Here is a 57,671-nt window from a genome sequence, read left to right as displayed (position 1 = left end):
GTTATCCATATACGGATCGTTGATGAGCCCCTTCCACCCAACCGTCGTGCGCGGCTTTTCGAAGTACACGCGCATCACGATCTCCAGCTCCGAGGAAAAGCGACGACGCTGCTCGATCAACTTCCCCGCATACTCCAGCGCAGCCTTCGGATCATGAATCGAACAAGGCCCGACGATGACGATCAGCCGGTCATCCATACCATGAAGAATGCGATGCATCGACTGCCGCGCGTTGAAGATGAGTTCCGAAACCGGCTCCGCACAAGGAAACTCGCGGATCAGATGCGCGGGCGGGGTCAATTCTTTCAGCTCACGGATACGAACATCATCGGTATTGTGCGGGGGCATTTCGGTTCTCCAACGGCAGCGTTCTAAACAAATGGGAAGACGAAAAAAAACCGCCAGACTCGCTGGCGGTTTTTCGGGAATTTCGGTCTTTTCGACCTGCGTACAACTCACCCCTCTCGATCCGCCAGCGGCTTGAGATGCCAAAAGAAATAAAAATAAAACTTGGCGGACATGATGAGTCGGGAGTCGGTTGAAAAAAGCTGTGACTGCTTTTATACCTTCAAACGTGCGGCGCTGACAACCCTACGCACCCAAAAACGCGGACAATCCGCATCGAACGAAGCAAATAGGCCAAAACCGAGCATCGTCCATGCGGAATCCCCGCATAACAAGCAACATCAGACCGTGCCGCCCACCGTCATCTTTTCGATGCGCAACGTCGGCTGACCGACGCCCACCGGCACGCTCTGACCTTCCTTGCCGCACACGCCGACGCCGCTATCCAGCGACATATCGTTGCCGATCATCGTCACGTACTTGAGCGATTCCGGCCCGCTGCCGATCAGCGTCGCGCCCTTCACCGGATACGTGATCTTGCCGTTCTCGATCATGTACGCCTCGGACGCCGAGAACACGAACTTGCCGTTGGTGATATCGACCTGGCCGCCGCCGAAATTGACCGCGTACAGCCCGTTCTTCACCGACGCCAGAATCTCCTGCGGGTCCTTGTCGCCATTGAGCATGTAGGTGTTGGTCATGCGCGGCATCGGCAGCGCGGCGTACGATTCGCGCCGCGCATTGCCCGTCACCGGCATCTTCATCAGGCGCGCGTTGAGCGAATCCTGAATGTAGCCCTTGAGGATGCCGTCCTCGATCAGCGTCGTGCACTGCGTCGGATTGCCTTCGTCATCGATATTGAGCGAGCCGCGACGATTCGGCAGCGTGCCGTCATCGACGACCGTGACGCCCTTCGCCGCCACCTGCTCGCCGATCATCCCCGCGAACGCCGACGATCCCTTGCGGTTGAAATCGCCCTCCAGTCCGTGTCCGACCGCCTCGTGCAGAAGAACGCCGGGCCAGCCCGGCCCGAGCACGACGGTCATCGCGCCGGCCGGAGCGGGGCGCGCTTCGAGATTCACCAGCGCGGCGTGCACCGCGTCATCGACGTATTTCTGCAGGATTGCGTCCGTGAAATAGCCGTAGTCGAAGCGGCCGCCGCCGCCGCCGGTGCCGATTTCGCGCCGGCCGTTCTGCTCCGCGATCACCGTCACCGACACGCGCACGAGCGGCCTCACGTCCGCCGCGAGCGCGCCATCGCTGCGCGCGACCAGCACGACATCGTATTCGCCAGCCATGCCCGCCATCACCTGCGTGATGCGCGGATCTTTGGCCCGCGCCATCTGCTCGACGCGCTCAAGCAACTTCACCTTGGCGGTGGCATCGAGCGAATGCAGCGGATCGGCGGCGACATACAGATCGCGGCCCGACACGCCCGTCAGCGTGCTCGCCGGCTTGATCTTCTGCTTGCCGCCGCCCGCCTTCGCGATCGCGCGCGTGGCGATGGCGGCCTGACGGATGGATTCGGGCGAGAGATCGTCGGAATAGGCGAAAGCCGTGCGCTCGCCGGACACGGCGCGCACGCCGACGCCCTGATCGATGCTGAAGCTGCCCGATTTGACGATGCCTTCTTCAAGGCTCCACGCCTCGCTGCGCGTGGACTGGAAATAGAGGTCCGCGTAGTCGACGCGATGCGTGAAGATTTCCGCGAGCGTGCGGGTGATCAGCGCTTCGTCGAGGCCGTAGGGCGTGAGCAAAACGTCCTTCGCCGTGACCAGATTGCGAATGCCGGGTTCGATGATGTTCATGCGGTGCCTATTGCGTGTTCTGTGACGAGTTCGGTGATATTGCAGACGAATATCAGACTATTCTACGGTGCGATTCAGTCAGTCCATGTGCGGGGAGAATTCCGCGTCTTCAAGTCGTTGGCGTGCGTGTCATCCGATCACGCGATGCCGATAAGCCGGCAAGCTCTGCCGCACGGTCGCGATGCGCTCCAGATCGACGCCGCCGGTCACGATGCCCGGTCCTTCTTCTCTCACGTCGACGAGTTCGCCCCACGGATCGATGAGCATGCTGTGGCCCCACGTACGTCGTCCGTTCTCGTGATGGCCGCCTTGCGCCGCCGCGAGCACATAGCACTGATTCTCGACGGCGCGCGCCTTGAGCAACGTCTGCCAGTGCGCACGGCCGGTCGTATAAGTGAATGCCGATGGCACGACCATCAGCGCGCAGTCGCCGAGCTTTCGATACAACTCCGGAAAGCGCAGGTCGTAGCACACGGAAAGACCCACGCGCCCGAACGGCGCATCGAACGTGCGGACTTCACTGCCGGGGAAAATGGTGCGCGCTTCATCGAACGATTCCTCGCCGCGCTCGAAATTGAACAGATGAATCTTGTCGTAGCGCGCGACCTGTTTGCCGTGCGGGTCGAACACGAGCGTCGTGTTGAGCACGCGGTTTTCTTCCGGTGATTGCAGCGGCAGCGTTCCGCCGATGAGCCACACGCCGTATTCGCGCGCCGCGTCGGAGAGAAATTGCTGGATCGGGCCGGAGCCGGGCGTTTCGCGGATCGCGAGCTTGTCGGTGTCCTTGAAGCCCATGTAGCAGAAATATTCGGGCAGGAGCACCAGTTTCGCGCCGCCGCGCGCGGCCTCGGCGATGAGGCGTCCGGCGTCGGCCAGATTGCGCTCGCGGTCCGGCGTGCTGACCATCTGCAGCGCGGCAACCTGAAACGGCGCCGCACTGTCGCTCGATCTTTCGCTCATGTCTGAATGCGCTGTTGAAAAAGGGGACGAAAACGGCGCCGCAGCCGGCGAAGCGTTGGCCCGTTTTCAGCGGGCAGCGGACGGAACCACGGCGGCGGCGGGTGTTTCGATCTTACCCTGATCGCCATTGAGACGCTGGATGACGGGTTTGCTCCACGAGCCGGTGATCGAATAGTCGCGCGCGAAGGCTTTCTGGATCGATGCCGACAGCGCGATATCCGCAGCCAGCACGCCCAGACCGAGCAGCGGATTGATCACCGCGGCGCCGATTGCCGCTGCGCCCGCGCCGACGGTCGGAATCACCTTCACGTGCAGATCCTGCGTCTGCTTCGGCATATCGACGGTGCCCTGCATCTGCACGCGCGCGGGCGATGTCACCATCAGGAAATCGTCCGTGTGGCTGATGCCATCGGCGATTCTCGCACTACCCGTGATCTTCTCGAACGGCAGCCCCTTGCCGACGACATCCTCGAAATGCAGCGTCAGCAGATTCGCGAGACTGCGCAGGCTGAAGACGCCCAGCCACTTCGCCGCACCCGGCGCGCGCAAGATCTGCCCGTGATGCAGGTCGACGGCGACGTTGCCATCGAGCGTATTCACATCGACGGCGGTTGGCCCGCCGTTCCAGGCCGCGTGCCCCGAGACCGTGCCGCTGCCCGCCGTGACGACGTGCGGCGCGCCGAAGCGGTCGACCAACTGGCCGCCGTTCTTCACGTCGAGCTTGAAATCGAGCGACGTGCGGCGGGGTAGGCGATCGTCCATGTCGGGCGTCATGTTCGATTGCGCCGCCTGAATGACGCCGCCCGGCAGCGTGCGCCAGGTCGCGTTGGCGGTGAGCGTCGCGTCCGGATTGGTGAGTTCGAACTTGTCGAGCGTCCAGATCGCTTCGTCGGCGATGAGGTCATTGCGCGCGTCGACTTCCAGCCGCCCGAGGCTGTGGCCGCGGAACACGAGCTCGTTGACGATGAGATCGATCGTCGGCATGTTGCGCGGCGGTTTCGTGATCGCCTTCTCGACGGGACCGTTCCCGGTCTTGTCCGGAATCACGATCTTCGCGAAGCGCGCCTGCAACGCGCCTGGACTGCTCTTCGTCGCGCCCGGCGTCCAAGCGATATCGCCCGCTATCTGATCCGACGCGATGTTCGCCACCCACTTGCGATCCTGCGCTTCGCTCGCGCCGATATCGATATTCTCGAAACGCCGGTCGAGCAGCTTGAGCGTCGTGAAATGGATGGCGGCGCGCGTCGGAATGAACTGCCTGACGTTCTCGCTCATCGGCGGGCGCGGCGTGTCGGCAACCGATGTGGATGAGGGCGCGGCCGCGCTGATTTCGGCGATCGTCTTGCGCCAGGCGTCGGCATCGAGTTCGTTGAGATCGACGGCCGCGCTGACGCCTTCGGCCGGCAAATCCGCGTGCCTGTTCACGCCGATCGCGCCGCGCGCGACTTTCAGGCGCGCACGCATGTTCATCGGCTCGGCGGGGTCTTGCGGATCGACCTTCACCTCTGCCTTGCCGATCTGCTGCATCACGTAGTGCGCTTCCAGCGGCCCGACGCTCAGCTTCGCGTCATGCAGATCCGAAGCGCCGCCCGCCGCGGGCTGGAACGTGAAGGAAAGGGGCATCGGCGTGCCTTTCGCCTTGCCGAGCGGCGCGGGCAGATCGATGCCGAGACCGGTCAGATCCGAGCTCGCCTGCACGTTCGGCAACGCATTCTTCGCGCCGCGCACGTGCAGTTCGTAAGGCGCGGCGCCGTCGATGCGCTTCATCAACTGCGCGACCTGCGGACTCATGCGCGTATTCAGGCGTTCAGCCGCGTCCGCACCGATGCGCCCGTTCACGTCGATCGCATAGCTGCCATCCGGCTGCACGCCGCCCTTCGCGCGCACGTCGCCGCCGAGCAGTTGCGCGGTCAGGCCGTCGAGCGTGACGGTCTTCGCGGCGAAGTCGGCGCGGCCGCGCAGATGCGTGAGCGAGGGTAAAGTGCCGTACCTGACTTCGTCGTCGGCGAAGGTGATCGAGCCTTTGTATTCGGGCTTGATCGGCGGCAAGGGCGCGGGCGGACGATAGCGCGGAATGCCGAGCGTGAGCGCGAGGTCCGCGTCGCCCTTCGCTTCGATCTTGCGCGTCGCGTGCTTCGCCATCAGGCCGAGCGAGCTGTCGTCGACGTACTGGAGCATGTCGGCGAGCGGCCCGCGTGCTTTTCCGTCGATCCACAGCTTCGTCTCGCGATTGCCGGTGTCGTCGATCCGCCCGACCACCTTCGACACGCGCACGCGGCGGTAATGTCCCTTGTCGATATCGAAGCCGAGCTTGTTCTGCGCGAGCGTGAACGTGCCGTCGATGCCCTCGAACGCCGGCCAGAAATTCGGCAGGCCGTTCGCCATCTTGCGCGGCGGGAACGGCGTCGGATCGAACTTGCCGCCCGTGAACGGCGCGTTGATGCGGAAGATGCCCGCATCCGGAAACTTGGCATACGGAAAGCGCGTGAGATCGCCGTGCACTTCGATCGTCCCGTTCTTCGCGACGCCCGCCTGAAGCGCATGGCCGAGATAGACGCGCACGCGCTCGGTCAGGCTCGTCGGCAGATAGCGCACGAGGCTCGTCACCTTCAGATGCGCGACCTTCGCCTTCAGATCGAGATTGCCGCGCCCGTGTCCCTGGTTCCAGTAATCGGCGGTGGCTTCGCCTTCGGCGTCCGCGTTCTTCACGCGCAGCGAGTCGAGATGAATCGTGAAGGCGCGGCGCAGTTCGCCGGGCGCGATCGCGTCCGCGACGGTCCAGCGTGCCTTGCCCTGCAGCGAATCGAAGGTGAGGCGCGGATCGTCGAATGCGCCCGGAATGATGACGGCCGCGTTCTTCGTGTCGATGGTGATCCGGCCTTCCTTCTCGTTCGCATCGACGCTGCCCCACAGATTGTCGACGCCCGGAATGCCGGCGCGCGGATGGTTGTTGATCGTGAGGCCGGGCGGCGGTTCCTGCGCCTGCACGCTGATGCCCTCGAGGTCGGCCTTGAGCGCGTAATGCACCAGCGGCGCGTCGCCTTTCTTGCGCTGTTGCTGCGCTTCTTCCTCGGTTTTGGGCGCGGCGCGCTCGGAGAAGATCGTGTAGTTCGACACCTGGCCGCGCGGATTGAAGCGCACCAGTTCGTTGAGCACCTTCGCCGGCACCGGCAGCGCGCGCACGAACTCCGCGAGAATGCCGATATCGACGGTATCGCCCGTCAGCCGCAGCAGTTGCCCCTTGCCGACGCTCGGCGGCCGATAGGTGCCCGTGAGCGCGCGCGACACGAGCAGACGGGAGATCGGCGTGCCGCCATCGAGCGGCAACTGGCCGAGCTCCGCGTGGAGATCGCGCAGATTCAGCGTGTATTCGGTGTCCTTCCTGTCGACGCTCCAGCCGAAGCGCGCGATCGGCAGATCGAGACGCGGCTGCGTCGCGCGCACGCGCAGCGCGACGTTCGAGCCGCTCAGCGCGCCGGACGCGCTCTGCAACTCGCCGCCCGCGAAGTTCAGCCAGATCTCGTTGTTGATGCGGCCGCTGTACATCTGGAATGGCGTCTTCACGTAGCGCGCGAGCGTCGGCAGATCGACGGGACCGGTCGACACGTAGAGCCGGCCGCTCCAGTTCGCGGGCGCGCCCATCGCGGAAAACGGCTGATGACGGAAGTCCGCGCGGAAGTCGAGCGGGCCGTGCAGCACTTCGCCGTCGGCGGGCGCCTGGAGCGCGAGCCGATGCCGCGTGCCGTCGTTGATGATCGCGAGATGCAGCCGCTTGAACGCGATCTCGGGCGCGGCGCGGCTGGCGTCACGCCAGCGCAGCGTGCCGTCGCGCAGGAGGATGCGGTCCTGGCCGAGCAGCCAGGTCGTGAACGCGTTCGAGCCGGTGCGATGCGTGGGAATCGGCACGCCGGCGACGGAGAGCGCGCCGTCGGCGTTGCGCGCAATGATGACATCGGGGCCATCGACGGTCAGGTCCGCGAGCTTCGGCCGCAGATGCAGGAGCGACGCCCACGCGATGCTCGCGCTCGCATGCGGCACGGCGAGCCCCGGCGCGCCGTCGGCGGCGTCGATGCGCAGGTTGTCGATATCGAGCGTCGGCGAAAGCCCCGACCATCTCGCGGAAATCCTGCCGATGCGCAACTGCGCGTGAATCTTCGACGAGACCAGTTGCTCGATCTGCGGCCGGAACGAATCGACCTGCGGCATGACGATGTAGCGCAGGCCGACATACACGCCCGCGACCACGAAATAGGCGATGGCCGCGATGACGAGAACGAACTTGAAGACGCGCGAAAGCACGGGCTCGGCGTTGCCGCTGGGCTTGGCTTGTCCAACTTCGGTCGGGTCGACGGATGGTCTGCTGTCGGACATGCTGCGGCTGTTCGGCGATATGGTAGTTTTGCGTGTTTGACGCTGAAATGTAACACGGGCATAGCGGGGACGGCCGCGGCCTGCGCACTCGTGGATGCTCGCAAAACCGCGCCCGGCAAGACTCGCGGCGCGGTGCACGACGCGCTATGTCTTTCCAGAAGCAATGAGCGAACCCAATCTTTCATGACCGACGCCACTCTTCTCAGTTCCGACTATTCCAACTATGCGGCGCGCGCGTATGCGGCGCGTCCCGAACTGGCGTCGTACGTCGCGCAGTGGTCGCAAGCGCGCATCACGCGTGAGTGGATCGAAGCGCGGCTCGATGCGCACTGCACGCCGTGCACCGAAAACGGCGTGCTCGACGAAGCCGCTTTGAAGACCGCGCTGCGCCGCCTGAGAACCGACGTCTTCTGCACGGTGATGGAGCGCGATCTCGCGGGCGCGGCCGATGTCGCCGAAGTCACCGGCGCGATGACCGATCTCGCCGAAGTCACCGTGCAGCGCGCGCTCGCGGTGCTGTCGGCGGATCTCGAAACGCTGTTCGGCGAGCCGCGCGGACCGGACGGCGAGCGTCTCACGCTCGGCGTCGTCGGCATGGGCAAGCTCGGCGGGCGCGAGCTTAACGCATCGTCGGATATCGACCTGATCTTCGTTTATGAAGAAGATGGCGAAACCTCGGGCGGCACGCGCTCGCCGCTGCCGACGCAGGAATTCTTCACACGGCTCGGCCGCCGGCTGATCGGCGCGCTCGCGGAAATCACGCAAGACGGCTACGTGTTTCGCGTCGACATGCGGCTGCGGCCCAATGGCGATTCCGGTCCGCTCGTGTGCAGCCTCGGCATGCTCGAAGAGTATTTCTACGTGCAGGGCCGCGAGTGGGAGCGCTACGCGTGGATCAAAGGGCGGCTCGTATCGGAGACGCACAGCGATTCGGCGAAGCGCCTCGTGAAGCAGCTCGAAGCCATCGCGACGCCGTTCATCTACCGGCGCTATCTCGACTACGGCGTGATCGCGGCGATCCGCTCGCTGCATCAGCAAATCCGGCAGGAAGCAAAGCGGCGCGCGTCGATGCGCCCCGACAAGGCCGACGACATCAAGCTCGGGCGCGGCGGCATTCGCGAGATCGAATTCAGTGCGCAGGTGTTTCAACTGATCCGCGGCGGGCAGGCGGCGGACTTCCGCATCCGTCCGACGCTCGCGGTGCTCGAGCGCGCCGCCGCGCACGGCCTGCTCGCGCCGAACGTATGCGACGCGCTGTCCGACGCCTATCTCTTCTTGCGCACGGTCGAGCATCGGCTGCAATACCGCAACGACGCGCAGACGCACGCGATGCCCGTCGCCGACGACGAACGCACGCTGCTTGCGAAATCGCTCGGCTTCGCCGACTATTCCGCGCTGATGAAAAAGCTCGACGCGCATCGCGAACTGGTCGAGCAGCAGTTCGACGCGATCTTCGCCGACAAGGTCAGCGGGCAGGGCGGCTGTGGCGTCGCGGACGATTCGGTGGCGTCGTGGATCTGGAGCAGCGCGCTCGCCGACGACTCCGCGCAGGAAGAGCTCGCCGCGCGGCTTGTGGAACTCGGCTTCGACGATCCCACGCCGGTGCTCGCGCGTCTGACAGGCGTGTGGAATTCGGCGCGCTACGCGGGCTTGCCGTCGCGCAGCCGCGAGCGCTTCGATATCGTCGCGCAGCGGGGGCTGGAAGCCGTGCAGTCGATCGATGCGGCGCGGCGTGTCGACACCATCACGCGCCTTTTCGACCTGCTGGAAGCCATCAGCAAGCGCGGCGCATATCTCGCGCTCCTGACGGAATATCCGGCGGCGCTCGCGCGCGTGCTGTCGGTGCTGTCGGGTTCGCGCTGGGCGGCGGGCTATCTGATCCGCCATCCGCAATTGCTGGACGAATTGCTCGACGACGAAGCCATCGCGAGCCCGTTCGACTGGGCTGCGTTCAAGCGCTCGCTGACCGCGCGGCTCGACGCCGCCGAGGACGCGGAACATCAGATGGATCTGCTGCGTCACGCGCATCAGGCCGAAGTGTTCCGCATTCTGCTGATCGATCTGGCGGGGCATTTGAGCGTAGAGCATGTAAGCGACCGCCTGTCCGAGCTCGCCGATGCCGTGCTCGACGTCACGATTCAGACCGTGTGGAAGCAGTTTCCGAAGCGGCATTGCGAGACGCCGCGCTTCTCGGTCATCGCGTACGGAAAGCTCGGCGGCAAGGAGCTGGGGTACGCATCGGATCTCGACCTCATCTTTCTCTACGACGATCCGCACGATTCCGCCGCTGACATTTACGCGATGTTCACGCGCCGCCTCATCACGTGGCTCACGGCGGCGACCGGCGCGGGCACGCTTTTCGATGTCGATCTGCGTCTGCGGCCCAACGGCGAATCCGGGCTGCTGGTGACTGACCTCGCATCGTTTCGCCGCTATCAGATTCGCGAGGGCGACGCGGCGAACACCGCGTGGGTCTGGGAGCACCAGGCGTTGTCGCGCGCGCGTTACAGCGCCGGCGATGCCGAGATCGGCGCGCAGTTCGAGGCGATCCGCGCCGACGTGCTCGTGATGGAGCGCGATCCGGCCGCGCTCGCTCGCGAGATCGTCGCGATGCGCGAGCGGGTGCTCGCGGGGCATCCGAACAACAGCGATCGCTTCGATCTGAAGCACGATCGCGGCGGCATGGTCGATATCGAGTTCATCGTGCAGTACTGGGTGCTGCTGCACGCGCGCGAGCATCGCGAGTTCTTGCGGAACGCGGGGAACATCACGCTGCTGAAGATCGCCGCGCGAAGCGGATTGATCGCTGAAGAAGAAGCCGATGCGATCGGCGCGGCGTACCGGCATTACCGCAAGCTTCAGCACACGTTGCGGCTCGACGGCATGGAAAAAGCGCGCGTCGATCCGGCCGAAGTCCAGGCCGAACGCGACGCGGTGACGGCATTGTGGGAGCGGGTGTTCGCGGTGGCGTCCGAAGCCTGAGGCTCAGGCGGCCAGCATTTCCTTCGCGTGCTTGCGCGTGGTCGCGGTGATCTCGATGCCGCCGAGCATGCGCGCGACTTCCTCGATGCGCCTGCTCCTGTCGAGCGACGTCACGGTGCTGACCGTGCCGCCCGTGTCGTCGGAAGACTTCGCGACCTGGAAGTGCTGATCGCCGCGCGCCGCGACTTGCGGCAAGTGCGTGACGCACAAGACCTGGCGTTCGCGCCCGAGCTGATGCAGCAAACGGCCGACCACTTCCGCGACGCCGCCGCCGATGCCCGTGTCCACTTCGTCGAAGATGAGCGTGGGCGTCGGGCTCGCAGTGCTCGCGATCACGGCGAGCGCGAGGCTGATGCGCGCGAGTTCGCCGCCCGATGCGACTTTCGCGAGCGGCCTCTTCGCCACGCCCGCATGACCCGCGACGCGGAATTCGATCTGCTCCAGCCCGTTCGCGCCGCCTTCGGCGAGCGGCACGAGCGCGACTTCGAAGCTCCCGCCCGCCATCGACAATTCCTGCATACCTTCCGTGACCGCTTTCGACAGGCTCTTCGCGGCCTTCGCGCGCGCCTTCGACAGCACTTTCGCCTGTTCGAGATAGGCGCTCTTGGCTTTTTCGGCAGCGGCGTTGAGTGCGTCGAGATCGGCGGCGGCGTCGAGATCGGCGAGCTGCTTGCGGCGCGCGTCGTGCTCCTCGGGCAGCGTTTCGGGCGGCAGGCGGAACTTGCGCGCCGTCGAATGCAACTGATCCATGCGCCTCTCGACCTGCGCGAGACGATCGGGATCGAGCTCCAGCCGCTGCGCGTAATGCGACAGCGAGTACGACGCTTCCTGCAACTGAATCTCCGCCGGTTCCAGCGACGCGAGCACGTCGTTGAGCGCCGGATCGATGTCGGCCAGACCGCGCACCTTCGAGATGATCGCGCCGAGCTGCGAGATCATCGCTTCATCGGATTCGGAGAGCGCGCCGAGCGCACCCTGTACGCCGTCGATGAGACTCGCCGAATGCGACAGCCGATGATGCTCCGCGCTCACTTCTTCCCATTCGCCCGGCTGCGGGGCGAGTTTGTCGAATTCGCTGAGTTGCCATGCGAGACGCTCGCGCTCCAGTTGCAGTTCGCGATCGCGGCTCTGCGCAGTCTCGACGGCCTGCTGCGCCTCACGCATCGCGCGCCACGCACGATTCACCGCGGCGGCGGGTTCGAGCAATTGCGCGTGCGCGTCGAAGAGTTCGCGTTGCGCGTCCGGCCGCATCAGCAACTGATGCGCGTGCTGTCCGTGAATGTCGACGAGCATTTCGCCTACTTCGCGCAATTGCGCGAGCGTCGCGGGCGTGCCGTTGATGAACGCGCGCGAGCGGCCGCCCGAATCGATGACCCGGCGCAGCATGACCGAATCGCAGTCTTGCGTCAGCGCATGTTCTTCGAGCCAGCGCGTCACTTGAGGATGCGTCGAGAATTCGGCGGTGATGTCCGCGCGGGCCTGACCGGTGCGCACGACGCTCGCGTCGCCGCGCGCGCCGAGTGTGAGGGCGAGGGCGTCGATCAGGATCGACTTGCCCGCGCCGGTTTCACCCGAAAAGACCGTGAAGCCTGGATCGAAATCGATATCCAGTGTGGCGACGATGACGAAATCTCGAATCGAAAGATGACGGAGCATGGACGCTTCGGGGAGGGGAAGTCGGGGAGTTCAGAGGGAAGAGGCGTCCTGCGACGGATGCTCGTTCCAGTGCAGCTTCTTGCGCAGCGTCGCGTACGTGCTGTAGCCGACCGGATGCAGCACCGGCACCGTATGCTTCGAGCGCCGCACTTCGATGGCGTCGTTCAGTTCGACGGCGGTGAAGGACTGCATGTCGAAGTTCACGTTCACATCGCGCCCGCCGATGATCTGAATGGTCACCTTCGAATCGTCGGCCAGCACGATCGGACGATTCGACAGCGAATGCGGCGCGATCGGCACGAGCACGAAGCCCTGCAACTGCGGATGCAGGATCGGCCCCGCGGACGACAGCGCGTACGCGGTCGAGCCGGTCGGCGTCGCGACGATCAGTCCGTCCGAGCGCTGGTTGTACATGAAATGGCCGTCGACGGACACGCGCAGCTCCGCCATGCCGGAGAAGCCGCTGCGGTTCACGACAACGTCGTTGAAGGCGAGCGCGTGGTAGATCGGCTTGTCGTTGCGCACGATGCGCGCTTCGAGCAGGCTGCGCTCTTCGCGCTCGAACTGGCCGGCGAGCATTTGCGGCACGATCTCGCGCATGGCCTTGAGCGGAATGTCCGTGATGAAGCCGAGCCGCCCGTGATTCACGCCGATGAGCGGCGTCTTGTACGGCGCGAGCTGCCGGCCGATGCCGAGCATCGTGCCGTCGCCGCCGAGCACGATCGCGACGTCGGCACGCGCGCCCATCTCGGCGATGGACAGCGCCGGAAAGTCCGTCACGCCGACTTCCTTCGCGGTGCCGGCCTCGAACACGACCTCGAAGCCCTGGCTCGCGAGGAGATCGGCGAGCGCTTTCATCGGCGACTCGATGCCTGGCGTGTTGGTGCGCCCCACGAGCGCGACGGTCTTGAATTGGCCAATTTCCATGCCGGCATTACACCATAGTCAGAGAGCGAAAAGAACCGTGGGCGATGGCCTCCGTGCGTGCTTGCGCAGGGCCGCGCGGTATCGCACGAGCGGGCCCGCCGTTTCTCGCTAGAATGGAGCGGACGTTGAACGCGGCGCACCCGGCGCGCCTCGCCGCCCTCCGACTCGTTGAGCTAGAATTTGCCCATGCTAGATCCACGTGCACAAACCCTCCTTAAAACGTTGATCGAGCGCTACATCGCCGAAGGTCAGCCGGTCGGTTCGCGCACGTTATCACGTCATTCCGGTCTGGAACTGAGCCCGGCGACGATCCGCAACGTCATGTCGGATCTCGAGGAGCTCGGCCTCGTCGCGAGCCCGCATACGTCGGCGGGCCGCATTCCCACGCCGCGCGGCTACCGGCTCTTCGTCGACACGATGCTGACTGTAGAAGGGCCCGAAGACGAAGCGATGACCACCGCGGTCAAGACCCGCCTGCAAGGCGAGGAACCGCAGAAGATCGTCGCGGCGGCGGCGAGCGTGCTGTCCAATCTGTCGTCGTTCGCGGGTGTCGTGCTCACGCCGCGCCGCAGCCACATGTTCAAGCAGATCGAGTTCATGCGGCTGTCGGACAAGCGCATCCTGCTCATCATCGTCACGCCCGAGGGCGACGTCCAGAACCGCATGATGGCGACGCAGCGCGACTACTCGCCCTCGCAACTCGTCGAGGCGTCGAATTACATCAACGCGCATTTCGCGGGCCTGTCCTTCGACGAGGTGCGCCGGCGCCTGCGCGAGGAAATCGACCAGTTGCGCGGCGACATGACCGTGCTCATGCAGGCGGCCGTGGTCGCGAGCACCGCCGAGACGGATCCTACGGACACCGTGCTCATTTCCGGCGAGCGCAACCTGCTCGAAGTGGCGGACCTTTCGTCCGACATGGCGCGGCTGCGCAAGCTTTTCGATTTGTTCGATCAAAAGACGAGCCTCCTGCAATTGCTGGATGTGTCGAGTCACGCTCAGGGCGTGCAGATATTCATCGGCGGAGAATCGAATCTCGTGCCGATCGAAGAGATGAGCGTCGTGACGGCGCCGTACGAAGTCAACGGAAAGATCGTCGGCACGCTCGGCGTGATCGGCCCGACGCGCATGGCGTACAACCGCGTCATTCCGATCGTGGACATCACCGCGCGTCTGCTGTCGATGTCGCTCAGTCATCAGTGACGCCATCTTGGCGCGGCACGCAAGACCGCGCCACTAGGCCGTTCGGCCAATGATGCGGCCGGAAACGCGCCGCTATAATGGTCTTCACCTTTCCCGACGACGATCTTCCGGCCCGCTTCCCCTATGCGTTTCGACCTCGAGTTGCCCTCGCAGCCCAGCGCTTCGCATCGCGTCGCGGTGCTGCTGATCAATCTCGGCACGCCGGACGCGCCCACGCCGCGAGCGGTGCGCACGTATCTTGCGCAATTCCTGTCCGATCCGCGCGTCGTCGAAATTCCGTCGCTCGTCTGGCAAATCATCCTGCGCGGCGCGATCCTGCCGTTCCGCTCGCGCGCGTCGGCGAAGAAATACGCGCAAGTGTGGATGCCGGAAGGCTCGCCGCTGCGCGTGCATACGGAAAAACAGGTCGACGGTTTGCGGCGGCTTTTCGCGGCGAACGACTATCACGTGATCGTCGACTATGCGATGCGCTACGGCACGCCGGGCATCGGCGCGATGCTCAATCAGCTCAAGCTCGAAGGCGCCGATCGCATCCTGCTTCTGCCGATGTATCCGCAGTATTCGTCGTCCACGACAGCCACCGCGTTCGACGACGCTTTCGCCGCCTTGAAGCGCGTGCGCAATCAGCCGGAAATCCGCACGATCCGCCATTACGCGGATCATCCGGCGTATATCGCCGCGCTCGCGGAGCAGGTGCGCGACTATTGGCGGCATCACGGCGCGCCGGACTTCGGCGCCGGCGACAAGCTCGTGCTGAGCTTTCACGGCGTGCCCAAGCGCACGATGGATCTCGGTGATCCCTATCACGACCAGTGCCAGTTGACCGGCTCGCTGCTGACGGCCGCGCTGGGCCTTACGCCGGTGGAATGCCGCGTGACGTTCCAGTCGCGCTTCGGTCGCGCGGAGTGGCTTCAGCCGTACACCGCACCGACGGTCGCGGAACTAGGCGCGGGCGGCGTCGCGCGCGTGGACGTGTTCTGTCCCGGCTTCACGGCCGATTGCCTGGAGACGATCGAGGAAATCGGCATCGAGGTCCGCGACGAATTCCTGAAGGCCGGCGGCAAGCATTTTCACCGCATCGCCTGCCTGAACTCGGCGCCGGCATGGATTAAGGCGCTGGGCGAAATCGCCGCGCAACATCTGCAGGGGTGGCCGGTGCAGACCGTGCATCCGCTCACGGCAGTGGCCTGAAAGCGGTTTTTGGAACGATTCACCGATGAACTACAACATTTCGACGGAACCCGGCGCGCGTTTGCGCATCGACAAATGGTTGTGGGCGGCGCGTTTCTTCAAGACGCGTTCGCTCGCGAGCGACGCGGTCGAGAAAGGCCGCGTGAAGATCGGCGGCGCGAACGTGAAGCCGTCGAAGGACGTGCGTGTCGGCGATATCGTCGAGATCGATATCGAGCGGCTCGTCTGGCAGGTCGAAGTGCTGGGCGTGTGCGACGTGCGCGGCCCGGCGACGGTCGCGCAGACGCTTTACGCCGAAACGGAGGAAGGGCGCACGAAGCGCATGGCCGAAGCCGAGCGCCGCAAGAACTTCCGCGAGCCCGCCGCCGGCTTGCAGGGCAGGCCGACGAAGCGCGACCGGCGCGTCATCGACAAATTTTCAGGTCCGGACTGAAGAAGCTTTCCATGGTCGCGTGGACGCCGCCGTACTCGGTGTTACGGTCGGTCACGGCGCCGGACATGCAGATGGTGGTCGTTCCCGCGACGAGTACCAGGGCGACCACCGCGATAGCAAAGGTCAGTTTCATGGTATCCCCGGAGAGCGGGTTGCCCGGTCAGTGTTCGACCGGGTCAGGAAACGGGCATGGGCTGAAAGCGGATTGAAGCATTCGTAGGATTAGGGTAAACGTGCTTCCTGCGATGCTTCTTCGAAGTGTAGGCGACTCAGGGCTTTCCCTCAATCTGAACTTTGCGTCGGCCAGCGTGGGTGCGGCGGAGTGTCCGTTACCGACCATTTCCGCGCCATCGCAGGCGGGCAAAAAGTCCGAAAAATTCGGCATGGAGGCTTGAAAAGGCCCTCGATGCCCCAATTTCCGCCGCTAGTGCGAAAAAACGCAACCGACGCGACCGACGTGCGCGAGCAGCGCTTTCGCATCCGACTCAACTCACAGCAATACACATTCAGCGACATGGAAAACACGCAAGAGAATTCAGCGAGCCAGAACCCGACGCCCGCCGACGATAACGCGCGCCAGGCCGCAGACACGACCAACGCCGCGGCTCAGCAGCCTCAGCCCGCGCCGGCAGACGCGGCCGCCGCGCCGCAGGCGGCGCCGAACGAGGCCGAGACGGCACTCGCCGCAGCGCAGGCCAAGATCACGGCGCTCCAGGAAGACTTCCTGCGCGCCAAGGCCGAGACGGAAAACGTGCGCCGCCGCAGCCAGGAAGACGTCGCGAAGGCGCATAAATTCGCCATCGAAAACTTCGCGGAGAATTTGCTGCCCGTGCTCGACAGCCTCGAAGCAGCGCTCGCCGACCAGTCGACGGATCTCGGCAAGGTGCGCGAGGGCGTCGAGCTGACGCTGCGCCAGTTGACCGGCGCACTGGAGAAAGGCCGCGTGATCCCGGTGAATCCGGTCGGCGAAAAATTCGATCCGCATCGCCACCAGGCCATTTCGATGGTGCCGGCCGAACAGGATCCGAATACCGTCGTCACGGTGCTGCAAAAGGGTTATGTCATCGCCGACCGCGTGCTGCGTCCGGCGCTCGTGACCGTCGCCGCGCCGAAGTAACGCGCACCTCGCGCCGTTCGGAGCCGCAGTGAAAGCCGCGCGCGAAAGATCGGCGCCAGCAAAGACCCAGCGTGGCCTGCCGCGCAAAAAAAGTTATAGACCGCATAGGTGGCAGGGTCTTGAAATCGAAACTGGCGCACTTATCTTGCGTACAGGTATGAATTTTGGGCGTTCGGCCCGGTAAATCGGCAAAAGCCGGCGCGGGGCACATACCCGCCCGCCGCAACGCCATGCGATCAAAGTTAGGAGAGTGATAAAAAATGGGCAAAATCATCGGCATCGACCTCGGCACCACGAACTCGTGCGTGGCGCTGATGGAAGGCAATCAGGTCAAGGTCATCGAGAACTCGGAAGGCGCGCGCACCACGCCGTCGATCATCGCGTACATGGATGACAACGAGATCCTCGTCGGCGCACCCGCCAAGCGCCAGTCGGTCACCAATCCGCGCAACACGCTGTACGCGGTCAAGCGCCTGATCGGCCGCCGTTTCGACGAAAAGGAAGTGCAGAAGGACATCGGCCTGATGCCCTACAAGATCGTCAAGCACGACAACGGCGACGCATGGGTCGAAGCGCACGGCTCGAAGCTCGCGCCTTCGCAGGTTTCCGCCGAAGTGCTGCGCAAGATGAAGAAGACCGCTGAAGATTACCTCGGCGAGCCGGTGACGGAAGCCGTCATCACGGTTCCGGCGTACTTCAACGACAGCCAGCGTCAGGCAACCAAGGACGCGGGCCGCATCGCCGGTCTGGAAGTGAAGCGGATCATCAACGAGCCGACGGCAGCCGCGCTGGCGTTCGGTCTCGACAAGGCCGAAAAGGGCGACCGCAAGATCGCGGTGTTCGACCTGGGCGGCGGCACGTTCGACATTTCCATCATCGAAATCGCGGACGTGGACGGCGAGATGCAGTTCGAAGTGCTGTCGACGAATGGCGACACGTTCCTCGGCGGTGAAGACTTCGACCAGCGCATCATCGATTACATCATCGGCGAGTTCAAGAAGGAGCAGGGCGTCGATCTGTCGAAGGACGTGCTCGCGCTGCAGCGCCTGAAGGAAGCCGCCGAAAAGGCGAAGATCGAACTGTCGTCGACGGCGCAGACCGACATCAATCTGCCGTACATCACGGCGGACGCGTCGGGTCCGAAGCACTTGAACCTCAAGTTCACCCGCGCCAAGCTCGAAGCGCTCGTCGAAGAGCTCATCGAACGCACGATCGAACCGTGCCGCATCGCGATCAAGGATGCGGGCGTGAAAGTCGGCGAAATCGACGACGTGATCCTCGTCGGCGGCATGACGCGCATGCCGAAGGTGCAGGAGAAGGTGAAGGAGTTCTTCGGCAAGGATCCGCGCCGTGACGTGAACCCGGACGAAGCCGTGGCCGTGGGCGCCGCGATTCAGGGCCAGGTTCTGTCGGGCGACCGCAAGGACGTGCTGCTGCTCGACGTCACCCCGCTTTCGCTCGGCATCGAGACGCTCGGCGGCGTGATGACGAAGATGATCAACAAGAACACCACGATCCCGACGAAGCACGCGCAAGTGTATTCGACGGCGGACGACAACCAGGGCGCCGTGACGATCAAGGTGTTCCAGGGCGAGCGTGAAATGGCCGCGGGCAACAAGCTGCTCGGCGAATTCAACCTCGAAGGCATTCCGCCCGCACCGCGCGGCACGCCGCAGATCGAAGTGACCTTCGACATCGACGCGAACGGCATTCTGCACGTCGGCGCGAAGGACAAGGCGACGGGCAAGGAAAACAAGATCACCATCAAGGCGAACTCGGGTCTGACCGACGCGGAAATCGACAAGATGGTGAAGGACGCCGAAGCCAACGCCGAGGAAGATCACAAGCTGCGTGAGCTGGCCGACGCGCGCAACCAGGGCGACGCGCTGGTTCACAGCACGAAGAAGGCCGTCGCCGAATACGGCGACAAGATCGACGCTTCGGAGAAGGAGAAGATCGAAGCCGCGCTGAAGGACCTCGAAGACGCGCTGAAGGACAACGCGAGCGACAAGGCCACGATCGAAGCGAAGGTCGAAGCGCTGGCGCAAGCCTCGCAGAAGATGGGCGAGAAGATGTACGCCGACATGCAGGCGCAGCAAGGTGCGGCAGGCGCGGCTGCGGGCGCGGCAGGCGCGGGCGCATCGGCGGAAGCGGGCGCGAGCCAGCAGCACGACGATGTCGTCGACGCCGACTTCAAGGAAGTGAAGAAGGACTAAGCCGGACGAGGCGCGTGGATGGCGACATCCACGCGCCTTTTCGGTGATGACCGGGACGCGCGACGCGTCTTACGTGTAACGCGCCTGGCGAGCTTCGCGGCTCTCCGGGCACGTTGTTTTTTGAGGCGTTTCGCTCGAACTCGCATTCGGGCGGGGCGCCGGAGTGTCAGGCGCGGATCATTCGAGCCGCAGCATTTGAGAGGAACCGTCGCGTGACGCGCGGCGGAATCGAACCGACATGGCGAAACGGGATTACTACGACATTCTGGGCGTCGCGAAAAACGCGAGCGACGACGAGATCAAGAAGGCGTATCGCAAGCTCGCGATGAAGTATCACCCTGACCGCAATCCGGACAACAAGAAGGCGGAAGAGAATTTCAAGGAGGCGAAGGAAGCCTACGAAATGCTCTCCGACCAGCAAAAGCGCGCCGCATACGATCAGTACGGTCACGCGGGTGTGGATCCGAACATGGCGGGCGCGGGTGCGCAAGGTTTCGGCGGTTTCGCCGATGCCTTCGGCGATATCTTCGGCGACATCTTCGGACAGGCGGCGGGCGGCGCGGCGCGCGGCGGTCGCGGCGGTCCGCAGGTGTATCGCGGCGCGGATTTGCGCTACAGCATGGAGATCACGCTCGAGCAGGCGGCGCACGGCTACGACACGCAGATCCGCGTGCCGAGCTGGACGAACTGCAACGTCTGTCACGGCTCGGGCGCGAAGCCCGGCACCAAGCCTGAAACCTGCCCGACCTGTCACGGCCAGGGCCAGGTGCGCATGTCGCAGGGCTTCTTCAGCATCCAGCAGACGTGCCCGAAGTGTCACGGCAGCGGCAGCTACATTCCCGAGCCGTGCGCGAACTGCCACGGCGCGGGCAAGGTGAAGGAAACGAAGACGCTGGAAGTGAAGATTCCGGCGGGCATCGACGACGGCATGCGCATCCGCTCGGCGGGCAATGGCGAGCCGGGCATCAACGGCGGTCCGAGCGGCGACCTGTATGTGGAGATCCACATCAAGCAGCATTCGGTGTTCGAGCGCGACGGCGACGACCTGCATTGCCAGATGCCGATTCAGTTCACCACGGCGGCGCTCGGCGGCGAGATCGAAGTGCCTACGCTTGCCGGCCGCGCCAGCTTCACGGTGCCAGAGGGCACGCAGTCGGGCAAGACGTTCCGTCTGCGCGGCAAGGGCATCAAGGGCTTGCGTTCGAGCATCGCCGGAGATTTGTACGTGCACGTGCAGGTGGAAACGCCGGTCAAGCTCACCGAACAGCAGCGCGATCTGCTGAAGCAGTTCGAGAAGTCGCTGGAGCAGGGCGGCGCGCGGCATAGTCCGCAAAGCAAGAGCTGGTTCGACCGCGTGAAGAGCTTCTTCGACTGATGCGGTTGAATGCGTCGTACGTCGTGCGGGCATGACGATGAAAACGGAAGAGCGCAGCGCGGTATTCGCGCTGCTCGACGATTGCGATGCGACCGCCGAAAGGCGGTCGAGTCGTTTGTACACGGACTTCGCGCACGAACGCGTGTGCGTGGACGGCCATGCGCTCGAAGCGGTGTGCGGCGATATCGAGTGCGATCTGCAAAGCGGGCTGCATGCGGTCATCGTGGCGGATTACGAGTTCGGACGCAATCTGCAGTTCGGGACAATCGGGCGCGGCGACGATCACGCGTTGCGCGTGTTGATGTTCCGCTCGTGCGCGTCGTTGTCGCGTGAAGAGGCGAGCGCATGGCTCGCGTCGCGCGATCTCGAAGACGTCGCGGGCATCGCGGGCATCGAATCGAGCGTTACGCGCGACGAGTTCGACCGCGCCATCGGCGCCGTTCAGGACGCGCTGAGAGAAGGCGAGTCGTATCAGATCAACTACACGTATCGGCTGAGCTTCGATGTGTTCGGCGTGCCGCTCGCGCTCTACCGGCGGTTGCGCGAACGGCAGGCCGTGCATTATGGCGCGTTCATCGCGTTGCCGGATGGCAGATCGGTCGTGTCGTGCTCGCCGGAATTGTTCGTCGAGAAAGAAGGCGATCTCCTGCGCGCGCGGCCGATGAAAGGCACCGCGCCGCGCGAGTCCGATCCCGAAGCGCTCCGCAACGACCCGAAGAACCGCGCCGAAAACGTGATGATCGTCGACTTGCTGCGCAACGACATGTCGCGCGTGGCGGCCACGGGTTCCGTCAACGTGCCGGCGCTGTTCTCGGTCGAGCCTTACGCGTCGGTGTGGCAGATGACCTCGACCATCGAAGCGCGCGTGATGCCCGGCACGTCGTTCGCGGGAATCGTGCGCGCGCTCTTTCCGTGCGGCTCGATCACCGGCGCGCCGAAGTACCGCACGATGCAGTTGATCGACGAGATCGAGAGCACGCCGCGCGGTCTCTATACGGGTGCGATCGGCTGGCTCGATGCGAGCGGCGACTTCTGCATGTCGGTGGCGATACGTACGCTCGTCGTCGATGCATCGACGACGCGTGGCGTGCTCGGCATCGGCGCGGGCATCGTGCTCGACAGCGTCGCCGCCAACGAATATGAGGAGTGTCTGTTGAAAGCACGCTTTCTGACCGGCGCGGACCCCGGCTTCGAACTTTTCGAGACTTGCTATGCGACGCGCGATGAAGGTGTTCGCCACTACGCGCGTCATGTCGCGCGGCTGAGGAGCAGCGCGGCGTATCTGGGTTTTGCCTTCGACGAGCGCGCGCTGACGACGCAGGTCGAAGCGCAGTGTGCGGCGTTCGACGCGGGCAAGCCGTATCGACTGAGAATCGCGCTGAACAAGGACGGACGCATCGCGATCACGAGTGCGCCGCTCGGCGCGTTGCCGTCGGATACCGTCGATGTGTTGCTGGCGTGGGAGCGTGGCTTCGCGCCGCAGTCATCCGTCGATCCGCTGCTTAGACGCAAAACCACGCGCCGCGCCGACTACGACCGCGCATGGAAAGCGGCCGAAGCCGAAGGCGCGTTCGACATGCTGTTCGTCAACGAACGCGGCGAGCTGACCGAAGGCGGGCGTTCGAGCGTCTTCGTGCGGATCGACGGCACATGGTTCACGCCGCCGATCGACGCCGGCGTGCTGCCGGGCGTGATGCGCGCGGTGCTTATCGATGAACTCGGCGCGCAAGAGCGCACGCTGACGCCCGACGATTTATCGAAAGCTCAAGACCTGCTCATCAGCAACGCACTGCGCGGCGGCGTGAAGGCGCGTCTCAGGCGCTGACCAGAATCACCACTCGGCCACGCTGCCATCCGCGTGACGCCACACCGGATTGCGCCAGCGGTGGCCCACCTTCGCCATCTCGCGCACCTTGTCTTCATTCACCTCGATGCCCAGGCCCGGCCCCTGCGGAATCGACACCATGCCGTCTTCATACTTGAAGACCTCGGGATTCCTGATGTAATCGAGCAGGTCATTGCCCTTGTTGTAGTGAATCCCGAGGCTTTGCTCCTGGATGAACGCGTTGTAGCTCACCGCATCGATCTGCAGGCAGGTCGCGAGCGCGATCGGACCGAGCGGGCAATGTAGCGCGAGCGCGACATCGTAGGCTTCGGCCATCGTCGCAATCTTGCGGCATTCCGTGAGACCGCCCGCGTGCGACGCGTCCGGCTGAATGATATCGACGTAACCGCTCGCCAGAATGTGCTTGAAATCCCAGCGCGAATAGAGACGCTCGCCGAGCGCGATCGGCGTGCTCGTCTGGTTGACGATATCGCGCAGCGCCTCGACGTTCTCCGACAGCACCGGCTCTTCGATGAACATCAGCTTGAACGGATCGAGTTCCTTCGCGAGCACTTTGGCCATCGGCTTATGCACGCGCCCATGAAAGTCCACGCCGATGCCCACGTTCGGCCCGACCGCCTCGCGCACCGCGCGCACGTTGTCGATCACGCCTTGGACCTTGTCGAACGTATCGATGATCTGCAGTTCTTCCGAGCCGTTCATCTTCACGGCCTTGAAGCCGCGTTCGACCACGGCGCGCGCATTGTTCGCGACATCGCTCGGCCGGTCGCCGCCGATCCACGAGTACACCTTGATCTTGTCGCGCACCTGGCCGCCGAGCAGCGCGTGGACCGGCACGCTGTGATGCTTGCCGAGAATGTCCCACAACGCCTGATCGACGCCCGCGATCGCGCTCATGCCGATAGGACCGCCGCGATAGAAACCAGCGCGATACATCACCTGCCACAGGTCTTCGATATGACGCGGGTCTTTGCCGATCAGATAGTCGGCGAGTTCATCGACGGCGGCGGCCACCGTATGCGCACGGCCTTCGACGACCGGCTCGCCCCAGCCCGTGATGCCTTCGTCGGTTTCGATCTTGAGGAAGCACCAGCGCGGCGGAACGACGAAGGTCTCGAGTTTCGTGATTTTCATTGAGCGTCTCCTTGAAGGGTTTTACATGGTAGCAAAAACGGTCTCTTAGGCATATTAATAGTATTATTCGACACATTCTGGACTTTCGAAACATCAGGCGAATACCGGATAATCCTGCGAAACCTAGAAGGAGAGCATCATTCACCGGGATCTGCATGGCCATGTGGCGCATGAATTGGGCACGGCGATTCTGCGAGGCGACTTCCCGCCTGGCCTGTCGTTGCCGCGCGAAGCGGAACTGATGGAGCGCTTCCGCGTGAGCCGCACGGTGTTGCGCGAGGCATTGCGCACGCTGACATCGAAAGGGCTGATCGAGTCGCGTCCGAAGGTCGGCACGCGCGTGCGCGCGAAAGATGCGTGGAATCTGCTCGACGCCGACATGCTCGACTGGTACTCGCGCGTCGCTCCGCCGCTGCAATTCGCGCTGAAGCTTCAGGAAATGCGCGAGATGATCGAGCCGTACGCCGCGGCGCTCGCCGCCGGTAATCACGAGGAGCGCACCCGCGAGCGGCTCACACGCGCGCATCAGTCGATGGCGGACGCGCAGAACGTCGATGAATGGGTGCGCGCCGACCTCGACTTCCATCTGTGCGTGCTCGCCGCGTGCAGCAATGAATTGCTCATCCCTCTCGGCGCGCTGATCGAGCGCACGCTCGAAGGCCAGTTGCGCCTGAACGCGAAGCGCGCGGATGTGTACAACGCGTCGCTTGCGGAACACACCGCCGTGTTCGAGGCGATCATCGCGCGCGATGCCAGCGCGGCGCGGCGCGCGATGGCCGATCTGCTCGGCGTGACGCGCGGAAGGATCGAAGGCTAGAGCGGAAAGCTAGAGCGCGTTCAACGGAATCTTCAGATACGTCGTGCCGTTGCCGGACGCTTCGGGAAAGTGGCCCGCGCGTATGTTCACCTGAATCGCGGGCAGGATGAGCGTCGGCATCCCGAGGGTCGCGTCGCGCGCTTCGCGCATCGCGACGAACTCGTCTTCCGTCTTGCCGCCGCCGACGTGAATGTTGTTCTCGCGCTGCTCGCGCACGGTGGTTTGCCATTGCGGGTCGCGCGTGGCGGGCGGGTAGTCGTGACAGACGAACAGCCGCGTATCGGGGTCGAGTGCGAGCAGGCGCTGAATCGAGCGATACAGCCTGCGCGCGCTGCCGCCCGGAAAGTCGCAGCGTGCGGTGCCGACATCCGGCATGAAAAGCGTATCGCCGACGAACACCGCATCGCCGATCCGGTACGCCATGTCGGCGGGCGTGTGGCCCGGCACGAAGAGCGCGTACGCTTCGATATCGCCGATCATGAAGCGCTCGCCGTCGGAAAAGAGATGATCGAACTGCGAGCCGTCGAGCTGAAACTCGGGCTCGAGATCGAAGATCTTCTTGAACACACCTTGCACCGTGCGTATCGATTCGCCAATGCCGATCTTCCCGCCGAGCATGCGCTTCAGATACGGCGCCGCCGAAAGATGATCGGCGTGCGCGTGCGTCTCCAGAATCCATTCCACTACGAGCCCTTGCTCGCGCACGAACGCGATGACGGCATCGGCGGAGCGCGTCGACGTGCGCGCGGCGTGCGGATCGTAGTCGAGAACCGGATCGACGATGGCCGCCGGCGAGCCGGCCTTCTCGTACACGACATACGTCATCGTGCCGGTGTTGAGATCAAAGAAGGGCTGAATGATGGGTTGCACGATGATTCCCCCGGCTTGCGCTCGACGCTGCTCTCGTCGTCCGGACCATTTGGGCGAGTTCGGCAGTTTATCGATACAGTGTAACCCTTTGTGCCGGGGCGGCTGCGCGCCGGCGCTCATCCCACAAAACCAGAGGTTTCGAATGCCGCACGTCCCGACTTCGCTAGCGTCGTCGTGGGGCGCGTGGGCCGTCTTCGTCAGCGTCCTCGCGACGCAACTCGGCGTGCCGGTCCCCGCCGCGCCGATGCTGATTCTCGCCGGCACGCTCATCGCCGCCGGCAATGCGCCCTTCTGGCAGATGCTCGCGGCGGCGGTGCTCGCCGTGCTGATCGCGGATTCGCTCTGGTTCGCCGCAGGCCGTCTGTACGGCCGGCGCTTTCTCAACTCGCTCGTGCGCTTCTCGCTGTCGATCGATTCGACGCTGCGCACCGCGCGCCGCTGGTTCGAACGGTTCGGCGTGCCGCTGCTCGCGCTGTCGAAGTTCGTGCCGGGGCTCGGGCTCGTGTCGGCGCCGTTGCTCGGCACGACGCAGATCGAAGTGCGCGTATTCATCCTGTGGGATCTGATCGGCGCGACGGCGTGGGCGAGCTTCTGGATGCTGGGCGGCGCTGCATTGCAGGAGCAGATCGGGCGGCTCGTCTCGCTCGTGCGCGCGAACGGCACGACGATGATCGATATTCTCGTGATCATCGCGCTCGGCTTCATGCTGTATCGATGGGTCCGGCGCGTGCAGTTCCGCCAGTGGCTGCAGCAATATCACATCACGCCCGACCAGCTCGACGCGATGATGCGTTCCGCGACGCCACCCGTCGTCTACGACGCGAGGCCAGCCGAGATTCGCCGTCGCGAGCCGTATCGCATCGCGGGCGCGATTTCGCTCGATCTCGATTCACCCGATCGCGTCGATCAGTTGTATGCGGAACACGAGGTCGTCGTGTACTGCGTGTGTCCGAACGAAGCGACGGCGAAGATCATCGCGCGGCAGTTGCGCGCGAAGGGCTTCCATCATGTGCGGCCGCTGAAGGGCGGGCTCGATGCGTGGGAGAAGCACGGCTATCCGGTCGAACCGATTCCGCCCGAGCATCAGCGCGTTGCCGTCGATCACGACGACATCGATCACGACATGATCACGATTCGCGCGACGGCGCCTGAATGAGCTAGGTCCGTCGTGCCGGCCGGTTCACGAGCGCGATGCCCGCGAGCACCATTGCCGCGGCAACCATGAAACGCGCGGTGAAGTGTTCGCCGAGCAGCAACACGCCGAAGGTGACGCCGAAGATCGGCGTGAGAAACGAAAACACGGAAAGCCGCGACGCCATATAGCGCGTGAGCAGCCAGAACCACGTCAGATAGCTGATGAACGCGACGACGATAGCCTGATACGCGAGACTCGCGATCGCGATCGGCGACACGGCTTCGACGTGCGTCTGCCCGATGCCCGCGGCCAGCAAGAGCAGCAATACCGCCGATACCGCCAGTTGATAGAACAGCGTCTTGCTCGCGCTCGCATGCGCAAGCGACGACGCGCGCACGACGACCGTCGTCGCGGCCCAGAAGATGCCGGCGAGAATCCCAAGCGCATCGCCTGCGATGCCGTGCAGCGTCGATGCGCTGTTCGGATTGCCGTGCAGAAAGCCATCCGCGAACGCGAGTGCGATACCGCAGAACGCGAGCACGATGCCGCTCCACTGCGCGCGCGTCAGCCGCTCGCCCGCGACGAACCAGTGCAGGCCGAGCGCGGTGAAGCAAGGCGCGGTGTAGAGGAACACGGCCATGCGCGTCGCAGTAGTGAGGCTCAGGCCGAAGAAAATGCAGACGAACTCGCCGCCGAACAGCAGACCCGCGAGCAGGCCGGCGGGCAGGGTGTCGTCGCGCTGAAAGAGCGGCACACCGCGCGAGCGCGTCCAGATCCAGACGAGGAACGTCGCGATCAGCGAGCGGATGCCTGCCTGCAGCATCGGCGGAATCGAAGCATTCGCTTCCTTGATCGCGACTTGCTGGAATCCCCACGCGCCGCACAGCGCGATCATCACGATGACGGCGGTGGCGTCGGGGGCGCGGCGCAGGGCGAGGGAGGGCGTGCTCATCGGCGGGCTCGGTCAGGCGTGCACTGATTTGGAGCGTCGATTGTGCCAGCGAACGGGCGTCGATGAGCGAAAGGTCGGGACGCGCCCGTGGAGATTACGCGCCGCGACGAGCGCGCGGCACGCGATGTGACGCGTACTTTACGAGTGCTTTTCGATCAGCTCGACCTTGTAGCCGTCCGGATCTTCGACGAACGCGATCACGGTCGTGCCGCCCTTCACCGGACCGGCTTCGCGCGTGACCTTGCCGCCCGCCTGACGAATGCGCTCGCACGCATCGGCGGCGTCGTCGACTTCGAGCGCGATATGGCCGTAGGCGCTGCCGAGGTCGTACTTGTCGGTGCCCCAGTTGTAGGTCAGCTCGAGCACGCTGTTCTCGCTTTCCGGGCCGTAGCCGACGAACGCGAGCGTGTACTTGTACTCGGGGTTTTCGCTTTGACGCAGCACTTTCATGCCGAGAATGCGCGTGTAGAAATCGATGGAACGCTGCAGGTCGCCGACGCGCAGCATCGTGTGGAGGAGTCGCATGGTGGAGTTCCTGTTTAGGGAAATGCGGGGGACAGGAAGGAAATTGTACCGTCGGCGCTTTTCATGCGCTGATGAGCGATCAAAGCGCCGGCAGCAGATCCGGCGGATGATGCTTGAGCGTATGCCGCGCCTCGCGGAACTCCGGGAAGATCGATTCGACCGTCTGCCAGAAGCGCGGGCTGTGATTCATCTCGCGCAGATGCGCGAGCTCGTGCGCGACCACGTAATCGATGATCGACATCGGAAAATGAATGAGCCGCCAGTTCAGGCGGATCTTGCCGTCGCTGGAACAACTGCCCCAGCGCGTCGCCGCCGACGACAGCGCGTACGCGCGATACTCGACGCCGAGCTTCGCCGCGTACACCGCGAGCCGCTCGCCGAAGATGCGCTTCGCTTCCGATTGCAGCCAGCCTTGCACGCGATCCTTGATCTGCTGCGCATCCACGAGCGCGGGCAGCGCGAGCGAGAGCACGTTGGTTTGGTCATCGAAAGAAAGTGCGCTTGCCGAAGAGCCGAGCGACACGCTGATCGTCTTGCCGAGATACGGAAACTGCGCGCCGTCCTTCCAGACGATGCGCGGCAGCGCGCGCTGCTCGACGCGCGTCTGCCATTCGGTGAGCTTCTTGACGATCCAGTTCTGCTTGTCGAGGATCGCGCTTTCGATGTCCGCGATCGTCACCCAGCGCGGCGCGGTGATCGCGAGCCCGGTGCCGTCGATGCAAAATCCGATCGTGCGTCGCGACGAGCGCCTGAGCCGGTATTCGAGCGCGCCCGCCTTGAGCGCGATGCGGCGCAGGCGCACGCCATCGGGCAGCGGTGCAGCGGGTGCATGCGGCGTCGGAGGTGTGAGAACGGGAACGGGATCGGCGTTCGGCACGTCGCCACGCAGCGGAGCCGGACCGCTCGCGGGCGGTGCGCCGGAATAGGCCGGCGCATGCTCGAACGGCAGATCGAGTTGCAGGGTATCGAGCGCGACGGCGGGGCGCTGTCGCGAAGGGGCTTTCTGCATCGGCTCGGCTTTGCGCTCACGGCGCAGAAATGACGAGAAGAATGAGTAAGGCACGCCGCGGCTCGATATGAAAACGTGAGCCGCTTCAGCGGCCCGCGCCCGCGGCGCCGGCTTCACCCGGCTGCGCGTTCGGCGCGAGGTAAGCGTGCGGATCGATGCGGCGCATTTCCGTCTCGATCCAGCTTTCGACGCGCGCGTTCACTTCCTCGGGTGTGAGGCCGGCCGTATCGATCGGCTTGCCAATCGATACCGTGACTATACCCGGATACTTGATGAAGGAATTGCGTGGCCACACGTGTCCGGCATTGTGCGCGATCGGCACGACCGGCGCGCCGGTCGCCACCGCGAAGCGCGCGCCGCCCGTCTTGTACTTGCCCTGGCTGCCCACACGCGTGCGCGTGCCTTCGGGAAACATGATGACCCACGCGCCTTCGTCCATTCGCGCGCGCCCCTGACGCGTGACCGACACGAACGCGTCGCGGCCCTGCTTGCGGTCGATATGCACCATCTTCAGGAGTCCGAGCGCCCAGCCGAAGAACGGCACATAGAGCAGTTCGCGCTTGAACACGTAGCAGAGCGGACGCGGCATCAGCGCGGGGAACGCGAGCGTTTCCCATGCGGACTGATGCTTCGATAGCAGCACGGCCGGACCGTTCGGCAGGTTCTCCATGCCTTCGATCGTGTAGCGGATGCCGATCAGATACCGCAGCACGACGATCGTCGATTTGCACCAGCCCGCCGCCATCCAGTAGCGCTTGTCGGCGCGCATGAACGGAAACGCAATGAAGCACGCGATTGCGTACGGCGCCGTGTACACGACGAAGTACAGCATCAATAGCAAGGAACGGATGAAGCGCATGGATGAAGCCAGGGTCAGTCTTGGTGACGCATGAGAAAGTGCAGCGCAAACGCGCGCAGATCTTTGTGAACGACAGTGCCTTCGGGCAACTGACCTTCTTCGAGCGTCTTCTCGCCTTTACCGGTGAGCACGAGATGCACAGGAAAACCGAGCGCCCCGCCGGCCTGTAGATCGCGCAGCGAATCGCCGACGACGGGCGTGTCCTCCGGATCGATCTCGAAGCGGTCGATGATCTGCTGCAACATGCCGGGCCGCGGCTTTCTGCAATCGCACTGATCTTCGGCCGTATGCGGGCAGAAGAACACCGCGTCGATGCGCCCGCCGACGGCCGCAGCCGCGCGATTCATCTTCTGATGCATCGCGTTGAGCGCGGCCATGTCGAAGAGACCGCGCCCGATGCCCGACTGATTCGATGCGATCGCCACGCGGTAGCCCGCCTGATTCAGACGCGCGATCGCTTCGAGGCTGCCGGGAATGGCGACCCATTCGTCCGGCGACTTGATGAACGCATCGGAATCGACGTTGATGACGCCATCGCGATCGAGGATCACCAGTTTTCTGTTCATGACCATGAGCGGCGTTTCTTATGCAGCGAGCTTCGAAATGTCCGCGACGCAGTTCATCTGCTGATGCAGCGCGCTCAGCAACGCGAGACGATTGTTACGCAGCGCGGCGTCTTCGGCGTTGACCATCACGTCGTCGAAGAACGTATCGACGCTTTCACGCAACGCGGCGAGCGCGGTCAGCGCTTCCGTGTAGTTGCGCGCGGCGAGCTGGCTCTGCACGCGCGGCGCGACCGCTTCGATCTGCGCGTACAGATTCTTCTCCGCCGCTTCGACGAGCAGTTCCTTGTTCACCGCGGACGGCGCGCCCTGTTCCGACTTCTTCAGGATGTTCGAGATACGCTTGTTGGCCGCCGCGAGCGCCGCCGCTTCCGGCAGCGCGGCGAACTCGCGCACGGCGTCGAGACGCGCGACGATGTCATCGAGGAATTTTTCGTCCCACTTCTGAGGGCCTGCGGCAAGTACCGCGTCGATCTCGCCCACCGCATATCCCCGATCGCGCAAAATTCCATACAGACGGTCCAAGAAGAACAGCGCGATTGCTTCGATCGAGACATCAACTTTTTCCATTCCCGTGAACTGCTTCGCTGCCGCTACGAGGAGATCGCGAAGACGGATTCGGAGTCGATGTTCCAGCAGGATGCGCAAGACGCCCAACGCATGACGGCGCAACGCGAACGGGTCTTTTTCGCCGGTCGGCGCGAGACCGATGCCCCAGATGCCGACGATCGTTTCCAGCTTGTCCGCGAGCGCGACCGCCGCGCCGACGCCCGTCGACGGCGTTTCATCGCCCGAGAAGCGCGGCTGATAATGCTCCGAGCACGCGAGCGCGACTTCTTCCGGCTCGCCGTCGTGGCGCGCGTAGTACGTGCCCATCGTGCCTTGCAGCTCGGGGAACTCGCCGACCATGTCTGTCAGCAAATCTGCCTTCGCGAGACGCGCGGCGCGACGCGTCAACGCGGCATCGACGCCGACCATCGGCGCGATCTCGCCCGCGAGCGCTTCCAGACGCTCGACACGTTGCAGCGCGGAGCCGAGCTTGTTGTGATAGACGACGTTCGCGAGCAGCGGCACGCGATCTTCGAGACGCTTCTTCTTGTCCTGCGTGAAGAAGAACTTGGCATCGGCGAGACGCGGGCGCACGACGCGCTCGTTGCCTTCGACGATCTCGCCGGGCGTCTTCGTATCGATATTCGACACGATCAGAAAGCGCGAGCGCAGCTTGCCGTTCTGATCCGTGAGCGCGAAGTATTTCTGGTTCGTCTGCATCGTGAGGATCAGACACTCCTGAGGCACTTGCAGGAATTCGTCGTCGAAGCGGCATTCGTAGACGACCGGCCATTCGACGAGCGCGTTCACTTCGTCGAGCAGCGCTTCGGGCATCACGACGCGGTCTTCGCCTGCAAACGCCTGAAGCTGCGTGCGGATCGATTCGCGGCGATCGTCGAAATTGGCGACGACGTGCCCTTTGTGACGCAGCGTGTCGGCGTAGTCGTCGGCGCGGGCAATCGCGACGAAGCCTTCCGACATGAATCGATGACCGATGGTCGTATCGCCCGAATCGATACCGAGCGCGCTGACCGGCACGACGTTGCGACCGTGCATCGCGACCAGGCGCTGCACCGGACGCACGAACTGCACGCTGGTGCCGTCCGGACGCTGATACGTCATGACCTTCGGAATCGGCAGCTTGCCGAGGGTTTCGTCAAGCGCGGCTTGCAGGCCGTCGGCGAGCGTCGCGCCCGGCGCTGCGTAGCGCAGGAAGAACGCTTCGGCCTTGCCGTCCTGCGCGCGTTCGAGCTCGGACAGCGGAAAGTCGGGGAAGCCGAGAGCCGCGAGCTTCTTCGCGAGCGGCGGCGTCGGGTTGCCTTCTTTATCGAGCGCGACCGTGACCGGCAGCACTTTCTCGCGCACCTGCTTTTCCGGCGCGACATCGCGCACGTTCTTGATGAGCACGGCGAGGCGGCGCGGCGTCGCGTACTTTTCGAAATCGGGCGTGCCGTCGATCAGATCGCGGGCGGCGAGCCGCTCCACGATGCCATCGGCGAAAGCGGTGCCGAGACGCCCGAGCGCCTTCGGCGGCAGTTCTTCGGTGAGCAGCTCGACGAGGAGCGAAGCGTGATTGGATTGCGTCATTGTTCTGTCGAGCCTCGTCAAACCTGTTCGTTGTTACCCGTGGGCGCGCTTTCGACCTTCAGCGGCGGCGCCCATGCGGGACGCTGCGCTTCCTGTTCGTCGGTGATGAGATCGCGGTCGCCCTTGACCGGATTGCCGAGCATCGGGAAGCCGAGCGCTTCGCGCGAATCGTAGTAAGCCTGGGCGACGAGACGCGACAACGCGCGGATGCGGCCGATGTACGCCGCGCGCTCCGTCACGGAAATGGCGCCGCGTGCATCGAGCAGGTTGAACGTGTGGCCGGCCTTGAGCACGAGCTCATAGGCGGGCAGCGCGAGCTTCGCGTCGATCATCTTCTTTGCTTCTTCTTCGTAGCTCTTGAAGAACGTGAACAGCAGATCGACGTTCGCGTGCTCGAAGTTGTACGTGGATTGCTCGACTTCGTTCTGGTGATAGACATCGCCATACGTGAGCTGACGCAAGACACGACCGGAAGGGCCGTCTTCTTCCCATTCGGTCCAGATGAGGTCGTACACGTTCTCGACCTTCTGCAGATACATAGCGAGGCGTTCGAGACCGTACGTGATTTCGCCGAGCACCGGCTTGCAATCGATGCCGCCCGCCTGCTGGAAGTACGTGAACTGCGTCACTTCCATGCCGTTCAACCACACTTCCCAGCCGAGACCCCACGCGCCGAGCGTCGGATTTTCCCAGTCGTCTTCGACGAAGCGCACGTCGTTCTGCTTCAGATCGAAGCCGAGCGCTTCGAGCGATCCGAGATACAGATCGAGGATGTTTTCAGGCGCGGGCTTCAGCACGACCTGATACTGATAGTAGTGCTGCAGGCGGTTCGGGTTCTCGCCGTAGCGGCCGTCTTTCGGACGGCGCGACGGTTGAACATAGGCCGCGCGCCACGGCTCGGGGCCGATCGCGCGCAGGAACGTGTGGACGTGCGAGGTGCCCGCGCCGACTTCCATGTCGATCGGCTGAAGGAGCGCGCAGCCCTTCTCGTTCCAGTAGGACTGCAGCGTCAGAATGATTTGCTGGAAAGTGAGCATGATTGCCTTTTGCGGGGCGCGGCCATCGTCGTGAGGACGCGACTCGGAGGCTCGGCCGAAGTGCTAAAACGTTGAATTTTAGCCGAATGGAGGGGCGGGTGCGGCTTTTTGGGAGAAGCGCGGCCATGGGCGGGTAAAGCGCGAGCCGCGTCGCAGGGCGCGACGCGGCTTCGTTTCAGTCGATGTTCAGCGCGTGCCCGAACGTTTCCGGTTCGGCGCAAACGCAAACCCGAACGCGAGCAGAATCAACGACACAGCGATCACCGTCATATTCCCGCTCGTCACATACGGCGTGCTGCCCGACGTGCCCTGCACGCGCGCTTCCAACACGCCGGTGGTGAACGTCGGCAGCTTCGAGATGACATCGCCATTCGCCGCGATCGCCGCCGTCATGCCGGTATTGGTCGCGCGTAGCATCGGACGGCCGGTTTCGATCGAACGCATGCGCGCGATCTGAAGATGCTGATCGAGCGCGATCGTATTGCCGAACCACGCGAGATTCGTCGAATTGACGAGAATGCCCGCGGGCGTTTCCTGTTCGCGGATCGTGTGCGCGATCTCTTCGCCGAAGATGTCTTCGTAGCAGATATCGACGGCAACCGGCTGGTTATGCACGATGAACGCCTTCTGCGCGATCGGGCCACGCGCGAGATCGCCGAGCGGAATGCCCATCATGCGCACGAACCAGTGAAAACCGAGCGGCACGAATTCGCCGAAAGGCACGAGATGATGCTTGTCGTACCGATACACGCCGTTCACATGCGGCGTGACACCGAAGAGGCTGTTGGTGAAATCGGTCGCGCGGCCGTCGGGAAGAATCGTGACGCCGATCGCGCCGAAGAGAATCGACGAGTTCGTATCGTCCGCGAAATTGCGGATCGCCACGGCAAAATCCTGCGGAATCTGCACCGAAAGCACGGGCAGCGCCGTTTCCGGCGTGACGATCAGATCGGCGGGCTTCGAGGTGATGAGCCGCTTGTACAGCGCGAGCGATTCATCGACGCCCGACTGCTCGAACTTCATTTCCTGCTTCACGTTGCCTTGCAGAAGGCGCACATCGAGCGGCGCGTTCGCGGGCGTCGTCCATTGCGCGAGCGACAGCAGCATGCCCGCGACGATCAACGCAATCGCAACGATCCCCGGCACGAATGCGAACCGCCGCGTTTTGCGGAACTGCCAGAACGCCTGCACGATCAGCGCGGCAACCAGAGCGAGCACCCAGCCGACGCCATACACGCCGACGATCGCGCCGAAGCCCTTGAGCGGTCCGTCGACTTGCGCATAGCCGCTCGCGAGCCACGGAAAGCCGGTGAACACGAGGCCGCGCAGCCACTCGCCGAGCGCCCACGCGCTCGCGAATGCGAACGCGCCGTGCCATGTCGGTGCGTAGCGCGGCGAAGCTTCGATGTCGCGTGCGGTGGCGGCGTCTTCATCGCCGAAGCGCGCACGTCCCGCGACGAACGACCAGATCATGCTCGAGAGCGCGGGATACATCGCGAGATAGAGCGAGAACAGGGCGACCGCGGCGGCGGCCAGCGGCGCGGCCATGCCGCCGTACACGTGCATGCTCACGTAGAGCCACCACACGCCGGTCACGAAATTGCCGAAGCCGAACGCCCAGCCGGTCGCGGCGGCGCTCTTCCAGCCGTCGGTGCGCGAGAGCCACGCGAAGAACAGCGCGAAGATGACGAGCTCGAGCCAGCCGCCATGCGGCGTCGGCGCGAACGACAAGGTGTTCACGGCGCCGAGCACGGCGGCGACGAGGTAATGCCAGAACGGCAGCGCGCGCGGCGCCGTGGCGGTCACGGACACGTCGCGTTGACGGGAGGGAATGCGAAACGATGAATCGGCCATTGATGACGGTCGCCGGGGCAAACCCGGAGTAAAGCAGAGGTGGGCGAAGGCTTCATGACGGACACCGATGTATTCCGGCGTCCGTTCTCGTGCGCGTCAGTCGCGTAGTTCGTCTTCGTCGTCGCCCGCGTGATGATGTTGCTGCGCGAGATTCGGCACGCGCCGCACGAGGAGAACGTGAATCTGCCGAGCGTCGCCGCGCAGGATCTCGAACACGAACTCGTCGATGCGCACCTTTTCGCCGCGATGCGGCACGCGCCCGAAGCGATGCGTGACGAGCCCGCCGATGGTGTCCACTTCGTCGTCAGAGAAATCGGCGCCGAACTCCTCGTTGAACTGTTCGATGCCGGTCAACGCGCGCACGCGATACTTGCCGTCGGGCGTCGCGATGATGTTGCCGGCTTCTTCGTCGAAGTCGTATTCGTCCTCGATGTCGCCGACGATCTGCTCCAGCACGTCCTCGATGGTGATGAGGCCCGCGACGCCGCCGTATTCATCGACGACGATCGCGATGTGATTGCGATTCACGCGGAAGTCGTGCAGCAGCACGTTCAGGCGCTTCGATTCCGGGATGAAGACGGCGGGGCGCAACATGCCGCGCACGTCGAATTCCTCTTCGGCGTAGTAGCGCAGCAGGTCTTTGGCGAGCAGCACGCCAATGATGTTGTCGCGGTTGCCTTCGTAGACCGGATAGCGCGAGTGTGCTTTTTCGAGCACGAAGGGGATGAACTCGGCGGGCGTCTCGGCGATATTGATGGCGTCCATCTGGGCGCGCGGAATCATGATGTCGCGAGCGCTGAGGTCGGACACCTGGAAGACGCCTTCGATCATCGAGAGCGAGTCGGCGTCGAGCAAGTTGCGCTCGTGCGCGTCCTGAAGCACTTCGAGAAGTTCGTCGCGCGATTCGGGCTCGTGCGAGATGAAATCGGTCAAACGTTCGAGAAGCGAGCGTTTTTCCTGCGGTTTGTCGGTATGGCGTCGACTGGGATAGGGTTCGTTCATAGCGGAGCGCCCGGAAGTGACCGGGCGCGGGTTTTCGGAGAGTTAAGCATACACCAAGGGAAACGGCGGGCTGCGTGGCGCGGCGCGCATGTCATGAGCCCATCCTAGCCGATAAATATGCGACGAGTGTGTCCGCCCGCAAGCGTTGACCAAACGGCCGATGGTTCACGAAGGATCACTGCGGCTTCTGCCCCTGACACCGCCTCAACAACCCCTCCAGCGCCCGATCCGGCATTCCGCTTTCGCGCAGCGCCTCGACGGTCCGGCTGACGTAATCGAGCGTCGTGCCGTAGCGGCCGCTCGCGCATCCGAGCACCGTGCGCACGATCGGATCGGCGAGTTTGCCCGTGTAAGACGCCGCTTCCCGCCGCATCACGAACGCGAGCGCGTCTACGCGCCGTCCGTCCGCGAGCGTGCACGGCAGCCACGCGGGCCGATACGAGCCCATCGCCATTTCGCGGCGCCAGAGCACGTCGAGATGTTCGGTCGCCCCGACGCCCTCGAGACGAAACGCCATGCCGGTGCACGATCCGCCGCGATCGAGCGCGAGCACGAGGCCCGGCTGTTCCGGTGTGCCGCGATTCACGCGCGACCACAGATAAAGCCCGCGATGATAGCCATGCACCTTGCCGCGCACCGCTTCGACCGTCGGCAGTCCGGGGTTCCAGATCAGCGATCCGTAACCGAAGAGCCACACGTCCGACTTGCCGTCCCAATGTGCAAACGCAGCTTCACGCGATGCCGCGAGTTCGGCCTCCGTCCACAACGCGGATTCGCCGAGCGCCGGCGGATAGTCCGGGCAGGGCGCGGACGCATTTTCAGTGAGAGGAGTGGCGTCGGGCAGCTTGTCGTTCACAGCGTGTTGGGCTTTGGACCGGGATCAGGTCAGAGGCACGTAAGGATCGGAAAATCCCAGAGACTGCATGATATCCGTCTCGATCGATTCCATCTCGTGCGCCTCGCTTTCGACCTCGTGGTCGTAGCCCTGCGCATGCAGCGTGCCGTGGACGATCAGATGCGCGTAATGCGCCGCGAGCGGCTTGCCTTGCTCGGCCGCTTCGCGCTCGACGACCGGGCAGCACAGAATCAGGTCGCCCGCGACGGGATCGTCTTCGGATTCCGCATAGGCGAACGTGAGCACGTTCGTCGCGTAATCCTTCTGCCGATACGTCCGGTTGAGCATCCGGCCTTCTGTCTCGTCGACGAAACGCACCGTCAACTCAGCATCCGCGAAAAGTGCGGCCTTGATCCAGCGCGCGACCGTCGCGCGCGGCAGGATCGCCTTGTGCGACGGGAACGCCTTCGCTGCGGGAAACTGCATCGTCAAGGTAAGGCGCGGCGTCATCAGGATTTCTGCTGCGCCTGTTGCGCCTGACGTGCCGCTTCGGCCAATGCGGCGTCTTTCTGCGCCTGCGCATCGTAAGCCTCGACGATGCGCGCGACGAGCGGATGCCGCACCACGTCCGCCGACGTGAAGTGCGTGATCGCGATGCCGCGCACTTCCGACAACACATGCTGCGCTTCGATGAGCCCGCTCTTCTGGCCGCGCGGCAAGTCGACCTGCGTCGTGTCGCCGGTGACGACCGCCTTCGAGCCGAAGCCGATACGCGTCAGGAACATCTTCATCTGCTCGGGCGTGGTGTTCTGCGCTTCGTCGAGAATGATGAACGCGTGGTTCAGCGTGCGGCCGCGCATGTACGCGAGCGGAGCGATTTCGATCATCTGGCGCTCGAACATCTTCGCCGTCTTGTCGAAGCCGAGCAGGTCGTAGAGCGCGTCATAGAGCGGCCTCAGATATGGATCGACTTTCTGCGCGAGATCGCCCGGCAGAAAGCCGAGCCGCTCGCCCGCTTCGACGGCCGGCCGCGTCAGCACGATGCGCTTCACCTGATCGCGCTCGAGCGCATCGACCGCGCACGCGACCGCCAGATACGTCTTGCCCGTGCCCGCCGGCCCGATGCCGAAGGTCACATCGTGCTGAAGAATCTGCTTCAGATATTCGCGCTGCGCCGGCGTGCGGCCGCGCAAGTCGGCGCGGCGCGTATAGAGCTTCGGACCGTGATCCTCGTCGTCGCCGAGATCGATCGTGGCGCTCGGTTCATCGAACGGATGATCCGGATCGACGGCGCGAAAACGCGGATCGGCTTCGCCTTCTTCGCCATTGGCCTCGCGCGCTTCCCGCGCACGGCGCGTCGCATGACGCGCTTCGACGAGCGCGAGCTGAATATCGTCGACGGAAATCGGATCGCGCGCGCGGTTGTAGAAGTTTTCGAGCGCGGCGAGTGCGACTTTCGCGCCACGGCCACGAATCGAAATCTTGTGGCCGCGCCGCGAAAGTGTCACGTCGAGCGCCTGCTCGATCTGCCGCAGGTTTTCATCGAGCGGGCCGCAGAGGTTGGCGAGCCGCGCGTTGTCCTCGCGCGGTGCGGTGAATTCCAGATGCTGCGTAGGAGCGTTCTTCAAAGTGTCCTGTCTTCAATTAGCGACTGCGGTCGTCTCTGGCACGAGCACCAGCTCGCCGCGCAGCGAATGTGGATACGCATGCACGATCTTCACGTCGATCATCTGGCCGATCAGACGCGCGTGCGATTCCACCGGCGCGGGGAAATTGACGACGCGATTGTTCTGCGTGCGTCCGGCGAGCTCGTTCGGGTCCTTGCGCGCCGGGCGCTCGACCAGAATGCGTTCGACTTTTCCGACCATCGATTCGCTGATACGCTGCACGTTTTCCTCGATCGTCGCCTGCAAATGTTGCAGACGCTTGAGCTTGACTTCGCGAGGCGTGTCGTCGTGCAGATTCGCGGCGGGCGTGCCGGGGCGCGGGCTGTAGATGAACGAAAAGCTCGTGTCGTAGCGCATCTCGTCGACGAGCACCATCATCTTGTTGAAATCGTCTTCCGTCTCGCCGGGGAAGCCGACGATGAAGTCCGTCGACAGCGACAAATCCGGACGGATCGCGCGCAATTTGCGAATGACCGACTTGTATTCGAGCACGGTGTAGCCGCGCTTCATCGCCATCAGGATGCGGTCCGAGCCGTGCTGCACCGGCAAGTGCAAGTGCGAGACGAGCTTCGGCACCTTCGCGTAGGTATCGATGAGACGCTGCGTGAATTCCTTCGGATGCGAAGTCGTATAGCGAATGCGTTCGATGCCCGGCACGTCCGCGACGTACTCGATGAGCGTCGCGAAATCCGCTATTTCGCTCGAACCGAGCGTCAGCGCGCCGCGATAGGCGTTCACGTTCTGCCCGAGCAACGTGACTTCGCGCACGCCCTGATCGGCGAGCCCGGCGATCTCGGTGAGCACGTCGTCGAGCGGACGGGAGACTTCCTCACCGCGCGTGTACGGCACGACGCAATAGCTGCAATATTTCGAGCAGCCTTCCATGATCGACACGAACGCGCTCGGGCCGTCGACACGCGCGGGCGGCAGATGATCGAACTTCTCGATTTCGGGGAAGGAGATGTCGACTTGCGCGCGGCCAGTGGCGCGGCGCTGGTCGATCATCGCGGGCAGACGATGCAGCGTCTGCGGACCGAATACGAGATCGACATACGGCGCGCGCGCGACGATCGACGCGCCTTCCTGGCTCGCGACGCAACCGCCGACGCCGATCAGCAGATTCGGATTCGCTTCCTTGAGCTCGCGCACGCGGCCGAGATCGGAGAACACTTTCTCCTGGGCCTTTTCGCGCACCGAGCACGTGTTGAACAGAATGACGTCCGCGTCTTCGGGCGTGTCCGTCTTGACGAGGCCTTCAGCGGCGCCGAGCACGTCGACCATTTTGTCGGAGTCGTACTCGTTCATCTGGCAGCCGAAGGTCTTTACATAAACTTTCTTGGTCATGAATCGTCGCCGGTCGCAGTGGTTAACCTGGGGGCGCTGGTAAGAGATTGAAGGGTTTCGCGAGCGCTTCTACGCTGAACGGCCCGCTTTTTACTGCAATTTAGCCCGATATTATAGCGCCGGCAGCCATTCCTGACGCCGTGGCGCGCCTGTCCGGCGGATACGCGAGTTCGCCGAGCAGTTCGTCCGTCGTCTTTTGGAAACGCTCGACCAGAAAGTCCAGCAACACGCGCACGCGCGGCGCCATGTAGCGGTTCGCGTGAAAGAGCGCGTGGACCGCGGCCTCGTGCGTGCACCAGTCGGGCAGCACCATCCTGAGCGTGCCGGCGCGGACATCGGCGGCGATATCCCAGATCGATTTATGCGCGATGCCGTGTCCCGCCAGCGCCCACTCGCGCAGCAGCGCGCCGTCGTTGGTTTCCCAGGCGTCTGCGAGCGGGATCGTGTACGCGTAGCGCTCGTCGCCGCGCCTGAAGCTCAGCTCGTTGAGCGGCCCGGCCGCCGTGACCACGACGACGAAATCGTGCCCGACGAGTTCTGCGGGCGTTGCCGGCGTGCCTTTGCGCGCGAGATAGTCCGGCGACGCGCACAACACCCGGCGATTCGGCGCGAGCGCGCGCGCGGCAAGCCCGCTGTCGGGCGGCGCGCCGAAGCGGATCGCGAGATCGATTTCCTCCTGCAGCAGATTCGACACGGAATCGGACAGCGTCAGTGCGAACCGCACGTCCGGATGCAGCGCGCTGAATTCATCGAGCCAGCCGCGCAACAGCGAGCGCCCGAAATTCGATGTCGCCGAAATGCGCACCTTGCCGCGCACGACGTTCTGGCCGGCCTGAAGCGCGGCTTCGGCGTCGTCGATCGCCTGTAGCGCCACGCGGCAATGCTGCAGATACAGGCGGCCTTCGTCGGTGACGCGCAACTGGCGCGTCGTGCGTTCGAAGAGCCGCGTGTGCAGCGCTTTTTCCAGCTTGATGAGGCGCGCGCTCGCCGCCGCCGGCGACAGCCCGAGCTTGCGCCCCGCCGCCGAAAGGCTGCCTGCCGCCGCCGCTTCCACGAAAAGACGCATGTCGCCGAGCCGATCCATCGTCATTTTCAAATCCGCCTTGAGAATGATTCAAAGCGTAGACCAATTCTCAATCGTGCGCTGCAACCGGACAATGCGCTCAGTCCCTGGAGACAAGTCATGCAACTCGACCATGTCACGCTCGTCGCGCCCGACTGCGATGCGCTCATGCGCTTTTTCGTCGATATCGCCGGGATGCGGATCGGTCCGCGGCCGCCGTTTGGCGTCGGCGGCTACTGGCTGTATCTCGGCGCGCGGCCGGCGGTGCATCTGATCGCAACGGGCGTCGCGGCTTCATCGGACAGTCCGAACGCGACGCGTATCGATCATCTGGCGCTGCGCATCGACGATGAAGCCGAGTGGCGCGCGTTGCTCGAACGTCTCGACTGCCGCGGCTACGCGTATCGGCTCGCCGACGTGCCGCTCGCCCGCGAGCGTCAGCTTTTCGTGCGGCTGGCGCCGGCCGTGGTCGTCGAATTCGTGATCGCGCAATTCTGAATCTGATCTGGAGTCAACATGCCTCTTCCGCTTCTCGCGCTGGCGATCAGCGCCTTTGCCATCGGCACGACGGAGTTCGTCATCATGGGCCTTCTGCCCAACGTCGCGCACGATCTCGCCGTGTCAATTCCGTCGGCGGGCCTGCTCGTCACCGGTTACGCGCTCGGCGTCGCGGTCGGCGCGCCGTTGCTCGCCGTGCTGACCGCCAGGATGCCGCGCAAGCTCGCGCTGCAATTGCTGATGGCCGTGTTCATCGTCGGCAACGTGCTGTGCGCGGTCGCGCCGGGCTACGGCCTGCTGATGGTCGCGCGCGTCGTGACCTCGTTCGCGCACGGCTCGTTCTTCGGCATCGGCGCAGTCGTGGCCGCGTCGCTCGTGCCGGCGGAAAAGCGCGCGAGCGCCATCGCGCTGATGTTCACCGGGCTCACGCTCGCGAACGTGCTGGGCGTGCCGTTCGGTACATTCGTCGGACAGGAGTTGGGCTGGCGCGCGACCTTCTGGATCGTCGCTGGTCTGGGCGTGCTCTCCGCGCTCGGCGTGACGGCGCTCGTGCCGAACCGCCATGACGCAGCGCCGAGCGGCCTCGGCCGGGAAGTGCGCGTGCTGCGCGACCCGCAGGTCTGGCTCGCGCTGACGATGACGGTGCTCGGCTTCGGCGGCGTGTTCGTGGTGTTCACTTACATTGCGCCGATTCTCGAACAGGTCGGCGGCTTCTCGCCGCGCGCCGTCACGCTGATTCTGGTGCTGTTCGGCGTCGGGTTGACGATCGGCAATACGATCGGCGGCCGACTCGCCGACCGCGCGCTGATGCCGTCGCTGATGGCCATTCTGTTTACGCTCGCCATCGTGATGGCGGTGTTCGCGAAGACGAGTCACAGCCAGATCGGCGCGATCGTCACGATTTTCGTGTGGGGCATTGCGGCTTTCGCGACGGTGCCGCCGCTGCAGACGCGCGTCGTCGAGAAGGCGAAGGACGCGCCGAATCTTGCGTCGACGCTGAATATCGGCGCATTCAACGTGGGCAATGCCGGTGGCGCGTGGCTCGGCGGCGCGGTGCTGACGCACGGCCACGGACTCGACGCGCTGCCGTGGGCCGCCGCCGTGGTTGCGGTCGCCGCGCTCGGCGTGACGTGGCTCGCCGCGCGGCTGGATGCGCCGCGCGTTACTTCGGACATAAACGCAGCCGACGCCTGCTGAGCGCTTATCATGTTGGCTCAACGTAATCCGAGCCAACATGATCGATCATCTCATCTGCGATTGCGACGGCGTGCTCGTCGATAGCGAAGTCATCGCGGATCGCGTGATGCTGGACGTCCTCACCGAGACGTTTCCCGGCATCGACTTCAAACCGGTCGTCAAGACGGCTTTCGGGCAGCAGACCTCACGCTTTCTGGCCCATCTGGAGACGAAGTTCGGCATCGCGATGCCGCCGAATTTCGTCAATACGATCGAGGCGCGCGTCTCCGTCGAGCTCGCGAGCTCGGTCGGACCGATCGCCGGCGTGCGCGCCGCGCTGGAAGGCTGCGGGCTGCCGGTCGCGGTGGTGTCGAACAGCCGCATGGAGCGCGTGCGCGCATCGGTGCGGCGCGCGGGTCTGTCCGAGATCGTCGGCGCGCGCGTCTTCAGCGCGCAGCAGGTCGAGCGGCCGAAGCCTTATCCCGATGTCTATCTGCTAGCGGCGCGCACGCTCGAAATCGATCCGGCGCGCTGCCTCGTCGTGGAGGACAGCGTCGCCGGACTGACGGCGGCGCGCGCGGCGGGCATGAAGACGATTGCGTTCGTCGGCGCGAGCCATATTCCGTCCGGCTACGCGCAGGTGCTGCGCGAAACCGGCGTCACGCGGATCATGGAACACATGGACGAACTGCCCGCGCTCGTCGCGGCGGGCGTGCGTGGGGACTTCGGCGACGTGCTGTCCTGATTTTTACGCGGCTTCCTCGACCGCTTCTTCAACAGATTCTTCGACCGGTTGACGCGCGGCCGCCAGCGCCTCACGAAATTCCACCAGCTCCGCGATGGTCAGCATCGGCAGGCCGTGCTCCTTCGCGAAGCGCTCGACCTGTGCGCCGCGCGTCATCGTGCCGTCGGGGTTCATCAGTTCGCACAGCACGCCGGCGGGTTTGAGACCGGCGAGGATCGCCAGGTCGACGGTGCCTTCCGTGTGGCCGCGCCGTGCGAGCACGCCGCCCGGCATCGCGCGTAGCGGGAATACGTGACCGGGCCGGACGATATCGCCCGGCTTCGCGTGATCGGCGATGGCCGCGCGAATCGTCGTCACGCGATCGGCCGCCGACACGCCCGTGGTCACGCCTTCGCGTGCTTCGATCGACACGGTGAACGCGGTGCCGTAGCGGCTGCCGTTGGCGGCGGCCATCGGCGGGAGTTCGAGCGCGCGCACTTTTTCGTCGGGCAGGCAAAGGCACACGATGCCGCTGCATTCGCGGATGAGCAGGGCCATCGTGGCGTCGGTGAGCCTCTCGGCGGCGACGATCAGGTCGGCTTCGTTCTCGCGGTCGTCATCGTCCTGCAGGACGACGGGGCGGCCTTCGCGCATGGCGTCGAGCGCGGCGGCGATGCGCGCCGGAATAGCGGACGATGCGAGTTGCGGAAGGTCGGAGGCGGCGTCATCGGCGATGACGGCGGGTGCGGCGAACGACAGGCTGGTGGTAGCTTGGGTCTGGGACATGTGAAACGCTCTCGCGCAAAAATTTAAGCGAAAAACGTTTCAGGGCATTGCAAACAGACAGAACGACACCCCGCGGCGACGCTTGAGCGGCGTCGTCCGGTTCGGCGCGATGCATGAATCGCGGAGGGGAACGGACATGACCATCTGCACATCTTCTCTCATCCGGACTGTGACCGTCGGCTCTGGCATCTCACCAGATCTGCTGACCCCGCGCATGTTGCTCGCGCGGGCGCTCGCGGGCTCGTGGTCTGGCCGCGAAGCCTCGCCACATACCGCCGGTGGGGAATTACACCCCGCCCTGAAGACGTACTGAATGCCTTCGGGCCGTGACCCGTCAGCTTTTTTAGGATACCGCACGCGCGGGCTTTTTGCACCGCCGCATGCGTCATAAGCTTTGCAAAAAGCGCCGTCTAGCTATCGGCCCAGGCCTTCGCCGCATTGACCGCGCGTTGCCACCCGGCGAGACACGACTCGATTTCCCCTGCGGGCATCGACGGCGCGAAACGCCGTTCGAGCTGCCATTGCGCGTTCAGCTCGCCGACATCCTTCCAGTAGCCGACCGCGAGCCCCGCGAGGTAGGCCGCCCCCAGCGCGGTCGTTTCCGCGATGCGCGGGCGCGCGACTTCGACGCCGAGGAGATCCGCCTGGAACTGCATCAGCAGATCGTTCGCGCAGGCGCCGCCGTCGACGCGCAATTCGCCAATGCGCATGCCCGAGTCCGCTTCCATCGCCTTGAGCACGTCGAGCGACTGATACGCGATCGAGTCGAGCGCCGCGCGCGCGATGTGGCTCGATGTCGTGCCGCGCGTCACGCCGAAGAGCGTGCCGCGCGCACGCGCGTTCCAGTGCGGCGCGCCGAGTCCGGCGAACGCGGGCACGAAGTAGACGCCGTCGCTATGCGGCACGCCGCGCGCGAGCGTTTCGATATCGCTCGCTCGGCGGATGATCCCGAGCCCGTCGCGCAACCATTGCACGACCGCGCCTGCGATAAAGATGCTGCCTTCGAGCGCATAGTCGACCCGGTCGCCGATCTGCCATGCGATCGTCGTGACGAGGTTATTGCGCGACTCGATCGGCTTTGCGCCCGTGTTCGTGACGAGGAAGCACCCTGTGCCGTAGGTGTTCTTCACCATGCCGGAGTCCGTGCACATTTGCCCGAAAAGCGCCGCGTGCTGATCGCCGGCCAGCGATGCGAGCGGGACGTCCGCGGCGAATACCGTGCCTTGCGTCGCGCCGTACACCTCGGACGAGGAGCGCACTTCGGGCAGCATGCGGCGCGGAATGTCGAGCGCGTCGAGCAGTTCGTCGTCCCAGCGCCGCTCGTGGATGTTGAAGAGCATCGTGCGCGAGGCGTTCGTGATATCGGTGATGTGCATGCCATGCCGCGTGAAATTCCACACGAGCCAGCTGTCCACGGTGCCGAAGGCGAGCCGCCCTTGCCGCGCCTTGTCGCGCGCGCCTTCGACGTTGTCGAGGATCCAGCGGATCTTCGTCGCGGAGAAGTAGGCGTCGATCGGCAGGCCGGTTTTTGCGCGCACCATCGCTTCGAGGCCGCGTGACTTGAGTTCATCGCAAAGGCCTGCCGTGCGCCGGTCCTGCCAGACGATGGCGTTATATACCGGCTTGCCTGTCTCCCGATCCCAGACGATGGTGGTCTCGCGCTGGTTCGTGATGCCGACCGCCGCGATCGACGAGGCGGTCACGCCCGCGCGCGTGACGGCTTCCGCGGCGACGCCTGCCTGAGTCGACCAGATCTCCAGCGGATCATGCTCGACCCAGCCCGCTTGCGGATAAATCTGCCGGAATTCCTTCTGCGCCACGGACACGACGTTGCCGCTCCTGTCGAACAGCATGGCGCGCGAGCTGGTGGTGCCCTGGTCGAGCGCGAGAACGTACTGATCCTGCATGGTCTCCTCCGGTCTGAACGGACATGGACGCGATGTCCGTCTGCGCAATCTATCGGAGCGAGGCCACGCGGACAACCTGGCCGAATGTCATAGGCCGCGCGACATGTCTGACGTCTTGCGCAAAATGCCTATGCCATTCGGCCGAGTGGCGCAGCGCTGCCGATGGGCCGATACTGGCGGCACCAGATCGAACGAAGGGTGAGAGCGATGCGAGTGTCGTTGGTTTCAGGCGTGCTGGGTGCGGCGCTGCTGGCGGGCTGTGTGGGAACGCCGAGTCTCGATAGCGCCACGGGCGCGGCGTCGTTCAACGCGCTGCAAGGCATGTGCGCAACGTCCCCGGTCGATTACGGCGCGGACGCGCAATCCGTCTACTCGGCCTTCTTCGATGCCTATGTGGCCGAGCGTCGAGGCGGGCTGTCGAAAGAGCGCTTCTGCGCGTTCCAGGCGGCGATCGCTGAACGGTATCGCGCCTATCGGGCGAATCCCGGCCCCGAGGCACAAAGCGCCTGGGCGAAATTCTTTCTGGATCAGCGCGCGCAGGCGTTGAGCTGGCGTGCCGCGGTCGACCCGACACTGCGCGCCGGATGAAGCGGCTTGCTTTGAGATGAGAGAGGTGCAACGGACGCGGCCGCTGGCCGCGCCCTGAGTCCTGAGTCCTGCTGCGCGTGCTACGAGTAGCGTTTGAAAGCCTTGACGGTGGAGTCCCCGGTGGCCGTGAGGCGCCATTGCTGACGTCCGGAGGCGAGATTCTCGAGCTGAACGAGCTGGCGTTCGAGCAGGGCATCGAGTTCTGCGCGTTCCATGTCGACCTGATTGGGCGCTTCCTGAACCAGTAGCAGCGTGGCAAATTCGTGCGGACTCAGCATTGTGTTCTCCATGACGACCGAACGGCATAAGCAGCCGGCTTTGTAAGCCGGATCTTTTTGCATCGAAGCGTTGTACGGGGAAACTGAAAAACTGCCGGGCAAAGGCGTTGATTTTGTACTGCGTTTGCCGGGAATTGGGATTGTAGGCAAGCGTCTGACAAGTGCCAAATTTGCAGTGAAAATTTTCGCTTTGACTTTTTGACCGCGCCGAGGCGGTCCATCGTTCGCGTGAATTTGGAGAATCCACTCGAACTTCGTGCGGCGGCGCACACAAACGCGGCCGCTGCGGGGAAGCGAATCCGTATCGTGCATCGGCCCATTCATGCGCGTTGTTCATCAATTCATACGATAAATGAATTTGTTTTGGATTAAGCGGACAATGCAATATTTCTCTTTTGCCCGGTCGCTGCTAAAAACAGCCGGGACGCTCGGTCTCTTCGCATTTCGGACTTCATTCAATGACTCGCTTCAACTGGCAAAACCCGTATCCCACGCCGCGCCTGCCGGTGTTCGCCCGCAATATCGTTTCGACATCGCATCCGCTCGCCGCGCAAGCGGGCTTGCGCATGCTCTGGAAGGGCGGCAATGCCGTCGATGCGGCCATCGCTGCGGCGGCCGCCATTACCGTTGTCGAGCCGGTGTCGTGCGGCCTGGGCGGCGATGCCTTCGCGCTCGTCTGGGACGGCAAGAAGCTGCATGGGCTGAACGCATCGGGCGTGTCGCCGGCCGCCTGGAACATCGATTACTTCCGGCGCAAATACGGCGAGGAAGACGGGCTCGCGCGCCAGCCGAAGCGCGGCTGGGACACGGTCACGGTGCCCGGCGTCATTGCGGGCTGGGAGGCGCTGCACGGGAAGTTCGGCTCGCTGCCTTTCGCCGACCTGATGGAGCCTGCCATCGAGATCGCCGAGCGCGGTCATGCGGTGGCGAGCATCGTCGCGTACAAGTGGGCGGCGGCGGTTCCGGAACTGAAGGATCAGCCGGGCTTCGCGGATGTCTTCATGCCGCGCGGCCGCGCGCCCGAAGTGAGCGAGCTCGTGCGCTTTCCCGGCCACGCGAAGACGCTGCGGCTGCTCGCGCAGCACGGTCCGCGCGCGTACTACGAGGGTGAGATCGCGGAGCGCATCGTGTCGTTTGCACGCGAGGGCGGCGCAGCACTATCGATGGACGACCTGCGCAACTATCGCGCGGACTGGGTCGAGCCGATCAGCAAGGACTATCGCGGCTACACGGTGCATGAGATTCCGCCGAACGGGCAGGGCATTGCGGCGCTCATCGCGCTCGGCATTCTCGACAAGTTCGATGTCAGCGCGCTCACCGTCGATCGCATCGAGTCGCAGCATTTGCAGATCGAGGCGATGAAGCTCGCATTCGCCGACGTCTATCGCTATGTCGCCGATCCGCGCTCCATGGAAGTGACGCCCGAGCAGATGCTCGACGACGCGTATCTCGCACAGCGCGCGAAGCTCATCGACCCGGCGAAGGCCACGCAGTTCGACTTCGGCATGCCGAAGGCGGGCGGCACCATCTACATGTCGGTCGCCGACGAGCGCGGCATGATGGTGAGCTTCATCCAGTCGAATTACATGGGCTTCGGCTCGGGCGTGGTCGTGCCGGATACCGGCATCTCCCTGCAAAACCGCGGCTGCGGCTTTTCGATGGATCCGAAGTCCGCGAACGTCGTCGAAGGCGGCAAGCGCCCGTTCCATACGATCATTCCCGCGTTCCTGACGCAAGAAGTCGATGGCACGCGTGAAGCGGTCATGAGCTTCGGCGTCATGGGCGGCGACATGCAGCCGCAGGGTCATCTGCAATCCGTCGTGCGTATGCTCGACTACGGCCAGCAACCGCAGGCCGCGTGCGATGCGCCGCGCTGGAAGGTCAACCGCGACTTCACGATCGACATCGAGGCCACGCTCGATCTGCAAACCGCGCGGGCGCTCGAAGGCCTCGGCCACACGATCAAGTCCGTCGACGATCCTTACATGGACTTCGGCTCCGGCCAATACATCTGGAAGCTCGATCGCAACGATCCTGAGCGCGGATATGTCGCGGCAAGCGACAGCCGGCGCGACGGACTCGCCGCCGGGTTCTGATTCCGCTTCGGAGGCCGCGCCGCATGAGCGGCCTCCAATCACGATTACCTCGTGTTCATTCGCTGCTTTCGGGCACGCGAAAGGGACCGTGCGTGCCCGCATCGGGCGAATAGAGAGGAAGCGCCATGAGCGAACAGGTATATCGAGCGCCGGAGTCTGAAACGTCCCCGGCCAAAGCAGCGCCCTCCAAGGCGATGATCCGCCGCATCGTGTTTTCGTCGTCGGTCGGCAACGCGCTCGAATGGTTCGACTTTCTCGTCTACGGCTACTTCGCGACGGTCATCGCGAAAGCGTTCTTCCCGTCGCACGACGAGTGGCTTTCGACCATGCTGGCCATCGGCACGTTCGGCATCTCGTTTCTCATGCGCCCGCTCGGCGCAGTCGTGCTCGGCATCTACGGCGACCGCAAAGGGCGCAAGGCCGCGCTCACGCTCGCCATTCTGCTGATGATGATCGGCACGCTCACGATGGCGGTGATGCCGTCGTATCAACAAATCGGTGTCGCGGCGCCGCTGCTGATTTTGCTCGCGCGACTCGTTCAAGGTTTCGCGGTCGGCGGCGAATTCGGCAGCGCGACTGCGTTCATGGTCGAGCACAGTGAATCGCGGCGCGGCTATTACGCGAGCTGGCAGTTCGCGAGCCAGGGACTCGCTGCGATCACGGCCGCGGCGTTCGGCGCGCTTCTGAGCGCGTGGCTGCCGCAGCCGCAACTCGAAAGCTGGGGATGGCGCATTCCGTTCGTCTTCGGTCTGCTCGTCGGTCCGGTCGGCTATTACATCCGTTCGCATCTGGACGAAACGCCGGAGTTTCTCGCGACGCGTTCCGCAGCGAAGGCTAGCGCTCCCGGCGTCTCGTTCTCGAATCAATGGCTCAATCTGTTGCTCGCGGTGGGCATCGTCGCGCAGTCGACAGTGGGCGTGTATGTCCTTCAGCTCTACATGCCGATGTACGCGGTCAAGCAGTTGCATCTGCCGGCGGCTGCATCGTTTGCCGTCGTCGTGCTCAATGGCGGACTTCAGTTCGTCTTTTCCCCGCTGATGGGCGCGCTCTCCGACCGGCTCGGACGTATCCGCATCATGCTCGGGACGTCGATCGTCATGGGTGTCACGATTTATCCGATGTTTGCATGGCTGCAAACGCATCCGACCGTCGCCTCGCTCGTCGTGCTGCAAGCCGTCGCGGGCATTTTGAAGGCCGCGTACTCCGGTCCGATGCCCGCGCTGATGTCCGAAATCTTTCCGACACGCGTGCGCTCGACCGGCCTATCGATCGGTTATGCGCTCGGCGTGACGCTCTTCGGCGGTTTCGCGCCGACGATCGTCGAGGCGTTCATCCACGTCACCGGCGACAAGCTCGCGCCGAGCTACTACGTGTTGATGGCCGCGGTGCTGTCGGGCGTGTCGCTGGCGATCGTCGCGTGGCGCATGCGCGCGGCGCGGCGAGCGACGTAGCGACGCATCCAGATTACGTTTGCATTTCCCAGGTATCGACTTCAAGCAAGAATCGGCACGTTTCATGCTGCGCTGCATCGAAGGCCGCCGTCCGAGTCGTAAGAATTTGGCCCGAACGGAACCGGCGCACCGCGCATGAGTCTGTCCCCATGTCTGCAAACTCGTTGCAGGGCGGCTAAGATGGAAAGACAAGCCGCTAATACTTGAAGTTGAGGACGCCAGGACGAAAACCGCGCCTGGCGTCACCTGAACCTCGGCCGTCTCTTGTTGGCCGATGGCGCGTTCAGTCCAGCCTGGGAGCGCGGATATATGCACACAGACAGTACTCACGTGATGCCGTGGCGCATCGAAGACATCGATCTCACGCGGATCGATCGCAACAAGGCAGCGTCCAACGAGCATCTTCTTTTGTTGTTGTGCGCCTGCTCGTTCATCGAGAGCGGCACGGACCTTTACACCAGTAATCTAAGCAAGTATTTTCACGACGACCCCGAGATCTCGGCGTGGCTCAACAATGAGTGGGAGCCCGAAGAGATGCAGCACGGCAGGGCGCTCAAGACTTACATCAATTACGTGTGGCCCGGATTCGACTGGGACACGGCGTTCAAGAATTTCTTCGACGAATACTCGCTCACCTGCTCATACGAGGCATTCGAGAAGAAGCGCGCGCTCGAGATGGTGGCGCGTTGCGTCGTCGAGACGGGCACCGCCACGCTGTATCGAGCGATCAACGAATGTTCCGACGAACCGGTGCTCAAAGAGATCACTGACAACATTCGCACGGACGAAGTGCGGCACTACAAGCACTTTTTCCACTTCTTCAAGAAGTGGAACAAGATCGAAGGCAATGGCCGCATGGCCGTGCTCGGCGCGCTCGTGCGGCGCGTGGCGGAGTTGAAGAGCGAAGATTCGGAGATTGCGCTACGGCATGTCTTCGCCATTCGTTATCCTGAGCATGCGCAGGATGCGCAGTACAACCGTGAGCTTTCCGCACGCGTGAATGCGCTCGTGCGGCGCAATCTGTCCGCGGATCAGGCCATCAAGATGCTGCTCAAGCCGCTCGACTTGCCCGCGCGGATTCAGCCCGGCGTGCACTATCCGCTCTCGAAGATGACGCAGTTGTTCTTCCGCTAACCCCTCACCCGACGATGCCGGTCCCACGCCGGCATCTTTATATGACCGATCCCCACGCGCCGCCCTCGCTTGCCTCGCATTCCATCTTCGATGAATGGCCGCCCGAACTGCGCGCGCTCTTCGACGGCACGCTCGCGGGCGCCGATGTCGGTTTCACCGCATCGCTCTGCGCCGCCGATCAAGGTCATCGCGTGCGAACCGCGCTATTGGGCGCCGGGGAACTGCTCGCGCCCGACGCGCGCACGCTTGCGTTCGCGCTGTGGCCGACGTCGCGGACCGCGCAGGCCGTCATCGCGACGGGGCGCGCGACGCTCACCTTCGTGTTCGACGAGGCGTTCTATCAGGTGCATCTCGATGCGCGCCAGGTGTCGCTGGACGACGTGCCGCTCGCGTGCTTCGTCGGCACGATCGAGAGCGGTGAAATGCAGCGGGTGGGTTATGCGCGACTCACGAATGGAATCGCGTTCGAACTGACTGATGCGCAATCGGCGCTCACGCGTTGGCGCGAGCAACTCGAATGGCTGAAGCGGGCGGCCAGCGCCGCCGCCTGAAACGCCCGGTGCGGCGCACCGGGTCATAACAACTCGTTTATCGGCTGCGATCGCCCGAACGCAGCGCATCGCGCCGGCCGCCGAGCAGTGCGCCGGGGTTGCCCGCGGTCGGCTTGCGCGAATTCGCGACGTGGCCGGCCTGCTGCGATTCCGCGCGTCGCGGCGTCGAGTTCGGGTTCACGTTCGGCTTGCTCGGGCTGCGCGCTTCACGGGAAGGCTGAGCGCCGGGCTTGCCGCCATTACCCGCATTGCCACCGTTCGACGGCCGCGCGCCGCGACCCTCGCCGTTCGGCCGGCCGCCGTCGCGACGCGGTTCACCGCTGCGTCGCGATTCGCCGCCCGAACGCGTTTCGCTGGTCGCACGTGCTTCGCCGCTGCGCTGACCCTGACGTCCTTGCCCTTGCCCTTGACCCTGACCGCGTCCTTGGCTGCGGCGCTGGATCGGCTCCGGCTTCGCGTTCGGGTCCGGCTCGAAGCCGGGAATGACTTCGCGCGGAATCGGACGCTTGATGAGACGCTCGATATCCTTCAGCAATTGATGCTCATCGACGCACACGAGCGACACCGCTTCGCCTTCCGCGCCCGCGCGCCCTGTGCGGCCGATGCGGTGCACGTAGTCTTCCGGCACGTTCGGCAGATCGAAGTTGACGACGTGCGGCAACTGATCGATGTCGATGCCGCGCGCGGCGATATCGGTTGCGACCAGCACCTGCAGCGTCTCGGCCTTGAATTCGGCGAGCGCTCGCGTGCGGGCCGACTGGCTCTTGTTGCCGTGAATCGCGAGGGCGCTGATGCCGTCCTTCGCCAGTTGCTCGGCGAGACGGTTCGCGCCGTGCTTCGTGCGCGTGAAGACGAGCACCTGGAACCAGTTGTTGCCGCGGATGAGATGCGTGAGCATTTCGCGCTTGCGGTCGCGATCGACCGGATGGATCTTCTGCTCGACCGTCTCGGCCGTCGTATTGCGGCGCGCGACTTCGATGAGCGCGGGCGAATCGAGCAGGCTGTCGGCGAGCGCCTTGATCTCGTCGGAGAACGTGGCTGAGAACAGCAGGTTCTGACGCTTCGCCGGCAGCTTTGCGAGCACGCGCTTGATGTCGTGGATGAAACCCATGTCGAGCATGCGATCGGCTTCGTCGAGCACGAGAATTTCGAGCTGCGAAACGTCGATGGTCTTTTGCTGCATGTGATCGAGCAGACGCCCCGGCGTCGCGACGACGATATCGACGCCGCGGCGCAGCGCGTCGATCTGCGGATTGATGCCGACGCCGCCGAACATCACCGTCGACTTGAGCTTCAGATATTTGCCGTACGCCCGCACGCTTTCCTCGACCTGCGCGGCTAGCTCGCGCGTCGGCGTGAGAATGAGCGCGCGCACGGGACGCTTGGCGCCGCCGCTGGCGGGCGCAAGTTGCGACAGGCGTTGCAGGATCGGCAGTGTGAAGCCGGCGGTCTTGCCCGTGCCGGTCTGCGCGCCCGCGAGCAGGTCGCCGCCTTTCAGTACGGCGGGAATCGCCTGGAGCTGGATCGGGGTGGGACTGGAATAGCCGAGTTCGTTGACGGCGCGAAGCAAGGGTTCGGACAGGCCGAGCGAATCAAAAGACATAAATTGGGCGTTCTATTCGTTATGTCGAACGGCGCGCATGCGAATCGAGGCTGCGGCGAATCAGGGTTCGGCCGGCAGAGCGCATGTGCAACGCTCGGAAATGAATCGGGCGGCGGGCCATTCGGCGATCAGCGATCGCCGGGCGTTGCCGCGGGGTTCGACGTGCTATCAAGACACGTCATCTGGCGCTAAGTTGCATCGAAGACATTTCGACGCAGCGGCGCCCGTTCCGGTCCGCGCTCACGCGACATAGCGCGCGACGCTCACGAACTGGCACAGGCTGCCTGCGAGCACGAACAGATGCCAGATCCCATGTCCGTGCCGAATGCGCTCGTCGTTGATGAAAAAATAAATGCCAGCGCTGTAAATCACGCCGCCCGCGACCAGCCATGCGGTTCCCGCGGCCGGCAGCGCCGTCACGAGCGGATGAACGGCCACGAGCGCGAGCCATCCCATCAACACGTAAAGCACCATCGACACGCTGCGGGTTCGGCGCCCGAGCGTGAGTTCCTGCGTGATGCCGAGCGCGGCGAGTCCCCAGCTCACGCCGAAGAGCGACCAGCCCCAGGGGCCACGCAAGGTCACTAGTGTATACGGCGTGTAGCTGCCGGCTATCAACAAGTAGATGGCCGAGTGATCGCACTTTTGCAGTATCGCTTTCAGGCGCGGCGTGCGCGCCCAGTGATACAGCGTGGAGATGATGTAGAGCACGCTGAGCATCGCGCCGTATACCGCGAAGCTCACGACCTTGTACGCGTCGCCGTCGAGCGCGCCCATCGTGACGAGCGCAGCCAGCCCCGCCACCGACAGCAGCGCGCCGATCAAATGGCTGATGCTGTTGAAACGCTCACCGACATGCATATCGAATCCACCAAAAGACAAGGGGCGCGGCCCCAACTACGAAGGCTGCGCCCCGGTGCGTATTGTACGCTGTCCCGGTGAAGGACCTGAAAAGCCGTCAGTCGAGCGGCGCCGAACGCAGGTTGCTGACCTGCTGCGGCGACACCGGCGTGCCGTGATTGCCCCACGACATACGGATATAGGTCACGACCGAAGCGACTTCCGTATCCGACAGCGACTGCGCGAACGGCGGCATGCCGTGCGGCATCGGGTTGCCTTCCGTGCTCGGCGGATAGCCGCCGTTCAGCGTCATGCGGATCGGGTTGACGGCCGACGGCATCTGGATCGACTGGTTGTTGGCGAGCGGCGGATACGCAGGCGGCTTGCCGAGACCATTTTCCTGATGGCACTTCGCGCAGTTCTCGGTGTAGACCTTCTTGCCGAGCGTGAGCAACTCGCCGCCGAACTTGTCCGACGTCTCCAGCTGCATGACTTCCGGCGCTTCCTTCTTCTGCGGGATCGACTTGAGATACGTCGAGATCGCGTTGATGTCCGCGTCGGTCATGTACTGCAGGCTGTTGTGAACCACTTCGGCCATCGGACCGAACACCGCGCCACGCTGCGACACGCCGGTCTTCAGCAGGTCGTTGATGTCCTTCAGGTCCCAGTCGCCCAGGCCCGCTTCCTTGTTCGAGGTGAGCGACGGCGCATACCAGTTCTGCAGCGGGATCAGGCCGCCCGCGAAGGCCGCGGAGTTGACCGGGCCGCCCATCGCGTTGATCGACGTATGGCACATGCCGCAGTGGCCGAGGCCTTCGACCAGATACGCGCCGCGGTTCCATTCGACCGACTTGGTCGGATCCGGCTTGTACTCGCCTTCCGAGAAGAACAGCGTGCGCCAGCCGATCAGCAGGTTGCGGTTGTTGAACGGGAAGCGCAGTTCATGCGGACGGCTCGGTTCGGAAACCGGCGGCACCGAGCGCAGATACGCGTAGATCGCGTCCGAATCGGCGCGCGTGACCTTCGTGTAGCTCGTGAACGGGAAGCCGGGGTAGAGCAGCGAACCGTCTTTCGAGCGGCCCGTGTGCATCGCGCGATAGAAGTCGTCAGAGGTCCACTTGCCGACGCCGTATTGATCGTCCGGCGTGATGTTCGGCGTGAACATCGTGCCGAACGGCGTGGCCATCGGCAGGCCGCCGGCGAATTCCTTGCCGCCGCGCACCGTGTGGCAGGCGATACAGTCGCCGGCGCGCGCGAGGTACTCACCTTGCTTGATGAGCGCGGCTTTGTCGGCGGGCGTCGCCGCGATGGCGCCGCCCGAATGCAGATTGTCGCCGCCCGACCAGAGGACGGCGCCGGCTGCGACGGCTGCCACCACGACAGCCGAGGAAAGTGCGAACAGGGACTTGCGTTTCATTATGTTGTCGCTCCAGACGCCTTATTGCGGTTCGCTGCCGCACTTGAGCGGCATCTTCAACGAGCCAGCGGGCGCGGGCACCGGGTTGGCGGGTGCTTGTTGCGTGGACAGCCAGGCGGCGACGGCGGTCACGTCGTCATCCGTCAGGCGCGAGGCGATCTGCTGCATGCAGTCGGGCGCCTTGGCGTGACGCGTGCCCGACTTCCATGCGCCGACTTGCGCGCTGATGTAGTCCGAATGCAGGCCGACGAGGCCCGGAATCGCCGGCTGCATGCCGGTCAGGCCCTTGCCGTGGCAGGCCGCGCACGCGGGAATGTTCTTCGACGCATCGCCGTTCAGCACGATCTGCTGGCCGCGCGCGAGCGTCGTCGACGAGACGTTCGACTTGGCGGGCGCGGGATACGGCGGACGCTGGTTCGAGAAGTACGTCGCGATCTGATGAAGGTAATCGTCCGAGAGATACGTGACGAGGTAGTTCATCGGCGGGTACTTGCGCCGGCCTTCGCGGAAATTCTGGAGCTGGTTGTACAGATAGTCGGCAGGCTTGCCGGCAAGACGCGGGAAGTAGTCGTTGTCCGTGCCTTCACCGTGAACACCGTGGCATGCCGTGCAGCCTTGCACGCGCGCGGCCATCGTGTCCGGTGCGATGGGCTGGTTCTGCGCCTGCGCGGCCGAGCTGAAAACGCCAGCGCTGCCTACCAGAGCCGAGGCAAAAGCCATAGCGAGCAGCGGACGAAAAATGCGTCTTGAAAACACGCGACACTCCATGAAATTCGGGGACCTGCCGAGCTTCGTGCGGCTCGGTGCGAAGGTGGCGAACCACGGCCACGCAGGGGGCTGTAAGTGGCGACAAGTGGCGGACCACGGCCACAGCGGCTCTCGTCGAGCCTCTGATGCGACGCGGCATTCTATCATCGAAGCATGATGGTGACTATTTGACACAATCTCGCTCTAAGTCCCGGTGCAGCGCATTCGCGACAATTTGCCGCGCGGCTCTTGACCATCCGCGACGAACTTCCTGAATGCGGGAAGTTCATTGCCTTTCGGCAAATATTCGACCGATCAGGGTGCGCCGGTCCGATGTGCTTCATGCAGTTTCGGAAGCGCCCGGCAAAAATTCAAGGCGTTTCGTTCGTGTTCGATGCTGTGCTGCATCGTGCGCGCTCGTTTAGACTTCGCAAAATTCTTCGATGACCTTCCTTTCGGCAATGCGCATTCACGCCTCAAACCGTCCCGCATGATGAGCGACGATCCCCTCTGGTTTGCGCAGACGGCGTTCGCGGCGCTGGCCGATCTGTCGTTCGCCTGCGTGCTCGGCACGCTCATCCTGAACGCCTGGCTGTCTCGCGAACAGGCGTTCGCGCCTGTCTCTCCGGCGCGAAACGGCTGG

49 protein-coding genes and 1 riboswitch (2 of these 50 cut by a window edge) are annotated in these 57,671 nt (G+C 64.2%); of the genes, 19 read left to right on the top strand and 30 right to left on the bottom strand.

Translation table 11 applies throughout. The features are described 5' to 3' along the window. The 4 genes from aroG to AWB74_RS17345 form a co-directional block, all read right to left on the bottom strand. Nucleotides 1-348 carry the start of a 3-deoxy-7-phosphoheptulonate synthase AroG gene (gene aroG, locus AWB74_RS17360; protein WP_061147970.1) on the bottom strand. The gene continues 726 nt to the left of window position 1, outside the view, so the window shows 348 of its 1,074 coding nt (coding positions 1-348); the start codon lies at nt 346-348; the stop codon falls past the left edge of the window. A gap of 338 nt (nt 349-686) precedes the next feature. After that, complete coding sequence (tldD, locus tag AWB74_RS17355) at nt 687-2,153, bottom strand: metalloprotease TldD (RefSeq protein WP_061147969.1); 1,467 nt, start codon at nt 2,151-2,153, stop codon at nt 687-689. A 129-nt stretch (nt 2,154-2,282) separates the two neighbouring features. Further along, nucleotides 2,283-3,113 (bottom strand): carbon-nitrogen hydrolase family protein, encoded by an 831-nt coding sequence (locus AWB74_RS17350; protein ID WP_061147968.1) that lies wholly within the window; start codon nt 3,111-3,113, stop codon nt 2,283-2,285. Between the two features lie 66 nt (nt 3,114-3,179). After that, on the bottom strand, nt 3,180-7,484 hold the full coding sequence (locus tag AWB74_RS17345) for a YhdP family protein (RefSeq protein WP_061147967.1): 4,305 nt from the start codon (nt 7,482-7,484) through the stop codon (nt 3,180-3,182). Nucleotides 7,485-7,667: 183 nt separating this feature from the next. On the opposite strand from AWB74_RS17345, the gene glnE reads away from it, so the two are divergent. Beyond that, on the top strand, nt 7,668-10,466 hold the full coding sequence (glnE, locus tag AWB74_RS17340; protein ID WP_061147966.1) for a bifunctional [glutamate--ammonia ligase]-adenylyl-L-tyrosine phosphorylase/[glutamate--ammonia-ligase] adenylyltransferase: 2,799 nt from the start codon (nt 7,668-7,670) through the stop codon (nt 10,464-10,466). A 3-nt stretch (nt 10,467-10,469) separates the two neighbouring features. Here the strand turns inward: glnE and recN are convergent, their stop codons facing one another. Both recN and AWB74_RS17330 read right to left on the bottom strand, forming a co-directional pair. After that, on the bottom strand, nt 10,470-12,122 hold the full coding sequence (gene recN / locus AWB74_RS17335; RefSeq protein WP_061147965.1) for a DNA repair protein RecN: 1,653 nt from the start codon (nt 12,120-12,122) through the stop codon (nt 10,470-10,472). Nucleotides 12,123-12,152: 30 nt separating this feature from the next. Next, the gene (locus tag AWB74_RS17330) at nt 12,153-13,049 is read right to left on the bottom strand and encodes an NAD kinase (RefSeq protein WP_061123772.1); all 897 of its coding nucleotides are present in this window, start codon (nt 13,047-13,049) and stop codon (nt 12,153-12,155) included. A gap of 186 nt (nt 13,050-13,235) precedes the next feature. Between AWB74_RS17330 and hrcA the strand changes: the two genes are divergently transcribed. The 3 genes from hrcA to AWB74_RS17315 all read left to right on the top strand — a co-directional run bounded on the left by hrcA (nt 13,236) and on the right by AWB74_RS17315 (nt 15,876). Then, nucleotides 13,236-14,252: a heat-inducible transcriptional repressor HrcA gene (gene hrcA / locus AWB74_RS17325; protein WP_061147964.1), complete on the top strand. Its 1,017-nt coding sequence runs from the start codon at nt 13,236-13,238 to the stop codon at nt 14,250-14,252. A 123-nt stretch (nt 14,253-14,375) separates the two neighbouring features. Further along, nucleotides 14,376-15,443 carry a ferrochelatase gene (hemH, locus tag AWB74_RS17320; protein ID WP_061147963.1) on the top strand — a complete coding sequence of 356 codons (1,068 nt, stop codon included), beginning with the start codon at nt 14,376-14,378 and terminating at the stop codon, nt 15,441-15,443. 25 nt (nt 15,444-15,468) lie between these two features. Then, on the top strand, nt 15,469-15,876 hold the full coding sequence (locus AWB74_RS17315) for an RNA-binding S4 domain-containing protein (RefSeq protein WP_061147962.1): 408 nt from the start codon (nt 15,469-15,471) through the stop codon (nt 15,874-15,876). Here AWB74_RS17315 and AWB74_RS46945 read toward each other — a convergent pair. Then, nucleotides 15,848-16,009 (bottom strand): hypothetical protein, encoded by a 162-nt coding sequence (locus tag AWB74_RS46945; RefSeq protein WP_200821986.1) that lies wholly within the window; start codon nt 16,007-16,009, stop codon nt 15,848-15,850. The genes AWB74_RS17315 and AWB74_RS46945 overlap by 29 nt on opposite strands. Before the next feature lie 381 nt (nt 16,010-16,390). Here AWB74_RS46945 and grpE point away from each other — a divergent pair, with 381 nt between their 5' ends. From grpE to pabB, 4 genes are all read left to right on the top strand, one after another. Continuing rightward, nucleotides 16,391-16,993 (top strand): nucleotide exchange factor GrpE, encoded by a 603-nt coding sequence (gene grpE, locus AWB74_RS17310; protein ID WP_061148039.1) that lies wholly within the window; start codon nt 16,391-16,393, stop codon nt 16,991-16,993. 260 nt (nt 16,994-17,253) lie between these two features. Next, nucleotides 17,254-19,209, top strand: a complete 1,956-nt coding sequence (gene dnaK / locus AWB74_RS17305) for a molecular chaperone DnaK (protein ID WP_061147960.1) — start codon at nt 17,254-17,256, stop codon at nt 19,207-19,209. 238 nt (nt 19,210-19,447) lie between these two features. Further along, nucleotides 19,448-20,584 (top strand): molecular chaperone DnaJ, encoded by a 1,137-nt coding sequence (dnaJ, locus tag AWB74_RS17300; RefSeq protein WP_061147959.1) that lies wholly within the window; start codon nt 19,448-19,450, stop codon nt 20,582-20,584. Between the two features lie 37 nt (nt 20,585-20,621). Further along, on the top strand, nt 20,622-22,409 hold the full coding sequence (pabB, locus tag AWB74_RS17295) for an aminodeoxychorismate synthase component I (protein ID WP_061148038.1): 1,788 nt from the start codon (nt 20,622-20,624) through the stop codon (nt 22,407-22,409). Between the two features lie 6 nt (nt 22,410-22,415). Here the strand turns inward: pabB and dgoD are convergent, their stop codons facing one another. Further along, nucleotides 22,416-23,564 carry a galactonate dehydratase gene (gene dgoD, locus AWB74_RS17290; protein WP_061147958.1) on the bottom strand — a complete coding sequence of 383 codons (1,149 nt, stop codon included), beginning with the start codon at nt 23,562-23,564 and terminating at the stop codon, nt 22,416-22,418. A 139-nt stretch (nt 23,565-23,703) separates the two neighbouring features. On the opposite strand from dgoD, the gene AWB74_RS17285 reads away from it, so the two are divergent. Then, nucleotides 23,704-24,381 (top strand): FadR/GntR family transcriptional regulator, encoded by a 678-nt coding sequence (locus tag AWB74_RS17285; RefSeq protein WP_087039069.1) that lies wholly within the window; start codon nt 23,704-23,706, stop codon nt 24,379-24,381. Nucleotides 24,382-24,390: 9 nt separating this feature from the next. Here the strand turns inward: AWB74_RS17285 and AWB74_RS17280 are convergent, their stop codons facing one another. Beyond that, nucleotides 24,391-25,251: an MBL fold metallo-hydrolase gene (locus AWB74_RS17280; RefSeq protein WP_061147956.1), complete on the bottom strand. Its 861-nt coding sequence runs from the start codon at nt 25,249-25,251 to the stop codon at nt 24,391-24,393. A 142-nt stretch (nt 25,252-25,393) separates the two neighbouring features. On the opposite strand from AWB74_RS17280, the gene AWB74_RS17275 reads away from it, so the two are divergent. Further along, entirely contained in the window at nt 25,394-26,407 is a 1,014-nt protein-coding gene (locus AWB74_RS17275) for a DedA family protein/thiosulfate sulfurtransferase GlpE (RefSeq protein WP_061147955.1), read from the top strand. A gap of 1 nt (nt 26,408) precedes the next feature. On the opposite strand, the gene AWB74_RS17270 is transcribed toward AWB74_RS17275, so the two are convergent. The 14 genes from AWB74_RS17270 to AWB74_RS17205 form a co-directional block, all read right to left on the bottom strand. Beyond that, on the bottom strand, nt 26,409-27,338 hold the full coding sequence (locus AWB74_RS17270; protein WP_061147954.1) for a DMT family transporter: 930 nt from the start codon (nt 27,336-27,338) through the stop codon (nt 26,409-26,411). 138 nt (nt 27,339-27,476) lie between these two features. Then, nucleotides 27,477-27,863 (bottom strand): lactoylglutathione lyase, encoded by a 387-nt coding sequence (gene gloA, locus AWB74_RS17265; RefSeq protein WP_061147953.1) that lies wholly within the window; start codon nt 27,861-27,863, stop codon nt 27,477-27,479. Nucleotides 27,864-27,942: 79 nt separating this feature from the next. Further along, nucleotides 27,943-28,872: a M48 family metallopeptidase gene (locus AWB74_RS17260; protein WP_061148037.1), complete on the bottom strand. Its 930-nt coding sequence runs from the start codon at nt 28,870-28,872 to the stop codon at nt 27,943-27,945. Between the two features lie 85 nt (nt 28,873-28,957). Further along, on the bottom strand, nt 28,958-29,731 hold the full coding sequence (locus AWB74_RS17255; RefSeq protein ID WP_061147952.1) for a lysophospholipid acyltransferase family protein: 774 nt from the start codon (nt 29,729-29,731) through the stop codon (nt 28,958-28,960). A 14-nt stretch (nt 29,732-29,745) separates the two neighbouring features. Then, nucleotides 29,746-30,303 carry a D-glycero-beta-D-manno-heptose 1,7-bisphosphate 7-phosphatase gene (gene gmhB, locus AWB74_RS17250; RefSeq protein ID WP_061147951.1) on the bottom strand — a complete coding sequence of 186 codons (558 nt, stop codon included), beginning with the start codon at nt 30,301-30,303 and terminating at the stop codon, nt 29,746-29,748. A 12-nt stretch (nt 30,304-30,315) separates the two neighbouring features. After that, entirely contained in the window at nt 30,316-32,430 is a 2,115-nt protein-coding gene (gene glyS, locus AWB74_RS17245) for a glycine--tRNA ligase subunit beta (protein ID WP_061147950.1), read from the bottom strand. Nucleotides 32,431-32,447: 17 nt separating this feature from the next. Next, nucleotides 32,448-33,467, bottom strand: a complete 1,020-nt coding sequence (glyQ, locus tag AWB74_RS17240; RefSeq protein ID WP_087039068.1) for a glycine--tRNA ligase subunit alpha — start codon at nt 33,465-33,467, stop codon at nt 32,448-32,450. A 186-nt stretch (nt 33,468-33,653) separates the two neighbouring features. Continuing rightward, complete coding sequence (lnt, locus tag AWB74_RS17235; RefSeq protein ID WP_061147949.1) at nt 33,654-35,321, bottom strand: apolipoprotein N-acyltransferase; 1,668 nt, start codon at nt 35,319-35,321, stop codon at nt 33,654-33,656. Nucleotides 35,322-35,417: 96 nt separating this feature from the next. Further along, nucleotides 35,418-36,323, bottom strand: coding sequence for an HlyC/CorC family transporter (locus AWB74_RS17230; RefSeq protein ID WP_061147948.1), 906 nt, complete (start codon nt 36,321-36,323; stop codon nt 35,418-35,420). Between the two features lie 175 nt (nt 36,324-36,498). Next, nucleotides 36,499-37,179, bottom strand: a complete 681-nt coding sequence (locus AWB74_RS17225; RefSeq protein ID WP_061147947.1) for a gamma-glutamylcyclotransferase — start codon at nt 37,177-37,179, stop codon at nt 36,499-36,501. A 24-nt stretch (nt 37,180-37,203) separates the two neighbouring features. Continuing rightward, on the bottom strand, nt 37,204-37,668 hold the full coding sequence (gene ybeY, locus AWB74_RS17220) for an rRNA maturation RNase YbeY (protein ID WP_061147946.1): 465 nt from the start codon (nt 37,666-37,668) through the stop codon (nt 37,204-37,206). Next, nucleotides 37,668-38,786, bottom strand: a complete 1,119-nt coding sequence (locus tag AWB74_RS17215; protein ID WP_061147945.1) for a PhoH family protein — start codon at nt 38,784-38,786, stop codon at nt 37,668-37,670. The genes ybeY and AWB74_RS17215 overlap by 1 nt, the downstream gene beginning before the upstream one ends. A 12-nt stretch (nt 38,787-38,798) precedes the next feature. Continuing rightward, entirely contained in the window at nt 38,799-40,169 is a 1,371-nt protein-coding gene (gene miaB / locus AWB74_RS17210) for a tRNA (N6-isopentenyl adenosine(37)-C2)-methylthiotransferase MiaB (RefSeq protein ID WP_061147944.1), read from the bottom strand. A gap of 100 nt (nt 40,170-40,269) precedes the next feature. Further along, nucleotides 40,270-41,253 carry a LysR family transcriptional regulator gene (locus AWB74_RS17205; RefSeq protein WP_061148036.1) on the bottom strand — a complete coding sequence of 328 codons (984 nt, stop codon included), beginning with the start codon at nt 41,251-41,253 and terminating at the stop codon, nt 40,270-40,272. 99 nt (nt 41,254-41,352) lie between these two features. Between AWB74_RS17205 and AWB74_RS17200 the strand changes: the two genes are divergently transcribed. Genes AWB74_RS17200 through AWB74_RS17190 form a run of 3 tightly spaced genes read left to right on the top strand, consistent with a single transcriptional unit; the run spans nt 41,353 to nt 43,651 of the window. Beyond that, on the top strand, nt 41,353-41,730 hold the full coding sequence (locus tag AWB74_RS17200) for a VOC family protein (RefSeq protein ID WP_061147943.1): 378 nt from the start codon (nt 41,353-41,355) through the stop codon (nt 41,728-41,730). A gap of 18 nt (nt 41,731-41,748) precedes the next feature. After that, complete coding sequence (locus AWB74_RS17195; RefSeq protein ID WP_061147942.1) at nt 41,749-42,927, top strand: MFS transporter; 1,179 nt, start codon at nt 41,749-41,751, stop codon at nt 42,925-42,927. A 37-nt stretch (nt 42,928-42,964) separates the two neighbouring features. After that, nucleotides 42,965-43,651 carry an HAD family hydrolase gene (locus AWB74_RS17190; protein ID WP_061147941.1) on the top strand — a complete coding sequence of 229 codons (687 nt, stop codon included), beginning with the start codon at nt 42,965-42,967 and terminating at the stop codon, nt 43,649-43,651. Between the two features lie 3 nt (nt 43,652-43,654). Here AWB74_RS17190 and ribB read toward each other — a convergent pair whose 3' ends face one another. Continuing rightward, complete coding sequence (ribB, locus tag AWB74_RS17185; protein WP_061147940.1) at nt 43,655-44,416, bottom strand: 3,4-dihydroxy-2-butanone-4-phosphate synthase; 762 nt, start codon at nt 44,414-44,416, stop codon at nt 43,655-43,657. Between the two features lie 146 nt (nt 44,417-44,562). Then, nucleotides 44,563-44,726, bottom strand: a riboswitch (FMN riboswitch). A gap of 100 nt (nt 44,727-44,826) precedes the next feature. Continuing rightward, nucleotides 44,827-46,323 (bottom strand): glycerol kinase GlpK, encoded by a 1,497-nt coding sequence (glpK, locus tag AWB74_RS17180; protein WP_061147939.1) that lies wholly within the window; start codon nt 46,321-46,323, stop codon nt 44,827-44,829. A gap of 207 nt (nt 46,324-46,530) precedes the next feature. Here glpK and AWB74_RS17175 point away from each other — a divergent pair, with 207 nt between their 5' ends. After that, nucleotides 46,531-46,911, top strand: a complete 381-nt coding sequence (locus AWB74_RS17175) for a hypothetical protein (RefSeq protein WP_061147938.1) — start codon at nt 46,531-46,533, stop codon at nt 46,909-46,911. A gap of 80 nt (nt 46,912-46,991) precedes the next feature. Here the strand turns inward: AWB74_RS17175 and AWB74_RS17170 are convergent, their stop codons facing one another. Beyond that, complete coding sequence (locus tag AWB74_RS17170; protein ID WP_061123832.1) at nt 46,992-47,189, bottom strand: hypothetical protein; 198 nt, start codon at nt 47,187-47,189, stop codon at nt 46,992-46,994. A 458-nt stretch (nt 47,190-47,647) separates the two neighbouring features. Between AWB74_RS17170 and AWB74_RS17165 the strand changes: the two genes are divergently transcribed. From AWB74_RS17165 to AWB74_RS17150, 4 genes are all read left to right on the top strand, one after another. Next, nucleotides 47,648-49,285 (top strand): gamma-glutamyltransferase family protein, encoded by a 1,638-nt coding sequence (locus AWB74_RS17165; protein ID WP_061147937.1) that lies wholly within the window; start codon nt 47,648-47,650, stop codon nt 49,283-49,285. A 125-nt stretch (nt 49,286-49,410) separates the two neighbouring features. Further along, complete coding sequence (locus tag AWB74_RS17160; protein WP_061147936.1) at nt 49,411-50,736, top strand: MFS transporter; 1,326 nt, start codon at nt 49,411-49,413, stop codon at nt 50,734-50,736. Between the two features lie 309 nt (nt 50,737-51,045). After that, nucleotides 51,046-51,870: a ferritin-like domain-containing protein gene (locus tag AWB74_RS17155; RefSeq protein ID WP_061147935.1), complete on the top strand. Its 825-nt coding sequence runs from the start codon at nt 51,046-51,048 to the stop codon at nt 51,868-51,870. A gap of 41 nt (nt 51,871-51,911) precedes the next feature. Next, the gene (locus AWB74_RS17150; RefSeq protein WP_061147934.1) at nt 51,912-52,421 is read left to right on the top strand and encodes a hypothetical protein; all 510 of its coding nucleotides are present in this window, start codon (nt 51,912-51,914) and stop codon (nt 52,419-52,421) included. 37 nt (nt 52,422-52,458) lie between these two features. On the opposite strand, the gene AWB74_RS17145 is transcribed toward AWB74_RS17150, so the two are convergent. The 4 genes from AWB74_RS17145 to AWB74_RS17130 all read right to left on the bottom strand — a co-directional run bounded on the left by AWB74_RS17145 (nt 52,459) and on the right by AWB74_RS17130 (nt 57,049). After that, nucleotides 52,459-54,024, bottom strand: coding sequence for a DEAD/DEAH box helicase (locus AWB74_RS17145; RefSeq protein ID WP_061147933.1), 1,566 nt, complete (start codon nt 54,022-54,024; stop codon nt 52,459-52,461). 240 nt (nt 54,025-54,264) lie between these two features. Then, nucleotides 54,265-54,885: a PAQR family membrane homeostasis protein TrhA gene (gene trhA / locus AWB74_RS17140; RefSeq protein ID WP_061147932.1), complete on the bottom strand. Its 621-nt coding sequence runs from the start codon at nt 54,883-54,885 to the stop codon at nt 54,265-54,267. Between the two features lie 97 nt (nt 54,886-54,982). After that, nucleotides 54,983-56,281 (bottom strand): c-type cytochrome, encoded by a 1,299-nt coding sequence (locus tag AWB74_RS17135; RefSeq protein WP_061123740.1) that lies wholly within the window; start codon nt 56,279-56,281, stop codon nt 54,983-54,985. Between the two features lie 21 nt (nt 56,282-56,302). Then, nucleotides 56,303-57,049, bottom strand: a complete 747-nt coding sequence (locus tag AWB74_RS17130; RefSeq protein ID WP_061147931.1) for a c-type cytochrome — start codon at nt 57,047-57,049, stop codon at nt 56,303-56,305. 472 nt (nt 57,050-57,521) lie between these two features. On the opposite strand from AWB74_RS17130, the gene AWB74_RS17125 reads away from it, so the two are divergent. Further along, a protein-coding gene (locus AWB74_RS17125; protein WP_061148035.1) for a copper resistance D family protein crosses the window boundary here: on the top strand, nt 57,522-57,671 show its beginning. 783 nt of this gene lie beyond the right edge of the window; 150 of the gene's 933 nt are visible here — the first part of the coding sequence; the start codon lies at nt 57,522-57,524; its stop codon lies beyond the right edge, outside the window.

The organism is Caballeronia arvi, from assembly GCF_001544695.2.
Taxonomy (GTDB): domain Bacteria; phylum Pseudomonadota; class Gammaproteobacteria; order Burkholderiales; family Burkholderiaceae; genus Caballeronia; species Caballeronia arvi.
This window is presented reverse-complemented; position numbering and strand designations above follow the sequence as displayed.

Excerpts from the sequence above, each read along its gene's own strand:
- tldD (WP_061147969.1), bottom strand. The coding sequence starts at position 2,153 with ATGAACATCATCGAACCCGGCATTCGCAATCTGGTCACGGCGAAGGAC.
- AWB74_RS17350 (WP_061147968.1), bottom strand. The coding sequence starts at position 3,113 with ATGAGCGAAAGATCGAGCGACAGTGCGGCGCCGTTTCAGGTTGCCGCG.
- AWB74_RS17345 (WP_061147967.1), bottom strand. The coding sequence starts at position 7,484 with ATGTCCGACAGCAGACCATCCGTCGACCCGACCGAAGTTGGACAAGCC.
- glnE (WP_061147966.1), top strand. The coding sequence starts at position 7,668 with ATGACCGACGCCACTCTTCTCAGTTCCGACTATTCCAACTATGCGGCG.
- recN (WP_061147965.1), bottom strand. The coding sequence starts at position 12,122 with ATGCTCCGTCATCTTTCGATTCGAGATTTCGTCATCGTCGCCACACTG.
- AWB74_RS17330 (WP_061123772.1), bottom strand. The coding sequence starts at position 13,049 with ATGGAAATTGGCCAATTCAAGACCGTCGCGCTCGTGGGGCGCACCAAC.
- hrcA (WP_061147964.1), top strand. The coding sequence starts at position 13,236 with ATGCTAGATCCACGTGCACAAACCCTCCTTAAAACGTTGATCGAGCGC.
- hemH (WP_061147963.1), top strand. The coding sequence starts at position 14,376 with ATGCGTTTCGACCTCGAGTTGCCCTCGCAGCCCAGCGCTTCGCATCGC.
- AWB74_RS17315 (WP_061147962.1), top strand. The coding sequence starts at position 15,469 with ATGAACTACAACATTTCGACGGAACCCGGCGCGCGTTTGCGCATCGAC.
- AWB74_RS46945 (WP_200821986.1), bottom strand. The coding sequence starts at position 16,009 with ATGAAACTGACCTTTGCTATCGCGGTGGTCGCCCTGGTACTCGTCGCG.
- grpE (WP_061148039.1), top strand. The coding sequence starts at position 16,391 with ATGGAAAACACGCAAGAGAATTCAGCGAGCCAGAACCCGACGCCCGCC.
- dnaK (WP_061147960.1), top strand. The coding sequence starts at position 17,254 with ATGGGCAAAATCATCGGCATCGACCTCGGCACCACGAACTCGTGCGTG.
- dnaJ (WP_061147959.1), top strand. The coding sequence starts at position 19,448 with ATGGCGAAACGGGATTACTACGACATTCTGGGCGTCGCGAAAAACGCG.
- pabB (WP_061148038.1), top strand. The coding sequence starts at position 20,622 with ATGAAAACGGAAGAGCGCAGCGCGGTATTCGCGCTGCTCGACGATTGC.
- dgoD (WP_061147958.1), bottom strand. The coding sequence starts at position 23,564 with ATGAAAATCACGAAACTCGAGACCTTCGTCGTTCCGCCGCGCTGGTGC.
- AWB74_RS17275 (WP_061147955.1), top strand. The coding sequence starts at position 25,394 with ATGCCGCACGTCCCGACTTCGCTAGCGTCGTCGTGGGGCGCGTGGGCC.
- AWB74_RS17270 (WP_061147954.1), bottom strand. The coding sequence starts at position 27,338 with ATGAGCACGCCCTCCCTCGCCCTGCGCCGCGCCCCCGACGCCACCGCC.
- gloA (WP_061147953.1), bottom strand. The coding sequence starts at position 27,863 with ATGCGACTCCTCCACACGATGCTGCGCGTCGGCGACCTGCAGCGTTCC.
- AWB74_RS17260 (WP_061148037.1), bottom strand. The coding sequence starts at position 28,872 with ATGCAGAAAGCCCCTTCGCGACAGCGCCCCGCCGTCGCGCTCGATACC.
- AWB74_RS17255 (WP_061147952.1), bottom strand. The coding sequence starts at position 29,731 with ATGCGCTTCATCCGTTCCTTGCTATTGATGCTGTACTTCGTCGTGTAC.
- gmhB (WP_061147951.1), bottom strand. The coding sequence starts at position 30,303 with ATGGTCATGAACAGAAAACTGGTGATCCTCGATCGCGATGGCGTCATC.
- glyS (WP_061147950.1), bottom strand. The coding sequence starts at position 32,430 with ATGACGCAATCCAATCACGCTTCGCTCCTCGTCGAGCTGCTCACCGAA.
- glyQ (WP_087039068.1), bottom strand. The coding sequence starts at position 33,467 with ATGCTCACTTTCCAGCAAATCATTCTGACGCTGCAGTCCTACTGGAAC.
- lnt (WP_061147949.1), bottom strand. The coding sequence starts at position 35,321 with ATGGCCGATTCATCGTTTCGCATTCCCTCCCGTCAACGCGACGTGTCC.
- AWB74_RS17230 (WP_061147948.1), bottom strand. The coding sequence starts at position 36,323 with ATGAACGAACCCTATCCCAGTCGACGCCATACCGACAAACCGCAGGAA.
- ybeY (WP_061147946.1), bottom strand. The coding sequence starts at position 37,668 with ATGACGCCGCGCCTTACCTTGACGATGCAGTTTCCCGCAGCGAAGGCG.
- miaB (WP_061147944.1), bottom strand. The coding sequence starts at position 40,169 with ATGACCAAGAAAGTTTATGTAAAGACCTTCGGCTGCCAGATGAACGAG.
- AWB74_RS17205 (WP_061148036.1), bottom strand. The coding sequence starts at position 41,253 with ATGGATCGGCTCGGCGACATGCGTCTTTTCGTGGAAGCGGCGGCGGCA.
- AWB74_RS17200 (WP_061147943.1), top strand. The coding sequence starts at position 41,353 with ATGCAACTCGACCATGTCACGCTCGTCGCGCCCGACTGCGATGCGCTC.
- AWB74_RS17195 (WP_061147942.1), top strand. The coding sequence starts at position 41,749 with ATGCCTCTTCCGCTTCTCGCGCTGGCGATCAGCGCCTTTGCCATCGGC.
- AWB74_RS17190 (WP_061147941.1), top strand. The coding sequence starts at position 42,965 with ATGATCGATCATCTCATCTGCGATTGCGACGGCGTGCTCGTCGATAGC.
- ribB (WP_061147940.1), bottom strand. The coding sequence starts at position 44,416 with ATGTCCCAGACCCAAGCTACCACCAGCCTGTCGTTCGCCGCACCCGCC.
- glpK (WP_061147939.1), bottom strand. The coding sequence starts at position 46,323 with ATGCAGGATCAGTACGTTCTCGCGCTCGACCAGGGCACCACCAGCTCG.
- AWB74_RS17175 (WP_061147938.1), top strand. The coding sequence starts at position 46,531 with ATGCGAGTGTCGTTGGTTTCAGGCGTGCTGGGTGCGGCGCTGCTGGCG.
- AWB74_RS17170 (WP_061123832.1), bottom strand. The coding sequence starts at position 47,189 with ATGCTGAGTCCGCACGAATTTGCCACGCTGCTACTGGTTCAGGAAGCG.
- AWB74_RS17165 (WP_061147937.1), top strand. The coding sequence starts at position 47,648 with ATGACTCGCTTCAACTGGCAAAACCCGTATCCCACGCCGCGCCTGCCG.
- AWB74_RS17160 (WP_061147936.1), top strand. The coding sequence starts at position 49,411 with ATGAGCGAACAGGTATATCGAGCGCCGGAGTCTGAAACGTCCCCGGCC.
- AWB74_RS17155 (WP_061147935.1), top strand. The coding sequence starts at position 51,046 with ATGCACACAGACAGTACTCACGTGATGCCGTGGCGCATCGAAGACATC.
- AWB74_RS17150 (WP_061147934.1), top strand. The coding sequence starts at position 51,912 with ATGACCGATCCCCACGCGCCGCCCTCGCTTGCCTCGCATTCCATCTTC.
- AWB74_RS17145 (WP_061147933.1), bottom strand. The coding sequence starts at position 54,024 with ATGTCTTTTGATTCGCTCGGCCTGTCCGAACCCTTGCTTCGCGCCGTC.
- trhA (WP_061147932.1), bottom strand. The coding sequence starts at position 54,885 with ATGCATGTCGGTGAGCGTTTCAACAGCATCAGCCATTTGATCGGCGCG.
- AWB74_RS17135 (WP_061123740.1), bottom strand. The coding sequence starts at position 56,281 with ATGAAACGCAAGTCCCTGTTCGCACTTTCCTCGGCTGTCGTGGTGGCA.
- AWB74_RS17130 (WP_061147931.1), bottom strand. The coding sequence starts at position 57,049 with ATGGAGTGTCGCGTGTTTTCAAGACGCATTTTTCGTCCGCTGCTCGCT.